Origin of the sequence: Serratia sp. NFX21 (genome assembly GCF_048517035.1) — a bacterium.
Lineage (GTDB): Bacteria > Pseudomonadota > Gammaproteobacteria > Enterobacterales > Enterobacteriaceae > Serratia > Serratia quinivorans.
This window is the reverse complement of record NZ_CP183196.1, coordinates 2,058,099-2,115,769: the sequence shown is the minus strand read 5'-3', so window position 1 is coordinate 2,115,769 and position 57,671 is coordinate 2,058,099. Positions and strand designations below refer to the sequence as shown.

Annotated in this window: 48 protein-coding genes (2 of these 48 cut by a window edge); 17 read left to right on the top strand and 31 right to left on the bottom strand. The window is 51.4% G+C overall.

The features are described from left to right. The 9 genes from ACNT1W_RS10030 to galU form a co-directional block, all read right to left on the bottom strand. Positions 1-71: the 5' portion of a glycosyltransferase family 4 protein gene (locus ACNT1W_RS10030; protein ID WP_419246727.1), read on the bottom strand. 997 nt of this gene lie to the left of the window's left edge; the window shows 71 of its 1,068 coding nt (coding positions 1-71); the start codon lies at positions 69-71; the stop codon falls past the left edge of the window. A 53-nt stretch (positions 72-124) separates the two neighbouring features. Further along, positions 125-1,558: an undecaprenyl-phosphate galactose phosphotransferase WbaP gene (wbaP, locus tag ACNT1W_RS10025; protein ID WP_419246726.1), complete on the bottom strand. Its 1,434-nt coding sequence runs from the start codon at positions 1,556-1,558 to the stop codon at positions 125-127. Between the two features lie 560 nt (positions 1,559-2,118). Next, positions 2,119-3,282, bottom strand: a complete 1,164-nt coding sequence (locus tag ACNT1W_RS10020; RefSeq protein WP_419246725.1) for a hypothetical protein — start codon at positions 3,280-3,282, stop codon at positions 2,119-2,121. Positions 3,283-3,432: 150 nt separating this feature from the next. After that, positions 3,433-4,593 carry a glycosyltransferase family 4 protein gene (locus ACNT1W_RS10015; protein ID WP_419246724.1) on the bottom strand — a complete coding sequence of 387 codons (1,161 nt, stop codon included), beginning with the start codon at positions 4,591-4,593 and terminating at the stop codon, positions 3,433-3,435. Positions 4,594-4,702: 109 nt separating this feature from the next. Next, positions 4,703-6,877, bottom strand: a complete 2,175-nt coding sequence (gene wzc, locus ACNT1W_RS10010; RefSeq protein WP_419246723.1) for a tyrosine-protein kinase Wzc — start codon at positions 6,875-6,877, stop codon at positions 4,703-4,705. Between the two features lie 12 nt (positions 6,878-6,889). Then, positions 6,890-7,324: a protein tyrosine phosphatase gene (locus tag ACNT1W_RS10005; protein ID WP_419246722.1), complete on the bottom strand. Its 435-nt coding sequence runs from the start codon at positions 7,322-7,324 to the stop codon at positions 6,890-6,892. Positions 7,325-7,336: 12 nt separating this feature from the next. Continuing rightward, positions 7,337-8,470 carry a polysaccharide export protein gene (locus tag ACNT1W_RS10000; protein WP_115059406.1) on the bottom strand — a complete coding sequence of 378 codons (1,134 nt, stop codon included), beginning with the start codon at positions 8,468-8,470 and terminating at the stop codon, positions 7,337-7,339. 320 nt (positions 8,471-8,790) lie between these two features. After that, positions 8,791-9,684, bottom strand: coding sequence for a UTP--glucose-1-phosphate uridylyltransferase (locus tag ACNT1W_RS09995; protein ID WP_419246721.1), 894 nt, complete (start codon positions 9,682-9,684; stop codon positions 8,791-8,793). Between the two features lie 45 nt (positions 9,685-9,729). Further along, the gene (galU, locus tag ACNT1W_RS09990) at positions 9,730-10,629 is read right to left on the bottom strand and encodes a UTP--glucose-1-phosphate uridylyltransferase GalU (RefSeq protein ID WP_419246720.1); all 900 of its coding nucleotides are present in this window, start codon (positions 10,627-10,629) and stop codon (positions 9,730-9,732) included. 660 nt (positions 10,630-11,289) lie between these two features. Here galU and ACNT1W_RS09985 point away from each other — a divergent pair. Further along, positions 11,290-12,876, top strand: coding sequence for a TerC family protein (locus ACNT1W_RS09985; protein ID WP_112362374.1), 1,587 nt, complete (start codon positions 11,290-11,292; stop codon positions 12,874-12,876). Between the two features lie 28 nt (positions 12,877-12,904). Here the strand turns inward: ACNT1W_RS09985 and dcuC are convergent, their stop codons facing one another. Next, a complete protein-coding gene (dcuC, locus tag ACNT1W_RS09980) occupies positions 12,905-14,263 on the bottom strand; it encodes an anaerobic C4-dicarboxylate transporter DcuC (protein WP_012006012.1) in 1,359 nt (452 codons plus the stop codon). Between the two features lie 588 nt (positions 14,264-14,851). On the opposite strand from dcuC, the gene ACNT1W_RS09975 reads away from it, so the two are divergent. Beyond that, positions 14,852-16,627 (top strand): hypothetical protein, encoded by a 1,776-nt coding sequence (locus tag ACNT1W_RS09975; protein ID WP_419246719.1) that lies wholly within the window; start codon positions 14,852-14,854, stop codon positions 16,625-16,627. A gap of 47 nt (positions 16,628-16,674) precedes the next feature. Here the strand turns inward: ACNT1W_RS09975 and asmA are convergent, their stop codons facing one another. From asmA to udk, 3 genes are all read right to left on the bottom strand, one after another. Then, a complete protein-coding gene (gene asmA / locus ACNT1W_RS09970; RefSeq protein WP_419246718.1) occupies positions 16,675-18,510 on the bottom strand; it encodes an outer membrane assembly protein AsmA in 1,836 nt (611 codons plus the stop codon). A gap of 44 nt (positions 18,511-18,554) precedes the next feature. Further along, positions 18,555-19,136, bottom strand: coding sequence for a dCTP deaminase (gene dcd, locus ACNT1W_RS09965; RefSeq protein ID WP_419246717.1), 582 nt, complete (start codon positions 19,134-19,136; stop codon positions 18,555-18,557). A gap of 126 nt (positions 19,137-19,262) precedes the next feature. Continuing rightward, positions 19,263-19,904, bottom strand: a complete 642-nt coding sequence (gene udk / locus ACNT1W_RS09960) for a uridine kinase (protein WP_012006009.1) — start codon at positions 19,902-19,904, stop codon at positions 19,263-19,265. Between the two features lie 244 nt (positions 19,905-20,148). Between udk and ACNT1W_RS09955 the strand changes: the two genes are divergently transcribed. After that, positions 20,149-20,778, top strand: a complete 630-nt coding sequence (locus tag ACNT1W_RS09955) for a phosphatase PAP2 family protein (RefSeq protein ID WP_419246716.1) — start codon at positions 20,149-20,151, stop codon at positions 20,776-20,778. Positions 20,779-20,829: 51 nt separating this feature from the next. Here ACNT1W_RS09955 and apbC read toward each other — a convergent pair whose 3' ends face one another. Beyond that, positions 20,830-21,942 (bottom strand): iron-sulfur cluster carrier protein ApbC, encoded by a 1,113-nt coding sequence (apbC, locus tag ACNT1W_RS09950; protein WP_017892171.1) that lies wholly within the window; start codon positions 21,940-21,942, stop codon positions 20,830-20,832. Positions 21,943-22,101: 159 nt separating this feature from the next. Between apbC and metG the strand changes: the two genes are divergently transcribed. The 7 genes from metG to sanA all read left to right on the top strand — a co-directional run bounded on the left by metG (position 22,102) and on the right by sanA (position 30,584). After that, positions 22,102-24,129, top strand: a complete 2,028-nt coding sequence (metG, locus tag ACNT1W_RS09945) for a methionine--tRNA ligase (protein WP_126501462.1) — start codon at positions 22,102-22,104, stop codon at positions 24,127-24,129. 142 nt (positions 24,130-24,271) lie between these two features. Continuing rightward, positions 24,272-25,495 (top strand): MFS transporter, encoded by a 1,224-nt coding sequence (locus ACNT1W_RS09940; RefSeq protein WP_017892169.1) that lies wholly within the window; start codon positions 24,272-24,274, stop codon positions 25,493-25,495. A gap of 136 nt (positions 25,496-25,631) precedes the next feature. Continuing rightward, positions 25,632-26,039: a CidA/LrgA family protein gene (locus tag ACNT1W_RS09935; RefSeq protein ID WP_012006003.1), complete on the top strand. Its 408-nt coding sequence runs from the start codon at positions 25,632-25,634 to the stop codon at positions 26,037-26,039. Continuing rightward, positions 26,036-26,731, top strand: a complete 696-nt coding sequence (locus ACNT1W_RS09930) for a CidB/LrgB family autolysis modulator (RefSeq protein WP_012006002.1) — start codon at positions 26,036-26,038, stop codon at positions 26,729-26,731. Before ACNT1W_RS09935 ends, ACNT1W_RS09930 begins: the two co-directional genes overlap by 4 nt. 137 nt (positions 26,732-26,868) lie before the next feature. Then, the gene (gene cdd, locus ACNT1W_RS09925) at positions 26,869-27,753 is read left to right on the top strand and encodes a cytidine deaminase (RefSeq protein ID WP_017892167.1); all 885 of its coding nucleotides are present in this window, start codon (positions 26,869-26,871) and stop codon (positions 27,751-27,753) included. A gap of 221 nt (positions 27,754-27,974) precedes the next feature. Beyond that, entirely contained in the window at positions 27,975-29,672 is a 1,698-nt protein-coding gene (locus ACNT1W_RS09920) for an NAD-dependent malic enzyme (RefSeq protein ID WP_012006000.1), read from the top strand. A 168-nt stretch (positions 29,673-29,840) separates the two neighbouring features. Further along, positions 29,841-30,584, top strand: coding sequence for an outer membrane permeability protein SanA (gene sanA / locus ACNT1W_RS09915; RefSeq protein WP_017892166.1), 744 nt, complete (start codon positions 29,841-29,843; stop codon positions 30,582-30,584). Positions 30,585-30,829: 245 nt separating this feature from the next. Here sanA and mglC read toward each other — a convergent pair whose 3' ends face one another. The 7 genes from mglC to ACNT1W_RS09880 all read right to left on the bottom strand — a co-directional run bounded on the left by mglC (position 30,830) and on the right by ACNT1W_RS09880 (position 39,264). Next, entirely contained in the window at positions 30,830-31,840 is a 1,011-nt protein-coding gene (gene mglC / locus ACNT1W_RS09910; protein WP_012005998.1) for a galactose/methyl galactoside ABC transporter permease MglC, read from the bottom strand. An 11-nt stretch (positions 31,841-31,851) separates the two neighbouring features. After that, positions 31,852-33,360 carry a galactose/methyl galactoside ABC transporter ATP-binding protein MglA gene (gene mglA, locus ACNT1W_RS09905; RefSeq protein WP_012005997.1) on the bottom strand — a complete coding sequence of 503 codons (1,509 nt, stop codon included), beginning with the start codon at positions 33,358-33,360 and terminating at the stop codon, positions 31,852-31,854. A gap of 165 nt (positions 33,361-33,525) precedes the next feature. Then, the gene (gene mglB / locus ACNT1W_RS09900) at positions 33,526-34,518 is read right to left on the bottom strand and encodes a galactose/glucose ABC transporter substrate-binding protein MglB (RefSeq protein WP_012005996.1); all 993 of its coding nucleotides are present in this window, start codon (positions 34,516-34,518) and stop codon (positions 33,526-33,528) included. 256 nt (positions 34,519-34,774) lie between these two features. Beyond that, a complete protein-coding gene (gene galS, locus ACNT1W_RS09895; RefSeq protein WP_012005995.1) occupies positions 34,775-35,812 on the bottom strand; it encodes an HTH-type transcriptional regulator GalS in 1,038 nt (345 codons plus the stop codon). Positions 35,813-35,941: 129 nt separating this feature from the next. Then, on the bottom strand, positions 35,942-37,123 hold the full coding sequence (yeiB, locus tag ACNT1W_RS09890; RefSeq protein WP_135344474.1) for a DUF418 domain-containing protein YeiB: 1,182 nt from the start codon (positions 37,121-37,123) through the stop codon (positions 35,942-35,944). A 70-nt stretch (positions 37,124-37,193) separates the two neighbouring features. Then, positions 37,194-37,859, bottom strand: a complete 666-nt coding sequence (gene folE, locus ACNT1W_RS09885; RefSeq protein ID WP_012005993.1) for a GTP cyclohydrolase I FolE — start codon at positions 37,857-37,859, stop codon at positions 37,194-37,196. A 247-nt stretch (positions 37,860-38,106) separates the two neighbouring features. Then, entirely contained in the window at positions 38,107-39,264 is a 1,158-nt protein-coding gene (locus ACNT1W_RS09880) for a YbfB/YjiJ family MFS transporter (RefSeq protein WP_017892163.1), read from the bottom strand. A 106-nt stretch (positions 39,265-39,370) separates the two neighbouring features. Between ACNT1W_RS09880 and ptrR the strand changes: the two genes are divergently transcribed. The 3 genes from ptrR to fghA are packed head-to-tail and all read left to right on the top strand — an operon-like array spanning position 39,371 to position 42,299. Further along, positions 39,371-40,288, top strand: a complete 918-nt coding sequence (gene ptrR / locus ACNT1W_RS09875; RefSeq protein WP_012005991.1) for a putrescine utilization regulator PtrR — start codon at positions 39,371-39,373, stop codon at positions 40,286-40,288. Between the two features lie 26 nt (positions 40,289-40,314). Then, positions 40,315-41,442 (top strand): S-(hydroxymethyl)glutathione dehydrogenase/class III alcohol dehydrogenase, encoded by a 1,128-nt coding sequence (locus tag ACNT1W_RS09870; RefSeq protein WP_012005990.1) that lies wholly within the window; start codon positions 40,315-40,317, stop codon positions 41,440-41,442. Between the two features lie 14 nt (positions 41,443-41,456). Beyond that, entirely contained in the window at positions 41,457-42,299 is an 843-nt protein-coding gene (gene fghA / locus ACNT1W_RS09865) for an S-formylglutathione hydrolase (RefSeq protein ID WP_419246715.1), read from the top strand. A gap of 473 nt (positions 42,300-42,772) precedes the next feature. On the opposite strand, the gene gsiD is transcribed toward fghA, so the two are convergent. The 6 genes from gsiD to ACNT1W_RS09835 form a co-directional block, all read right to left on the bottom strand. Then, on the bottom strand, positions 42,773-43,681 hold the full coding sequence (gene gsiD / locus ACNT1W_RS09860; RefSeq protein WP_172491122.1) for a glutathione ABC transporter permease GsiD: 909 nt from the start codon (positions 43,679-43,681) through the stop codon (positions 42,773-42,775). Positions 43,682-43,690: 9 nt separating this feature from the next. After that, on the bottom strand, positions 43,691-44,611 hold the full coding sequence (gsiC, locus tag ACNT1W_RS09855) for a glutathione ABC transporter permease GsiC (RefSeq protein WP_261413072.1): 921 nt from the start codon (positions 44,609-44,611) through the stop codon (positions 43,691-43,693). A gap of 50 nt (positions 44,612-44,661) precedes the next feature. After that, positions 44,662-46,200, bottom strand: coding sequence for a glutathione ABC transporter substrate-binding protein GsiB (gene gsiB / locus ACNT1W_RS09850; RefSeq protein ID WP_012005984.1), 1,539 nt, complete (start codon positions 46,198-46,200; stop codon positions 44,662-44,664). A 23-nt stretch (positions 46,201-46,223) separates the two neighbouring features. Beyond that, positions 46,224-48,101, bottom strand: a complete 1,878-nt coding sequence (locus ACNT1W_RS09845; protein WP_419246714.1) for a dipeptide ABC transporter ATP-binding protein — start codon at positions 48,099-48,101, stop codon at positions 46,224-46,226. Between the two features lie 18 nt (positions 48,102-48,119). Further along, complete coding sequence (locus ACNT1W_RS09840; protein ID WP_112362689.1) at positions 48,120-49,064, bottom strand: isoaspartyl peptidase/L-asparaginase family protein; 945 nt, start codon at positions 49,062-49,064, stop codon at positions 48,120-48,122. A gap of 344 nt (positions 49,065-49,408) precedes the next feature. Then, a complete protein-coding gene (locus ACNT1W_RS09835; RefSeq protein ID WP_135344477.1) occupies positions 49,409-49,945 on the bottom strand; it encodes a DUF924 family protein in 537 nt (178 codons plus the stop codon). 94 nt (positions 49,946-50,039) lie between these two features. Here ACNT1W_RS09835 and moeA point away from each other — a divergent pair, with 94 nt between their 5' ends. Both moeA and moeB read left to right on the top strand, forming a co-directional pair. Further along, positions 50,040-51,278 (top strand): molybdopterin molybdotransferase MoeA, encoded by a 1,239-nt coding sequence (moeA, locus tag ACNT1W_RS09830; protein ID WP_419246713.1) that lies wholly within the window; start codon positions 50,040-50,042, stop codon positions 51,276-51,278. Positions 51,279-51,280: 2 nt separating this feature from the next. Further along, positions 51,281-52,036 (top strand): molybdopterin-synthase adenylyltransferase MoeB, encoded by a 756-nt coding sequence (gene moeB / locus ACNT1W_RS09825; RefSeq protein WP_153857433.1) that lies wholly within the window; start codon positions 51,281-51,283, stop codon positions 52,034-52,036. A gap of 56 nt (positions 52,037-52,092) precedes the next feature. Here the strand turns inward: moeB and ACNT1W_RS09820 are convergent, their stop codons facing one another. From ACNT1W_RS09820 to cynR, 3 genes are all read right to left on the bottom strand, one after another. Next, positions 52,093-53,685, bottom strand: coding sequence for an ABC-F family ATPase (locus ACNT1W_RS09820; protein ID WP_026142274.1), 1,593 nt, complete (start codon positions 53,683-53,685; stop codon positions 52,093-52,095). A 191-nt stretch (positions 53,686-53,876) separates the two neighbouring features. Continuing rightward, positions 53,877-54,293 carry an MchS3 family protein gene (gene mchS3 / locus ACNT1W_RS09815; protein WP_368453203.1) on the bottom strand — a complete coding sequence of 139 codons (417 nt, stop codon included), beginning with the start codon at positions 54,291-54,293 and terminating at the stop codon, positions 53,877-53,879. Between the two features lie 24 nt (positions 54,294-54,317). Beyond that, complete coding sequence (gene cynR, locus ACNT1W_RS09810) at positions 54,318-55,220, bottom strand: transcriptional regulator CynR (RefSeq protein ID WP_259188169.1); 903 nt, start codon at positions 55,218-55,220, stop codon at positions 54,318-54,320. 114 nt (positions 55,221-55,334) lie between these two features. Here cynR and ACNT1W_RS09805 point away from each other — a divergent pair, with 114 nt between their 5' ends. Together ACNT1W_RS09805 and cynS are read left to right on the top strand one after the other, a co-directional pair. Continuing rightward, positions 55,335-55,988: a carbonic anhydrase gene (locus ACNT1W_RS09805; protein ID WP_017892151.1), complete on the top strand. Its 654-nt coding sequence runs from the start codon at positions 55,335-55,337 to the stop codon at positions 55,986-55,988. Between the two features lie 21 nt (positions 55,989-56,009). Further along, a complete protein-coding gene (gene cynS / locus ACNT1W_RS09800; RefSeq protein ID WP_259188166.1) occupies positions 56,010-56,480 on the top strand; it encodes a cyanase in 471 nt (156 codons plus the stop codon). Between the two features lie 217 nt (positions 56,481-56,697). On the opposite strand, the gene ACNT1W_RS09795 is transcribed toward cynS, so the two are convergent. Next, positions 56,698-57,671 carry the 3' portion of a fimbrial protein gene (locus tag ACNT1W_RS09795; protein ID WP_419246712.1) on the bottom strand. 49 nt of this gene lie beyond the right edge of the window, so 974 of the gene's 1,023 nt are visible here — the last part of the coding sequence; its start codon lies off the right edge, out of view; its stop codon occupies positions 56,698-56,700.

The following is a 57,671-nucleotide window of genomic DNA, read 5'->3' as shown; positions in this document are numbered from 1 at the left end:
CTTATTTGCTCTGCGAACCTCTGCACACCTGTCAGCTCTTGTGTAAGAAAACGTGCGTTAACATAAATCATAAATTACCCCAGAAAAAATATAGATATAAGTAATAGTTACGCACTAATCTAATTTAATATGCCCCATCCCTTTTAAGAACGACTGCAACTGTCTTAAACAAGATAGCTATATCATTCCACAATGCCCAATTCTTAACATACCAAGCATCAAAATAAACACGGGTTCCATAATCTATGTCATTTCGACCACTTACTTGCCAAAGCCCCGTCATGCCTGGTTTAGCCATGAGGTAGTAATCAACGTCGCCAGCGTATCTTTCCAACTCGGCTTCAACCACGGGTCTTGGCCCAACCAAGCTCATTTCCCCTCTAAAAACATTCCACAGCTGCGGAAGTTCATCGAGGCTCGTTTTACGAATAAATGCCCCAATTTTAGTAATGCGCGGATCATTTTTCAGTTTGAAATCTTTTTCCCATTCAATGCGTGCCTCTGGATCATTTTCAAGAAGATTTTTCAAAACCTCTTGTGAATTCGTCACCATAGAGCGGAACTTCAAGCATTTAAATTTAACACCATTATGCCCAATCCTTTCATGCCCATAAATTGATTTCCCTCCGTCACGAGATACTTTATAGGCAAGAAATAATAATACCGGAGCCAAAATAAACATGATGACTGAAGATCCAACGATATCAAAACAGCGTTTAATAAACCTTGATGAGCGCTTTGCCAGGTTATTGTTAACACGCAAAATCATGACTTCATGACTAAAAATAAACGACATTTCAGTACCATATAACGGAACACCGCGAAGCGTTGGTATAACTGAAACAGAGCGACAATTATGCGTTGCCAATTTTTTCAACCAGGTATCTCTTAACGCATGCTGTTCAAATTCTAGCGCAACGATAAACTGAGTATTTTCCACATCGACAGTAGCCCAGAGTTCATCTTCATTACTGATCACCGGTACACCAAAATATGATGGCTCGCAAGGTTTATCCGTGCAATAAAATGCAGATACATCAAAACCAAGAACCTCTTCACTTTGTAGGGCAGCATAAGCCTCGAAAGCATTTTTTCCAGAACCGATAATGATCGTTTGCTTCTTCCAGCAGCCACACTTATCAAGCAATTTCTTAACTAAAGCACGACCAATCGGAACGAGGACAATGATTAAAGTCCATGATATAATCCATACTGTTCGAGAAAAATTCCATTTTGAAAATGCTACCAAAGCCAGATCTATTACGGCAAAAATAAGTAATGTTCTGATTATTTCCTTAAGCTCAAACCAGAAGGGTTTCCGATAAGTGTAGTGACGCAACCGGGTCCAAAACCATGCAACACTAACTAAGGACAAGAAAAATTGAGCCATTCCTCGCATGGCCATTTCATCTCGCGGAACAAACTCATCAATACCACCAAAAATCCTATAAATAATAAAGTAAGCCAAATAAACAGAAGCATTAAAGAAAAATATATCAGAGAATGCCAATGCGAACTTTGTGATAATACTATCAAAAGGTCTTTTTGTGTTATTCATATAAAATCCTGAACATAATATAAGTCAAAACAGTTAAACCCCCTACTGATCTGACTAGTGATATGCATATGACAACTACACATATAAATACGTAGTAATTCAATCAGAAAATAGGATGATTATTTTAAATTGCTACCGGCGTCCTGTTGAAAACGATAATAACATATAGCGACACTTCACAGCTTAGAAGGTAATTTCCTCCTATTTACCCCATGCAATCCTGTGGGTTGAAAATAATAGGATAGCCAGTATTTATTTATAAAGATTAACTATAAAATAAAATATATTTTCGACCTAGAAAATCGCAAATATCATGAGGGAAATCACATCACCCAGATCGCGCCCTTGGCTGTTCGAAAAAATAAGCGCCCTACTGGTTCAGATTTTTATGAAAATCATAAAATAGCTCACTATGAATGAAATTATAATTATTCTCCAAGCACTAGATTTTTTAATCAAGTGGGTTTCAGACATGAGTAAAAATTCCACATGGAAACCCTCAAGTTTAATTAGATATTTTCATCATTGAACCGTAGATATTTCACGTCATAGTCATTTGGTCACCTATTGCTCATAGATGAAAAACGACCTCTATTACTGATAACATAATAGTACGTGAGAATAACAAAGCTATCAATTGTAAAGAATGTTACCGTTGATGTGAAGCACACTAAAATAGCCGCATCATAACTGTCCAAGCCTAAAAAAACAAAAAAGAAAACAATTAGAATTAGCCCAACTATTCCTAAGTCTAGGACTACTCCAGCTAAACCAACATTTGGCTTTAACCCGAAACCATTTAAAAAATCTATAATAGGTTGGTAACTATTAAAACAAGAATAATCGGAGTTACATCCATAAATAAAATTGGGTATTTCCATATCCAACATAAGATAGGGAGCTGAAAGTCTATGAGCTATTGACACATACTCATAAAAATATGAAGGTGAACCAACATTTAAATATTGTGTAACCGCCACACACAACACAATAAATAATACTATGCTGAAAATAACTGGTACTTTCGCCATAAATTTTCTAATCGGATACAAAATGCAAAATATAACAAGAAAAAATGACGCCTTAGATAGGCTAAATAAGTAAGAAAGACCAAATATTAAATATTCAAATTTATTGAGTTTATGGTCCCTAATCCTAATCATAAATGATATAACTAAAAGAGAAACAAAAAAACCAGCTTCCCGAGAGAGTCCAGACATTCTCGGCAGAAAGAAAACTTCATATTGATTAGTAAATGTTTTAGTGGCGTACTGTCCCCAAATAAAGGTAGATATTGCTTTAGGACCAATCATTGCAGAATAATTTTGCCCAAACTGATAAACAATAAACTGAAGAATACACCATCCAGCAGAAATTAACATACAGGCATAAACTTTATCTAAAATTGCACGTTCCATTTTAACAAGATAAGAAACGCCCAGAATTAAAACAAATGACTTTACAGCAAGATCCATACGGCCGAATAAAACACAAAGAGATAGCCAAGCAAAAAGGCATATGCAAATACTTAGATTAACTCTCTTTAGCTTAGAGATAAACTGTATATCGAGGAAAACTAGTGGTATCCATAAATATAAAGTCATCTCATTGACATATGGATTGAATGGTGTCGCGATGAAAAAAAATGCAATAGCCCATCGCAAGATAGAAAGAATAACACCTGACCGTTCTCTCTCTTCGACAATTTCCAGAGTTTGATTCATATTAAAAGTGCCTTTTCCGATCTTGCCATGCTGAATATTACTGTTATATATGCCATTTTAATATTTTTTATAAAATAATTTAATGTCAATTAATATTCATACATGCTTTGTTTTTTCGTTAGTTAAATATCCTAATGGGAATAGGTTATTTTAAATAGTATACGCCTCGAAATATTTTATTGCTATTTTTTCCGGATTAAAAATCGCAATGGCCTCATTAGCAACCATCTTATACACTAACTTATCTAATACAATTGGAGTATTATCATCGATAATGTGAATGTTAGGTAATATTTTAGCTAACTCGGTAATACCGCCTACAGAGTTAGTAAGCACTATTTTTTTTGCCAATACACTTTCCACCACAACCCGCCCAAAAGGTTCGCGCCACTTTACGGGCAATACGACAACATCCACCGAAGAAAGGAAAGTATCCAAAGATACAAACCCAAGTAAATTAACTGAGCAATTTTCCGCAAGGGCCTTTAGTTCCTGGCTATCACTGCCACTATTAAATCGACCGGCTGCAAAGGCTTTTATATCAGAATTATTTTTTTTAAGCTCTCTCACATAATAACAAAAATCATCGAACCCTTTATCCTTAGTAAGGCGACCGATGAACCCAACTCGACAAGAAGGCGATTCTTTTTTTTCAAATTCGATGATATCAACCGAATTATAAATGTATTTTTTTTTCGCCCTCGAGAAAAATCCATTTTCAACATGAAAGTCTTTTATAAACTCGCTTATTCCAACATAAACATCAACATGTTTACTTTTTATCTTCTTAACAAATGACCAAAATTTGACTGCCGGTTTATCAACTGCCAGGTCTCCATTCTCTCCATACATTGTTGAGTTGGGATGGAAAAGGTAATAATCCCTGCTTGTATGGATCAATTTTATTCCCCTGCTTTTAATTTTTCCCCAAATTGCCACAGAGAAGCCAGAAATATTATTGGTATGCACTACGTCAGGTTTGAAATTATCCAGTTCATTAGCTACACTCCTCGCCATAAGAGGATTGTAATTATCGATAATGTGCCAAAATAGTTTCTTTATTTTGGAGTGTTGCTTACCATCGAATGGCCAATATAAATTTTTCAATGGAAGGTAAACAACCGTAACATTATTTATTATCGAAACTTTTCTTTGTTTCTCATAATGCAGAGCTAGTACAGTTACATTATTCCCTTTTTTTTCCAGCTCTTCCGCAAGCAATTGAACAGAGACTTCTGCCCCACCAACTTTGTATGGTGAATAAATGGTATTGACCAACATAATATTCATTTTATTTTCCACCACTTTCATAAGGAAAATCCCTATAAAAACAAGCCTATTACTACTTGATATAATAAATGCAAACTCATCAGCCAATCACTTACTGAATCGTAATTGGCTGATGAATTAAGAATGAAAATTATGCTTTTTCTGTAGAGCGATACTCATATTGATAGTAACCATAGCCACCATAATAACTACTCGCTCTTTTCTCTACCGCGTTAAGAATAATCCCTTTGATATCTACGCCATTTTGTTCAAATCGACGAATACTAACTTCAATTTCTTTCACAGTATTCGTACCAAAACGTGCAATCATCAAAGATGTTCCTGCATGATTGCCAATAATGGCTGCATCAGTAACCGCTAATATTGGAGGTGTATCTATCAGCACTAAATCGTAATTATTACTCGCCCAATCAATAAGCTCATTAAAACGAGAACTCATTAACAATTCCGATGGATTTGGCGGAATTTGGCCACGAGGAATGAAATCCATATCTGGCACAGACGTCTTTCTAACTGCCTTATCCAGCTGTGTTTGCATAGATAAGATATCCGATAAACCATTTTCCCAGCCAGTGCCCAGTAGTTTGTGAGAATACCCTTTACGCATATCCGCATCGATAATAAGCACTTTTTTATTCGACTGAGCAATAACTACAGCGAGGTTGGTACTGACAAAAGTTTTACCAATGTTAGGACTTGCGCCAGATATCATCAAAACATTGTTTTTGGCTTCAAGCATTGCAAAATGCAAACTTGTACGCAAACTACGTACCGCCTCTATCGCAAGATCTGTTGGGTTACTGGTCGCCAAAAGTGAAGTTGAATCTGTATTAGACTTCCTTTTTGTGCGGAGAATACTTTCCCTATCGATCTTCTGTTGCCACTCAGATAGTGGAATACTCGCATAAACATTGATCCCTTGTTGTTCTAACTCATCGGGGGTTTCAATGCCTTTATGCATCATGGTTTTCACCAGAACAATTGTCACCGAAATCATAGCTCCTAAAATAGTTGCTAGTAATATAACCAGTGCCTTTCTTGGTTTAACCGGTTTTGGTTGAGTTATTGCCGGGTCAATAATACGTACATTGCCAACAGTGCTGGCCTTGGTAATACTGAGCTCTTGCTGCTTATTCAGCAATTGCATATAAATTTCTTTGCCTGCATCAACATCCCGTGTCAGTCTAATAATTTCCTGTTGAGTTTTAGGCATTGTGCTGACACGTTTGTTCAGTTTATTTTTTTCTTGTTCAAGCGTTTTTCTCTTTTCTAAAAGAGCACGATATGCTGGATGTTCTTTTGTATAAAGTTTTGATATTTCCGCCTCACGAAAAGTTAACTCATTAAGCTGAGTTTCCGTAGCAACCATCGTATCAAGGACAGATTTTGCTTCCAAAGAAAGGTCTACAGAATCATTCTGTTGCCTGAATAGATTCAGTTTATTTTCGGCCTCATCCAATGAACCACGAACGCTCGGAAGCTGTTCCTTCAGGAACATTAAGCTTTTTGCTGCTTCTTCAGACTTTCGTTCCACATTCTGCAATAAATAGTTATTACTGATACTATCCAATGTTTTTCGCACTAACTTTGGATCTTCACCGGAATAGCTCAGATTTAATACCCCAGTATCTTTCCCCTTATCAACCACAGCTAAGTTTTTAAGCACTTGATTAATTGCACCAAGGAAAGGACTTTTAACCAATGTGAAATCTGTTCCAGGAATCCCTTTAAAATCACTCACTAACAGCGTAACGTCATTGTTTGACGCTAAAGTACCAACTTGGCCTTTTAAAATTTCTTTACCATCGTAACTTAAAGTGTAATTTTTTTCATCAAGTACAGTTAATAATAAAGGCTCGCCTTGCAAATAATCAGGTACGCTAAAACGCGATAATGCCAGCTCAGCCGGCGCATCGCCATTTAATCGAGCCCAACCTCTTCCGAATATTGGGAAATAATTTTGCTCAACCACACTATCTAAATTTAGGTCACTGACTGTTTTCCCAACCACCATACGCGATTGGATCAATTCTATTTCAGCAATCGACCCGTTATCCCCAGCCGATAACGACTCAGATAAGTTAGATAGAATGGAACTCCCCGCATTTTTCTCAACTTGAACCAATGCATCCGATTCATAAACTGGCGTTGAAAATAATGAATACACAATACCAATCACAGCAAATAGAGAGGTTATTCCTATCAGTAACCAGCGATGATCGACAAGTGAACCTAATAAATGACCGATATCTATATCATCATTTTTACTGCTAATTGCAGTAGTGTTTTTTCTATTTTCAATCATTGTCATCTCTAATTATCGGTTTAGCGCTTGTGACCACTTTTGGGCAGACTCAGCAAGTAATTTATATACAAACTCAAACGACTCTTGGCTTTTCCTATAGGGATCGGGCACATCTTGCTGGTTTAGCCAGTGAGCAAAAAGCATTGTTTTTCCTCTGACCTCAGGAGCAAGCCTGCAAACGGCATCGATATGCCCCTTTTCCATCACCAGGATGAGTGAAAACTCACGGCACATTTCTTTTGTAAGCTGTTTCGCAACATGCCCCTCCAGAGATAGTGAATGACTACTCGCTACGTGTTGCGCCATTTCATCCGCAGCCTGACCAACAAGAGCCCCAATGCCTGCAGAGTCTATTCTCTTATTGGGAATATAGCTTTTCAATAGCCGCTCCCCTGTAGGAGAGCGGCAGATATTACCTACACAAACCACCAAAATTGACTCAAACATACTCTATTCCTACTACCAATTACGAATTCGCAATGTCCCTTCGCTGAGGTCATTAAAGCTAGAAATAGTCGGCGCTAACTGACTAATCAAACGATTCCAGCGGGCTACCGGCGCAGCTGTCACATAGACGATGTCATATGGCTGCAAGTGAAACTCAGCCCCCATTACCATCGCAGTCGCATCCGCCATGTTCAACTGGTATATGTTCGCCAGTTTGTTTCCTTCGGTACCGTGTAATGGACGAATTACAAATACACCTGTCGCATCTGCAGAGGACTGGCTAATACCCTCAGAGTTACCTAAGGCTTCCGTCAAAGTCATACCACTTCTGTCCATTTTTAACGTTGCCGGCGTTTTAACTTCACCCATGACAAAAACTTTTAAGTCATCATTGCGGGGAACGTACAAAATATCACCAGGATAAAGAAGATGATTTTGCGTCAAATCGCCTTTTTGCATTAAAGCCTGTAGAGAAATGCGCTGTTCTTTACCATTATGAGTCAGTACCACATTGCGCCAATCCGCATTCTCAGCCAAACCGCCTGCCACGTTGATGGCATCCATCACAGTCAGAGGTACATTGGTAATGGCTTGCTGCCCTGATTTAGAAACTTCACCAGTGATATACGTCTTCTGAGAGCGGAATGCCGCAATACTAACATCAACTTGAGGGCTTTCGATGTATTGGGATAGCCGAGATGAGATTTCATTTCTAACTTGAACAACCGTTTTACCAGCAACTTTGACCTTACCAATATAAGGATAGAATATGGTACCGTCAGAATTAACCCAGTTACCGGTATCACTTGCACTGCGGTATTGGCCGGCAGGTGTAGTTAATTCTGGATGATCCCACACGGTCACCATCAGAACATCGCCTACACCAATACGGTACTCATAATTCTGCAGCTCACGCTCCAATGCACTGTTAGGCTGAGCTACGACAGGCTTAGGCCGCATTTTATCTATCAGGCTAGGAGTCATTGGATAGACGTTCACCAACCTGTCGATATCAAAATCACCATCCTCTTGTTTAACAACATCTTTTCCACTGGTTGAAAGATGGGTACCGGGGATGATTGTGCAACCACTAATCACACTTATCGATACCAGTAAAGGTATCAGTTTCCATTGTTTTTTTGCCATCGAATTATCATCACTTTCAAAGTAAAAATGTTTGCAGCGCTAAGTCCCCGGCCAACCGTGGCGCGTACTGCGGCACTCAGCAAAATGGTTGTTGGGTGAATCTTGAATTTATACACATTAAGTAAAACGCTTTCATTGAGCGAGCGTTGAATTTTGGTTTGCTATGATAAAAAAGTTGTCCGCATTATGGCATGAGTGCCCAGCAAAAGAGTATGGTTCTCTATGTACAATTTTGCCTAAAAAAATGAGTTAAACAACCCTCTTGGTCGGCTAACTCATCATTGTAAAAGTAATTATAACTATTTGAATATTTTTAATGATTACAATGACAGTTGCTCAACCCACTCACGAAATGCTTTACCCTGTGTAGGGTGGCGCAAGCCATAGGTGACAAATGCCCGCAGATAACCCATTTTTTCGCCACAATTGAACGATTCTCCCACAAGCTCTGTCGCTTCAACCGGTTGGTGTCTCAACAACTCGGCAATGGCATCTGTCAGTTGAATACGTCCCCATACGCCCGGCTCGGTTTTTTCTAAAATCGGCCAAATATCGGCAGAGAGAACATAGCGCCCTACAGCAGAATAATTAGACTTCAACGGAACTTCATGGCCCGGTTTTTCTATGATCGAAGTCATACGCGAGCTTTCACCAGGCTGCAGCTTGTTGGCTTCACACTCAACCACCGAGTAGTCGTGTAAAACATGCTCATCCGCAGCCTGAACCAGCACCTGGCTCAAACCCGTCTGTTCAAAGCGACTAATCATATGCGGCAGGTTGTCTTTCTTCAGGTCGGCTTTGGCGTCGTCAAGCAAGACATCCGGCAACAGAACTACAAAAGGTGAGTCCCCTACCAGCGGCTTGGCACAAAGCACCGCATGCCCCAAGCCTTTTGGCTGCCCCTGACGAATATGCATTAGCGTTACGCCTTTTGGCGTAATCGACTGCACTTCATCAAGCAACTGGCGCTTAACGCGCGCTTCGAGCATCGCTTCCAGCTCAAAGGAGGTATCAAAATGGTTTTCGATCGCGTTCTTGGATGAATGCGTCACCAGGATAATCTCTTTTATCCCGGCAGCAACACATTCATTAACTATATATTGAATCAACGGCTTATCAACGATCGGTAGCATTTCCTTTGGAATAGCCTTGGTTGCCGGCAGCATACGCATACCCAGACCTGCAACGGGAATGACAGCTTTTAACTTGGTCATGGTAATCCTCTTGATATCTTATGATCGTCTTCTCAGCCGTAACTCTTACTTGCTGTTCAGCGTTTGTTTTAGCCACTGGGTAAAATCTTTGCCTTCGGAGGCGTGACGCAGTCCGTATTGTACGAATGCCTTCATATAGCCCAACTTATCGCCGCAGTCATGCGATTTTCCGCTCATATGAAAAGCCTCTACGGTTTCCTGCCCCATCAAGGCAGCAATGGCATCGGTCAACTGGATTTCATCGCCGGCACCCGGTAAGGTTTTTTCCAGCAGCGGCCAAATATCCGCAGACAAAACATAACGGCCCACTACCGCCAGATTTGAAGGTGCATCTTCCAGCGCCGGTTTTTCCACCACGGCGGTCATCGGGGTACTCTCACCTGCTGACAACGCCGCACCACCACAATCAACGACGCCGTATTTCGAAACATCCTGTTCCGGTACCGGTTCCACCATGATCTGGCTAAAACCTGTATCAGTGAAACGTTGAATCATTTTAGCCAGGTTTTCTTTACGCAGATCGGCAGTTGAGTCATCCAGCAACACATCGGGTAACAACACAACAAAAGGATCATCGCCGACCATTGGTTTAGCGCACAGAACCGCGTGCCCCAGACCTTTAGCTTGTCCCTGGCGTACTTGCATTACTGTCACATCTGCCGGGCAGATAGTCTGTACTTCTTCCAGTAACTGACGCTTAACGCGCGATTCCAAAACGGCTTCAAGCTCAAACGAGGTATCGAAGTGGTTTTCGATCGCATTTTTGGAGGAGTGGGTGACCAACACAATATCTTTGATCCCAGCCGCCACACACTCATTCACAATGTACTGAATCAGTGGTTTATCGACCACCGGCAGCATTTCTTTAGGGATGGCTTTTGTCGCTGGCAACATACGGGTTCCCAGACCTGCTACGGGAATGACAGCCTTCAATGTTTTTTGCATGTTTTTCATCCACATTCAATAATTATTACGTAGCTGAACCAAGTCGCTCATGAAGTCGGAAACGGGGTAGTTGAGACACGCTACCGCCCTTGGCTTTCAGCTACCAATGTACTGTCATCGTTCTCTATAGGCGACCAGGTTCAGTCACGTTTTAATGTATATCGAGGGACGTACTCTTTTGCTAAGCGATAGTTAGATCACAAATAAAACAAAATAAATACGTCCTTATAACCAAACGATGATACTTGTAAATGTTTATATGGCTAAGATTCTTATACTATTGCCTTATCGATACAAGCCCAAGATACCTATTAAGTACCCTTTTCAGAATAAGACTACCCACAGGGGTGAACTGAACAAAGTGTAGCAGCAGCAAGAATCTATAACGATTTGATTTTTAAAAATTATATTTACGCTGTTTTTATCAACAGGCGTCTAAACCCATACTCCAGAAACTGCCTCCATGTTCAGAAAAACCCCCATTTCTCCTGGTGTCACATTTTGAACGCCTGCTGGAGAGTCGAATTTTTATGCATTATTCTTGCTTGGCTTTTTCATTTAGCAGGCAACTCTCCCGGTTTTAAAGTTGAATTTTCCCGGTGCAACACCCATCATTCACTGGCGGCATAAGCCGTCGAACTTACAGGTGAAATTGGGCGTATGGAATGGATCGCAGATCCAACAATTTGGGCCGGCCTGGCCACTCTGGTCGTGCTGGAAATCGTTCTGGGTATAGACAACCTTATCTTTATCGCCATCCTGGCGGAAAAATTACCGAAGCATCAAAGAGATAAAGCCCGCATTGTAGGTTTAATGCTGGCGTTGCTGATGCGCCTGGCGCTGTTGGCCTCCATCTCATGGTTGGCGACACTGACTCAACCGTTGTTTTTTGCCGGCGGACATCCCTTCAGCGGTCGCGATCTGATAATGCTGGTTGGGGGCATTTTCCTGCTGTTCAAAGCCACCATGGAGCTCAACGAGCGACTCGAGGGTAAAGATGAAGAGCAACAGGGCCAGCGCAAAGGCGCCCGCTTCTGGCCAGTGGTGGCACAAATCGTGGTGCTGGATGCGGTCTTCTCGCTCGACTCGGTGATCACCGCCGTCGGCATGGTCGATCACCTGGCAGTCATGATGCTTGCGGTGTGTATCGCTATCGGACTGATGTTACTGGCCAGCAAACCGCTGACGCGTTTCGTCAACGCCCATCCGACGATTGTCATCCTGTGTCTGAGCTTCCTGCTGATGATCGGTTTCAGTCTGGTTGCCGAAGGCTTTGGCTACCACATTCCGAAAGGTTATCTGTACGCCGCCATTGGTTTCTCAGTGATGATTGAAGCCTTGAACCAACTGTCGCAGTTCAACCGTCGCCGTTTCCTCTCGACAGCACGTCCCCTGCGCGAACGTACCGCAGAGGCCGTGCTGCGCATGTTGAGCGGCAAGCACGAAGAAGCGGAGATCGACAACCAATCGGCCAACCTGTTGGCCGATAGCGGCAATGAAAGCGGCGAAATTTTCAACCAGCAAGAACGGCATATGATAGAGCGCGTACTGGGTATGGCGCAGCGTACGGTAAGCAGCATCATGACCTCCCGCCATGACGTGGAATATCTCGAGTTGAATGATCCGCAGGAAAAGCTGACCCAATTGCTGGAAAAAAATCAGCATACGCGCATTGTTGTGGTAGAAGACAGCGCCAGCGATGAACCCCTCGGTGTCATTCATACCATTGACGTGCTGAAGCAACAGTTAACCCAGGCACCACTGGATTTACGTGCCTTGGTGCTGCAACCACTGATTTTCCCCGAGCAGTTGACCCTGCTGAGCGCCCTTGAACAATTTCGTCAGGCGCAGACGCATTTTGCCTTTGTCGTAGACGAATTCGGCTCGGTTGAAGGGATAGTCACGCTGACTGATGTGATGGAAACCATTGCAGGCAACCTGCCGGAAGCCGGAGAGGAAGTCGATGCCCGGCATGACATTGTGCAAAATGATGACGGAAGCTGGACCGCCAACGGTTACATGCCGCTGGAGGATCTGGTGTTGTATCTGCCATTACCGCTGGAAGATAAGCGTGAATACCACACGTTGGCCGGCCTGCTGATGGAACACAGCCAGCGCATTCCCCAGGAAGGCGAGCAATTGCGGATCGGTGACTACCTGTTTGAACCGCTGGAAGTCAGTAGCCACCGCATTTTGAAGGTAAAAATCACCCCGTTGTTGGTACCAGAACCAGACTACGAGGTTTAAACCGGGGCCGGGCATCGCCCGGCCGCTATCACAAATGCTGGGGAACCAGTAACTCCGTCGCCACAATCACCACGATCAACCCAACAATCACCGGTACCGAAGTGCGTTTCACCACTTCGAACGGCGAGATTTTTGCCATGCCGGATACCGCCACCACCACCCCGGAAACCGGTGACAGAGTGCGTCCCAGATTCGAAGCCTGCAGCATCGGGATCACCAGATAAGCCGGATTAACCCCCATCTGCGCCGCCAGTTTGGGAATCAGCTCTACGAAAGCATAGAACGGAGCGTTGCCTGAACCGGTGGTCATCGCCGCCAGCATGGTAATCACCACCAGCACCAGCATCATGATGATGCCGCCGGTACCGAATGACTGCGCCAGGCTGATCAGCCCGCTGATAAACCCGACGGTGCTCAGCCCCTGGGCGAACACGCCAGCAGCTACCAGCAGCATCACTACGCTGGCAAAAGCATCCGCCATACCGCGATAAGCGACTTCCAGACCGGTAAATACCTGTTTGGCGCTGAAGCTGCGCAGGAATTCAATTACCGCCGCCAGCAACATACAGCCAACCAACACGGTGATAATATGCAGTTCCGGTCCCCATTTCCCATCAAACACCAGCACGCCAAGGATCGGGGTAAACGGCAGCACCGCGTAGAACCCCGGCGCATGAGTGGTGATTTCGCTCACATCCATAATGTGATGCTGTTCATTGGCCTTCTTGTCGAGGTAACGCTGCCAAAAGAAATGCGCAACCGCCATGCAGACAATCGCCGCAATCGAGATGGGTAAAGTAGTTTTAAAGGCGAAATCAACCAATGGCATTTCCGCCGCCTTGGCGGCCAGCACCACGTCACCCGAGGTTGGTGCCAGAATAATCGCCGCGGGTGAAGCACAAATCGCCGCTGCCGCACCACGGCTGATACCCACGTTGACCATCAGCGGGAAGAGCGTAGCCATCAGCAATACGCCCAGACCAGTGGCAGACGAGACTGCCAGTGACATCAGACAGGCAACAAAATAGGCCGCCACCATCAAAAGGTAGGGGGAATTGATCATTTGCAGCGGACGGGATGCCAGCTTGACCACCACATCATTGGCGCCAATGTGCGTCATATAGGCCGCAAATCCGCACAGCATCATAATCATCATGCCAAGATCGCCACCACGGCTCATCAGCAGAATTTTGACGTATTCAATGATGTCGGTCGCGCGCCAGCCGGTAGATGTGGCGCTGGCAGGCAACAAACTTTTGCCCATCAGGGCACTGATGGCCAACAGTAACAGGCCACCTACCATCAATACGCCAGTGGCGGAGTAACCTTTAATGATATAACGGCCAACGCCTGCCGCGACGACTGCCCCGATCAGAAGCTCTATCATATTCCCTCAACTTATCATTTTCGTTTTTGACCGTACCAAAGCGTATAAATCGCTTAACTGCGCACACTCTGCACAAACTCAGGCACAGACGTCATGATATCCGTCAAAGTTACGGGAGGAAATTATTGAGTAAGAGAAACATTTTCAAGTGTTTTTGCCGCCATTGCAGACCATCGATTGAGCAGCTTTTCGATATTCTGCCCTTTGTGCCTTGTATGGTATAACGCTCAACACCAATCTCGCTTTTAATTAACATCCACACAGACTGGCTTCGAGCCTATTGAGAATGCGAATAAATAAGCAATACTTGATTAACATTGTTAATTGAAGTCAATGGCTAAAACCCCGCACATAAGATATATCTGATTACAAGCACTCACCATTGACATTAACATAAAAACAACATCTTTAATTTAACGCCGCCACTGCAAAAAGTCATCCGTGATGAGCATCAACCATAACAATCAGATAACAGAATGACACCACTACTAACAACTTAAATTTTACAGCTATGCATGAGATGTTATTATTAATATAAATCCCTTCTCACTCTATACTACAGAGGTATTTATGAATAGACGAAATCTTGTGAAAACTATTATTGCTGGAACATCTGGAATTTTGGTGGGTAAGGCATACGCAGCTCAGAATGTTAACAGCATAGCTCCTGTAAATGCTGAAAAAGACCTTTCCGCCAGTAACAGCTTAACTGTTTTGTCTTCTAAACTCTCTGGTTATGATGGTGCGAAATATATTGGACGCTGTCCAGACATAGATAACTTACGTAAGATAACCCCACAATTCGCAGGTCAAAAGATAGATGTTATTAGTTTCTACACCATGGACAAATTTAGATCCACTGGTGGCGGCGAATTTTATGCGGTGCAATCTCACGATTTACAAGAAAAAAGTGGAATAATAATCCGTGTAGACAAAAATTGGGTTTGGGTTCGTGTTGATTCAGTGTCTACAAATATTTGGCCAATTGAATGGCTCGGAGTAAGAACCGGTTCAGCTCAGTATGGGGAGTTGAATGCAAACATTCTCCAGGAGTCCATGGTAAACAACTATAGAGTAGAGTTAGTCTTTCCAAGTGCTATGACTTACTTAAAGCCCGGGATAATTAAAATACCTGGAAACTGGGCTGGAGTAATTCGAGGAAGTAATACTAGGAACTGCATTATTAGACCTAGTGAAGATCCGAAGGATCCTAACGTTATACTTATTGAATATAATCCAGAAAGAGAATTTAGCTGGGGATTAAGAATAGAGAATATCTCTTTTGATGGAAGTAACTTTACATTGAGCGCATTGCGAATTACTAATGTAGCCTACGTTTACACCAATAATTTGCAAATATATTCTTTCTATGGTTGCAACCTTTGGTTAGATAAAGTACAAGATTCTGTTTTTGAAGCAACTAATATTCAAGATGGCGGTTATTCTAAAGGTGACATATCTGATAACACCCAAACTACTCATCCTGCATTACTACTTACAAGTACAATAAAAAATGATGCTTGCAATATGATAAGATTTAATAATTGTCAGATTGAAAATAATAAATGCAGCCCCTACGTACGTGTGGATAGTGGTATTGGAATTATGTTCAATCAAACCCATGCTGAAGTGCGTAAAAAGAAACAATGGTGGCAACGAGATTTTATTGAAGTAGGCAGTGCTGATATTCAAATATCAGAGCATGCCGGTTCCAGATTCAGAAATGCTATTCTGATCAAGGGTTATGGGATAACAACAGTTACAGGTGGGCGTTCCTTAGGTGGAGATATATCTACCTCAGCAGAAGGAAAGAAAGGGACATTAGCCTTATCAAATTGTAATGTTAGGAAAATAAAAATTTCAGCGTATAGTGGAAATCATCAATTCTCGAATGTAATCGCAACAGATGTCGTATTAAGTAAAACAGCGGGTTCTACCAGATGGTTTGGCGGTGCGATAGATTCACTGACGGTAAGTGGCACTGTTCCTCCTGCTCTGGGTGTTCATATTGATGGTGTGACGGTTGCAAAAGATGTACAGTTTAAAGATAGCAAGAATGACAAAAAACTAGCTCATTCCTTCATTAATAGCACTGTTTTAGGAAACATGATCTTTAATTGCATTAATGGCATTTATCATTCCAACAATGTAATAGGTAATGAAGATATTTCAATGGAACAAAGAATCTCAATACCGAGCAACGTAAGAATTATTTATGGCGATTCGGCCCCGGTATCTGGTGATTTCAATCAGGGTGATCGTGTTATCAACAATTCACCTTCAGCAGGCGGCTGGGACGGTTGGCGGTGTGTAGAAGCAGGAAACCCTGGAGTATGGAAAGGCTATGGGAAAATATCTGATTAATAACCCATGCACTTAATATTAGGGGGCACAGCCCCCTAATATTAAGATTAAAGCTTATCGAGCAGTTTTTTAAGATCCTGGCCTTCGCGCGAATCCTTGTTTTTATCGGCCCACTTGTTCAGCGCATCCTTTGCCCGGTTCTGCAGCGTTTTACGTAAGATTTGATCGACCTGCAACTGGTAGTTGAGCTGGTTCCATGGGCCATAAACTCGCAGCGGGATTGGCGTTTTCTGCAGTTGCTCAATCAGATCGTCGCGCCCTTTCCAACCGCCGGTTACGCGAACGTTAAGTTGCATATCGCACTGTTTGCCCGGCATATCTACCGTCCCATTGCCGCTCAGTTTTAACAACGGAGAATCTGCACCCAACTCGGTGATTTTTACCGTACCCTGGTTCAGGCTGGCTTTAGCCGACAGTTGTTTCACTTCGGTATAACGCTGGTAATCATCCTGTCCACGCACGCTACTGTCATTACGCGCCACAGCCTGCTGAATCAACTGCTGAATGTTCAGACCGTGCAACTGCGCGTCCTGCATCGCCAACTGGGCAGTGCCCTGCCAGCGCCGTTCAAACGACTGTGACGTCAGACGATCGCCGGTTAAATCCCCTTGCATGCTGAATTTCCCGGTCATGACTTGCGGCATATCGAACGCTTTCAGAACGGTACCAAGTTCAACCTGCTTCACTAGCGGCTGCACGGTAATCACCGGTCTGCGGCCACGCGCGTCCAGGGTGCCTGGTAAAGCGAAATCACCACCGGCTACCTGCCCTGAGAACGAGTGCAGCGTTAACAGCCCCTGGCGGTTTTCCGCTTGTGTCGAAAGGTGGGAAATATTCATACCGCGGTAGGTCAGTTGATCCACGCTCAAATTGAGCTGTGCGTTAAACTCGCGCAGCACCTCAAGATTTTGCTGCGGGTCATCCATTTGACTGGCAATGACCGGCGAAGAGGTGACGTTCTGTACTTGCGATACTTGCGAACTACTGGACTGCCAGCCGCTAAACGCATCAAAATTCACCGCAGCAGACGTCAAATTAAGCGTATAGGCCGGTATCTCACCGAACTGGATACTGGCATCACCGCTAAAGGTGCTGTCATTGACCCCCAGGCTCAGTTGGCTTAATGCAAGTTGCTGCGGCGTTTGTTGATATACCACTTTAGTGCTGCCGTCACCTTTAATGCCACCGGCAAGTATGTCAGCCCCCTCCAGTTGGTAACTGAATTGGGTGACATTGGCTGCTATGCGCCGCGGATATTGCTGCAGATCGATATCTGCGGCCAGGTTGAAGGTCAAATCGCGCTGATTGCGGTTAACCCGGCTGGAAAGCTCCATTTGCGCCTGGCGTTTGGCATTTTGTTGCAGGGTGAGATTAATATCGCGGACGTTGATCTGTTCGTTATTGGCACGTTGCCAGATCAACAGGCTGTCCACTACCCGCAGATTATCGATATCAAATTTCCACGGCGTATCTACCGACTCTTCGGCATGGCCCGCAGGCGCGATAGGTGCGTCCGGTTGATTTTGTTCTTCACTGTCGGGGGTAAGGCGGATGACGGCGTTTTTCAGCATCACCTGTTTAACAAACAGCTGATGCGACAACAGCGGCAGCAGTTTGACATCAAGTCGCATGTTATCCGCACTCACCACCGGCGCTTTGGCCCCAGGTGCAGTCAGCGTCATACGACCGGCCAGAATGCTGAGCTGTGGCCAGATATGCCAACGCAAGTCACCATCCAGCGTCAGATGATAACCACTCTTTTGTTCGACCTTCGTGACCATATAGGCGCGAAAATCATTCGGATTAACCAACAGTACCAGCGCAGACATCCCCGCCACCAGCACCACCAGTAAAATCACCAAAGTCGTCAGTAATCTTCTCATGCCATCCTCTTGTCAGCGCCACACCGACCGTGCTTCCTGCGCTGTTAGTCCTTGTCGATTCGGCTGGCGACTGCGCCCTGCTGATCGCGGTATTTTGCATCCTGGCGGCTATTGTAAGGACGCGCTGCCGGCCCGGACAGTGGTTCAAAACTCAGTGCGCCGATCAGCATGCCTGGGCGTAATGCCAGCGGCAGCTTACCTGAATTATAGAACTCCAGGACAATTCGGCCCTGCCAACCTGGATCGATACGGTGCGCGGTCACATGAACCATCAGGCCCAGACGCGCCAGGGAAGAACGGCCGTCCAGCCAACCGACCAGATCGTTTGGCAGCGTGACCGATTCGAGCGTGACCGCCAGCGCCAACTCTCCCGGGTGCAGGAAGAAAGCCTCCCCTTCCGGCAGAACGATTTCATCACTCATCACGCGATCCAACGCGGCGCTGACTTCGTCTTTTGGCCCACTCAGATCGATAAAGGCAGCGGTGTGGCCACGAAAAACGCGGAACTGATTGCCTAAACGGACATCCACTGTAGCCCCGTTAATACGCTCAATCGGCGGACGCGGTGAAATCAGCAGTTTTTCACAATCCAGCCAGGCTTCTATATCACGGTCGCACAGTCTCATTTATTTATCTCCATCAAGGCGTGTCACTAAAACAAAAATTGCCACACAACGGGCGAAAGGTCTACGCCGCGGCGTAAATAGTTGCCCGCCGGCCGGAAACACGGGTTTTCCGGCCATTGAACGGCATTACTCAAAGAACTGGCTGATTTTGGCTTTCAGAATATCGATCGCAATGCGGTTTTTACCCCCGCGTGGGACGATAATGTCGGCGTATTGTTTGGAAGGATCGATAAACTGCAGGAACATCGGGCGGACGGTTTTCTGATATTGAGCCATTACCGAATCCATCGAGCGGCCACGTTCATTCACATCACGCTTCATACGGCGCATCAGGCAAATATCCAGCGGCGTATCAACAAAGATCGAGAAATTCATTTCCTGACGCAGACGGATATCCGTCAGCAGCAGGATCCCCTCAAGAATAATCACCTTTTTCGGTTCCAGGTGAATGGTCTCTTTCTTACGCGTGTGCTCGGTGTAACTGTACAAGGGTAACTCTATCGCCTTGCCTGATTTCAGCATCTGCAGATGCTGAAACAGCAGGTTGTGGTCCATGGCGCTTGGGTGGTCATAGTTTGTCTTGACCCTTTCTTCCATGGTCAAGTGAGTCTGGTCTTTGTAGTAACTGTCTTCAGGAATAACGCCGATATGTTCATCGCCAACCTGATCGCGAAGTTCACGATACAACGTACTGGCGATAAGGCTTTTTCCGGAGGCAGATGCGCCAGCTATACCAATAATGACGCACTGATGCGGCTTGTCAGTCATAAAATTGAAGACCTGATTTCGTAGTGTGAAGGGGGGGAACTAAAACGCGTCAATTATAGGGAGTTAGTGCCCTTAGCGCCAGACTATATTGTCACCGCCAGGCCGCTATCTCAGGTTATTTCACCAGAACGGGCCTGTCACGGTTTTAAGATTATTACGTCTAGGGCAATCCCGCATGACAGGGTAAACTCCGTGGCTTGATGATTATCCTTGAATAGGATGTTGTATTTCACCGGAGACTAACGTGCTGGACTGGCATTTTCTGACATTTTTTGGCGACAGCATGTTGTTGTTACCCTGCTCATTGATTCTTTTTGCCGTGCTGGTCGCTCCGCGCACCACCCGGACTGCCGGCTGGCAATGGGCGCTGATCTTCGGCTGCGCCGGCGGTGTGGTATGCGCCTCAAAACTGGCCTTTATGGGCTGGGGCATTGGCATAAAAAGCTATGACTTTACCGGTTTTAGTGGCCACTCTGCGCTGGCGGCCAGTATTTGGCCAGTATTGCTCTGGACGCTGACCGGACGTTTTTCACATGCGGTTCGTAGCATCGCACTGGTGGTAGGTTTGGTGTTGCCCCTCACTATCGGGTTATCGCGGCTGGCAATCCATGTGCATTCGCCTTCGGAAGTGGTGAGCGGCCTGGTACTTGGCTATCTGGCCAGCTCGCTGTTCCTGTGGCTACAGCGTGGCAAGCCGCGGCCACACCTATCCACACCGCAGATCGTTGTTGCTCTGGCTCTGCCGATGGTTCTGATGGGCTTTCGGCAACCGGCTCCGACACAGGGGCTGCTGGAACATATCGCCACCGTATTGGCGCAGATTGAACGCCCTTACACCCGCGCAGATCTGCACAAACACATTACGACCCCATAAACAAAACCCCGGTACATGTCCGGGGTTATTTTCTGGCTGGCGTTAAGTTAATTACAGCGCGCGGAAAGAGATTTCCGTCGGAATAGCTTCACCTTGCCAATACATCTGCGCGGCAACGCGACCGGCAAGCTGGCGATACAGCTCGGCAAATTCACTGTCCGGGCGGCTTATCACCGTCGGCTCGCCACGATCCAAATCTTCGCGCAGTGAAATATGCAGCGGCAGTTGCCCCAGCAGGCGGCTATGGTATTTCTTCACCAACTTCTCCGCCCCACCGGTACCGAAAATGGGTTCGTGGTGTCCGCAGTTGCTGCAAATATGCACACTCATATTTTCCACAATGCCCAGTACCGGCACATGAACCTTCTCAAACATCACAATGCCCTTGGCGGCATCAAGCAGCGCGATATCCTGCGGCGTGGTGACCACCAAAGCTCCGGTAACCGGGATGTTTTGCGACAGCGTCAACTGAATATCACCGGTGCCCGGTGGCATATCCAGCACCAGATAGTCCAGATCCGGCCACAGCGTGTCCTGCAGCAATTGCATTAACGCCTTACTGGCCATCGGGCCGCGCCACACCATGGCATTATCGTCGGTCACCAGATAACCAATAGAATTGGTTGCCAGACCGTGCGCCAGGATCGGTGCCATGTGTTGCCCGTCCGGCGAGGTTGGTCGCTCGTTTTCGGTCCCCAGCATGTTCGGAATTGACGGGCCATAAATGTCGGCGTCTAGAATACCGACCTTGGCCCCTTCCGCAGCCAGCGCCAACGCCAGGTTAACCGCCGTGGTGGATTTACCCACCCCGCCCTTGCCGGAACTGATGGCGATAATATTACGCACGCCTTTGATGCCGGCCTGATCGTTGGCGCGTTTCAAAGTGGTAATGTCATGCTTCAGTTTCCAGTCGATCGCCTCAGCGCCGGTCACGCGCAGTAATTCTGCACTGACGCTGTCTTTCAGCACCTCAAAACCGCTCTGCCAGGCGAATGGCATAATCAATTCAATGTGCAACACATGATCCAACAACGCGCAGTGGTGAATGGCCTTCAGCGCGGTCAGATTATTTTTTAACGTCGGGTGTTCAAAGGCGGCCAGTACACCGGTCACCAGGGCACGCAGAACTTCGGGGTTGGTCTGCTCGGGGGATTTTGTGCTCATCCCGGCTCCTTGATTTTAATGGATAGCTTCTCGCTAAGCATATCAGAACTGCAGGCCGGTCGGCGCATGTCTGTATAAAGAAACCGCCCTAGCCGTGGCGAGCGCGATCGGGTAACATCAAAGACCCTTTTTATTCATTACAGAAACCAAGTTCTCACTATGCCTCAAGTCGCGAAAAAATTATTGGTGACGTGCGCGCTGCCGTACGCAAATGGTTCCATCCATCTCGGCCACATGCTCGAGCACATCCAGGCAGACATCTGGGTTCGTTACCAACGAATGCGCGGCAACGAGGTTCATTTCATCTGCGCGGACGACGCGCACGGCACGCCGATCATGCTGAAAGCTCAGCAGTTGGGTATCAAGCCGGAAGAAATGATCGCGGAAATGAGCCAGGAGCACCAACAGGATTTCGCCGGTTTTGGCATCAGCTATGATAACTATCATTCAACCCATAGCGATGAGAACCGTGAGCTGTCGAACCTGATTTACGGCCGCCTGAAAGAAAACGGTTTCATCAAGAACCGCACCATTTCTCAGCTGTACGACCCGGAAAAAGGCATGTTCCTGCCTGACCGCTTCGTCAAAGGCACCTGCCCGAAATGCAAATCACCGGATCAATACGGCGATAACTGTGAAGTCTGTGGCGCAACCTATAGTCCGACCGAACTGATCGATCCGAAATCCGTGGTTTCCGGTGCGACGCCGGTGCTGCGTGATTCCGAGCACTTCTTCTTTGATCTGCCGTCGTTCAGCGAAATGCTGCAGGCCTGGACCCGTTCCGGCGCGCTGCAAGAGCAGGTCGCAAACAAGATGCAGGAATGGTTTGAGTCCGGTCTGCAACAGTGGGATATCTCTCGCGATGCGCCGTATTTCGGCTTTGAAATCCCGGATGCGCCAGGTAAATACTTCTATGTCTGGCTGGATGCGCCAATCGGCTACATGGGGTCATTTAAAAACCTGTGCGACAAACGTGGCGATCTGGACTTTGACGAATTCTGGCGCAAAGACTCCACCACCGAGCTGTATCACTTTATCGGCAAGGACATCGTTTATTTCCACAGCCTGTTCTGGCCGGCAATGCTGGAAGGTAGTAACTTCCGCAAGCCGACCAACCTGTTCGTACATGGCTACGTAACGGTAAACGGCGCCAAGATGTCCAAATCTCGCGGCACCTTTATCAAGGCCGGTACCTATCTGCAACACCTGGATGCCGATTGCCTGCGTTACTACTACGCCGCCAAGTTGTCTTCACGCATCGACGATATCGACCTGAATCTGGAAGATTTCGTGCAGCGGGTAAATGCCGACATCGTGAACAAAGTGGTCAACCTGGCTTCGCGCAACGCCGGCTTTATCAGCAAGCGTTTTGGTGGTCAACTGGCCGACAAGCTGGCCGATCCGGCGCTGTACCAAACCTTCGTTGATGCAGCGCAAAGCATCGCCGAGGCCTATGCCAGCCGTGAATCCGGCCGGGCAATTCGCGAAATCATGGCGCTGGCCGATCTGGCAAACCGCTATGTGGATGAACAGGCGCCGTGGGTAGTGGCCAAACAGGAAGGCCGCGATGCAGATTTACAAGCCATTTGCTCAATGGGCATCAACCTGTTCCGCGTCCTGATGACCTACCTGAAACCGGTAATGCCGTCGCTGACTGAACGCACCGAAGCCTTCCTTAACTGTGAGCTGAGCTGGGACAGCATCCAGCAGCCGTTGCTGGGCCATCAGGTTAACCCATTTAAAGCCCTGTTCAACCGTATCGATCTGGACAAGGTCAATGAGATGGTCAGCGCCTCGAAAGAAGACATGGTGGCGGCGAAAGTGGTCACTGGCCCGCTGGCTGAGGATCCGATTCAGGACACCATTACCTTTGACGATTTCGCCAAGGTGGATATGCGTATTGCGCTGATCACCAGCGCCGACTTTGTTGATGGTTCGGACAAACTGCTGAAATTGCAGTTGGAGCTGGGTGGCGAAACACGCCAGATCTTCTCCGGTATTCGTTCCGCTTACCCGGACCCGAAAGCGCTGGAAGGCCGCCTGACCATCATGGTTGCCAACCTTGCGCCACGCAAAATGCGCTTCGGTATCTCCGAAGGCATGGTGATGGCTGCCGGCCCAGGCGGAAAAGAAATCTTCCTGCTCAGCCCGGACAGCGGCGCACAGCCAGGGATGCAGGTGAAATAACACCGGTTTTTACTGCCTCCAAGGGTCGAGCTTGCTCGGCCCTTTTTATTAAATTTCATTCCTTGCGACAGCGACAAAATCGGCCAAAATAAGCTATCTTATCCATACGGGTTTAATTACTGTATGCATAAACAGGTCTGACATGAAGGGATTCCCACCGCTGATCAACACATTGCTGGCCAGCTCGCTGGTATTGACCATTGGGCGTGGCGTCACGCTACCGTTCATTACCATCTATCTCACCGGGCATTTCCACCTGCTGCCGAAAAGCGTCGGTATTATTTTGGGCATCAGCCTGATGATCGGTATTTTCGCCAGTCTGTATGGCGGTTACCTGGTCGACAAGTTCAACAAAAACACCTTGATCCTGACGGCCATTTTGCTGTTCGCCTTGAGTTTTTTCGCTATTCCGTGGATCCCGCGTCCGGGTGGGATCATCGTGGTATTGGCTATCCTGCATACCGCCTATTCGGTACTGGGCATCACCATCAAGGCCTGTTTTGCCGACTGGCTACCGGTTGCACAACGTATCAAAGCCTTTTCAATCAACTACACGCTGGTGAACGTTGGCTGGGCGGTGGGCTCATCACTGGGGGTGATGGTGGCAGGGCTGAACCCATTGTTACCCTTCTACCTTTCCGGCGGATTGGCTTTATTCACAGTGACGGCATTGAGTTTTAGCCTGCACCGACAACGCACTACGCCGCCAGCAGCGACTGAGGCCGTGCCGTCTGCGCCGCCCAATTTCCGCCAAACGCTGACCATTCTGCGCAACGACCACCGGCTGATTTATTTTACTCTCGGCAGTACGCTTGGCGCGGTAGTTTTTGGCCAGTTCACCGGGTATTTATCGCAATACCTGATTCTGGTTTCCAACGCCGAGTTTGCCTATCAGGTCATTGGGGCGGTGATGATTGTTAATGCCTGCATCGTCATCGCGCTGCAGTATTTACTGAGCCGGGGTATGCGGCAGGAAAACATGCTGCGCTGGCTGGCGCTGGGCACCGTGTTTTTCATTCTGGGGCTGATCGGTTTTAGCCTGGCCGGGCAATCACTCTGGTTGTGGGCCATAGCTATGGCGATATTTACCCTGGGGGAAATTATCGTGATCCCGGTGGAGTATATGTTTATCGACTTTATCGCCCCACAGCATCTGAAAGGCAGCTACTACGGTGTGCAAAACCTCAGCGCTTTGGGCGGTGCCATCAACCCGGTGCTGTGCGGTTTTATCCTCAGCTATGCCGCACCGCAAATGATGTTTGTGATGCTGATTGCTGCCGCATTGTTCAGCCTGCTATTCTTTTTCCTCGGCCATCGCCTGGCACAAAAGCAGCAATACCGCGCAGGCATCATCAGTACAAAATAAAGGCGCACCGGGCTTAACTACGGCTGTCAACCTGCCTGACAGGCATGGCAGCCATAGAGAGAATTCATGGTGTGATTTGTGGCGGAGGTCACAGTTTAATTGTATGATGAATTCATCGGTTAAACGGGATTAAGTTATGGCCAAGCTATTCACTCTGTGCTGGAAATACCTGAGGGCAATTGTCCTTATCTACCTTTGCTTATTCGCCGGCAATGCAATCGCGGCGCTGCTGCCGATCGCCATTCCCGGCAGCATTATCGGCATGCTGCTGCTGTTCGCCCTGCTCTCCACGCAAATTATGCCGGCCAGGTGGGTCAAACCCGGCTGTCATCTGCTGATCCGCTATATGGTGCTGTTGTTTGTGCCCATCGGCGTTGGCGTAATGAAATACTATGACCAGATCCTTGATCACCTCGGCCCGCTGGTTGTTTCCTGCATTATCAGCACCCTGATGGTGCTGGTAGTGGTGGGCTACACCTCGCATTATTTCCACCGGGAACGTCGCATCGTCGGCAAACCGGATGCCGCGGAAGGTGAAAAATGATCCATGAAATCTGGTGGTCATTGCCGTTAACGCTGGCAGTCTACTTTGCCGCACGCAAGCTGGCGCAGTGGTTGAACATGCCGCTGCTGAACCCGCTGCTGGTATCAATGGCGGTGATCATTCCCCTGCTGTTACTGACCGGCATCCCCTATGAACGCTATTTTCAGGGCAGCAAAATCCTCAATGACTTATTGCAGCCCGCCGTCGTCGCGCTGGCCTACCCGCTGTATGAACAGCTGCACCAGATCCGCGCCCGTTGGAAATCCATTATCGCCGTCTGCTTTATCGGCAGTATGACGGCCATGATCAGCGGCGGTGCCATCGCTTTATTGATGGGGGCGACTCCGGAAATTGCCGCTTCCATCATGCCCAAATCGGTTACGACCCCTATCGCCATGGCAGTGGCGGAATCGCTCGGCGGCATCCCGGCAATCAGCGCCGTCTGCGTAATCTTCGTCGGTATTCTCGGCGCAGTATTCGGGCATACATTATTTAAACTATTGAAAATCACCACTCGCTCGGCGAGAGGTTTGGCCATGGGTACCGCATCTCATGCACTGGGCACGGCTCGTTGCGCGGAAATGGACTATCAGGAAGGGGCATTCGGCTCTTTGGCGTTGGTGATCTGCGGGATCATTACCTCGCTGCTGGCCCCCTTCCTGTTCCCGGTACTGCTACATATGTTCAGTTAAAACGGTTAAAACTTGCGAGACATCTCGCAATTATGCTTTTCATTGCATTGATTTCATCAATAAAGAGATTTTCATCACACTTTATTCACGCAAGGCTGCCTAGAATGTTATCCCGTTAACCTGTAGAGAGAGTTTCTATGCACCCGCGTTTTCAAACCGCTTTTGGCGAACTGCCCGCCACCTTGCAATCCGCCCTGCAGTCTTATATTGATGCGCCTGATTTCCCGGCCATGCTCAAGGCGGAACAAGTGGACGCGATCAAGCAGCGCTGCGGGCTGGATGATGATGCTCTGGCATTCGCTCTGCTGCCACTGGCGGCGGCCTGCTCGTTAGCGCCAATCTCACAATTTTATGTCGGTGCCATTGCCCGTGGGCAGAGCGGCAATCTGTATTTTGGTGCCAATATGGAATTCAGCGGCGCCCCGATGCAACAAACCATTCATGCGGAACAGTGTGCGGTGACCCACGCCTGGCTGCGCGGTGAACCCGCCCTGGCCTCCATCACCGTTAACTACACGCCTTGCGGCCACTGCCGTCAGTTTATGAACGAACTGAACAGCGGCGTCAGCCTTAAAATTCGTCTGCCCGGCCGTGAACCGGCAACGCTTGGCGATTACCTGCCGGACTCCTTCGGCCCGAAAGACCTGGATATCACTACGCTGCTGATGGACCAGGTCGACCATGGTTTCCAACTGGCGCTGACTGACGAACTGGAAAAAGCAGCGCTGGCCGCTGCCAATCAGAGCCACGCGCCCTACAGCAACGCCCACAGCGGCGTCGCACTGGAGGCTGAAGACGGCACAGTCTACACTGGCCGTTATGCGGAAAACGCCGCCTTCAACCCAAGTCTGCCGCCCCTGCAGGCCGCGCTGATTCTGATGAATGTTTCCGGCGACGACTGTCAAAAGGTGAAGCGCGCCGTGCTGGCTGAGCCAGAAAGTGCCATCCTCACCCAATGGGATGCTACCCGTGCCACGCTGGCTGCCCTGGGCTGCCAAAATGTCAGCCGCATTACTTTCTGATCCTGACCCTGGCGGTGCTGCCCGGCACCGCTGTTAACAGCCCCGCCAGCCAAATACAATGGCATTCACGTCTTAAAACACTTTCTTTAGTTAAATTAGGATTTGATCGTCGATAATTACACCAATTTACCTCATGATCCGATAACAATTGCTGTACATATTTCGCCGATCTTTTAGGATCACCCTTATAAAGTTATCCGATACGTTGAAGAGCAAAAGTCATGGAACTTGAATACGAAAGCAAACGCCCTCTCTACATCCCTTATGCCGGCCCGATCCTGTTGGAATTCCCACTGCTGAATAAAGGCAGTGCTTTCACCGAAGAAGAGCGCAACCATTTCAACCTGCAAGGCTTGTTGCCCGATGCGGTGGAAACCATTGAAGAACAGGCTGAGCGCGCCTATCGCCAATATCAGGATTTCAAAAACGACAGCGATAAGCACATCTACCTGCGCAACATTCAGGACACCAACGAAACCCTGTTCTACCGCCTGCTGGACTCCCACCTGAGCGAAATGATGCCGATCATCTACACGCCAACGGTGGGTGAAGCCTGCGAGCACTTCTCCGATATTTACCGCCGGGCACGCGGGTTGTTTATCTCCTACCCGAACCGCGATCGCATTGACGACATGCTGCAAAACGCCACCAAACAAAACGTCAAAGTGATTGTCGTCACCGACGGCGAACGTATTCTCGGCCTGGGCGACCAGGGCATTGGCGGCATGGGCATTCCTATCGGCAAGTTATCGCTGTACACCGCCTGCGGTGGTATCAGCCCGGCCTATACCCTGCCGGTAGTGCTGGACGTGGGTACCAACAACCCACAGCGCCTGAACGATCCGCTGTATATGGGCTGGCGTCATCCGCGTATTTCCGGTGATGAATACCACGCTTTCGTTGAAGAGTTTATTCAGGCGGTGAAACGCCGCTGGCCGAACGTGCTGTTGCAGTTCGAGGATTTCGCTCAGAACAACGCGACTCCGCTGCTGAACCGCTATCGTGACGAAATCTGCTGCTTTAACGACGATATTCAGGGTACCGCAGCGGTTACGCTGGGTAGCCTGATTGCCGCCAGCCGCGCTGCGGGCAGCCAATTGCGTGACCAAACCGTGACCTTCCTGGGTGCCGGTTCCGCCGGCTGCGGCATTGCCGAGCAAATTATCGCCCAGATGAAATCCGAAGGTCTGAGCGAAGACGAAGCGCGCGCCCGCGTGTTCATGGTTGACCGTTTTGGTCTGCTGACCGACAAACTGCCTAACCTGCTCGATTTCCAAAGCAAGCTGGTGCAAAAAAGCGAAAACCTGACCGCATGGCAAACCCAAAGCGATGCCATCTCGCTGTTGGACGTAGTACGTAACGCCAAGCCCACCATTTTGATCGGCGTTTCCGGCCAGCCGGGTCTGTTCACCGAAGAACTGATCCGCGAAATGCACAAGCATTGCCCGCGGCCGATCGTAATGCCGCTGTCCAACCCGACTTCACGCGTGGAAGCCCGTCCGGAAGACATCATCAACTGGACCGAAGGCGCTGCGCTGGTCGCCACCGGCAGCCCGTTCGCACCGGTACACTATAAAGAGCAACAGATCCCGATTGCCCAATGCAACAACTCCTATATCTTCCCGGGGATTGGTCTGGGTGTGTTGGCCTCTGGCGCGACCCGTGTAACGGACGCGATGCTGATGGCCGCCAGCCGGGCACTGGCCGAGTGTTCGCCGCTGGCCACCGACGGGCATGGCGCACTGTTACCGGATATTGACGATATTCAGGGCGTGTCAAAATGCATCGCGATGGAAGTGGGTAAAGCGGCTCAACTGCAGGGAATGGCGGTAGTCACTTCTGAAGAAGCGCTGTCGAAAGCCATCGAACACAACTTCTGGCGCCCGCAATACCGCAGCTACAAGCGCACCTCTTTCTGATTTGCACAAGCAAGATGATAAAGTCCGGCTCGCCGGACTTTTTTATGGCCGAAAACGCCTAAAAATGCGGCGCAATGCGTGCCAGAAGGGGGACAAGCTTGCTTCAAGTAGTCAGGTAAAGTAGCCTTGAACCATCTTTTTTGGCCACGGTGCGCGTAAGGCAATAACATGTGGAAACGCCTGATAATCGGCTTGTTTGTCATCGCTGCATTGCTGATGCTCTCGGCTATCGCGCTCGATCGTTGGATCAGCTGGAAAACGGCACCTTTCGTCTATGACGAACTGCAAGGGCTGCCCCATCGCCAGGTCGGCGTAGTACTGGGTACCGCCAAATATTACCGTACCGGCGTGATCAACCAATATTACCGCTACCGCATTCAGGGGGCGATCAACGCCTACAACAGCGGCAAAGTTAAATACCTGCTACTGAGCGGTGACAATGCCCAGCAAAGTTACAACGAACCCATGACCATGCGCCGCGATTTAATCGCCGCCGGCGTGGCGCCCAGCGATATCGTGCTGGATTACGCCGGGTTCCGCACTCTGGATTCGATCGTACGTACCCGCAAGGTGTTCGACACCAACGACTTTATCATCATCACCCAACGCTTCCACTGTGAGCGTGCGCTGTTTATCGCGCTGCATATGGGGATCCAGGCGCAGTGCTACGCGGTACCTTCACCAAAAGATATGATGACAGTGCGTGTGCGCGAGATCTTCGCCCGCCTTGGCGCGCTGACCGATTTGTACATCCTCAAACGTGAACCGCGCTTCCTCGGCCCGCTGATCCCGATCTCCGCCATGCACACCATCCCGGAGGACGCCCAGGGGTATCCGGCGGTATCACCGGAACAATTGGTCGAGCTGGAACACAAGCTGGAAGCGGAAAAGCAAAAGGCCAAACAGCCTTAATTGCCCCTCAGTAAAACAAAAGGCGGCCAGGGCAGTAATGCTTGTAAGTTAAGGTGATATTGTTCCCTCTCCTTTGGGAGAGGGTTAGGGTGAGGGGATACAAACCAACGCAAAAGCCCCTCACCCCGGCCCTCTCCCTTGGGAGAGGGAGACGCCCACTTAAACAACGTCGTACATTCTTATTCAGAACTTTGCTTAACTGACCGGCATTACAGCATTTGCTGGCCGTTTTTTCGCAGAGACTTTTACTTCTTCTTGGCGTACTTCAGTGAATCCAGCGCTACCGCGAAGATAATGATGCCGCCCTTGATGATGTACTGCCAGTAAGGGTTAACACCAATGTAGGTCAGGCCGTAGTTGATGACGGTGAAGATGATCACCCCGGTCACCACTCCCAATACCGTACCGACCCCACCGGCAAAGGACACCCCACCGACCACGCAGGCAGCAATCGCATCCAACTCATACATAAAGCCGAGGTTGTTGGTAGCACTGCCGATACGGCCAGCTTCCAGCAAGCCGCCAAACGCATAGAACACGCCAGACAGCGCATAAATCATGATCAGGTTCAACGGCACGTTCACGCCGGAAACCTTTGCCGCCTCAGGGTTGCCACCGATGGCGAAGATGTTTTTGCCGAAGCGGGTTTTATTCCACAGGATCCAGACAAAAATAATCGCAATAATGGCGTAGAAGGTAATGTACGACAGCTTAAAGTCGCCAAAGCGCAGGAACCCCTGAGCAAAGGTGGAGAACTTGGGATCAAACCCCGCCACTGGCGATGCACCAACAGAGTCGTAATACAGCGAGTTAATGCCGTACACGATAATCATGGTACCCAAGGTGGTAATAAACGGCGTCACGTTCAGATAGGCGATGATCAAACCGTTCACCAGACCAATCACCGCGCCCACGGCACACACCAGCAGGATCACCAGTGGGATCGACCAGGTTTCCATATGCGGAAACACCTTGTTGACGTTATCCATCGACTGCAACAACGTCGCCGCGATCACCGCCGCCAACCCAACCTGACGCCCTGCGGACAGGTCCGTCCCCTGGGTAACAATCAGCCCTGCCACACCCAGTGCAATAATAATGCGCACCGAAGACTGCGTCAGAATGTTGCTCAGGTTCATTAAGCTGAGGAAAGTCGGATCCTGGATAATAATAATTGCCAGCAGCACCAGCAATACCACGTAAATGCCACCTTCCTTAAAATAGGTGAACAAAGTTTTCTTATTTAGCGCGTTCATAGTTCTGATCCTTAAAGGTGCAGGGATGCGAGACGTAAAATTTCATTTTGCGAGGTCTGTTTGGTATTAACGATGCCCGCAACCTGACCATTACTCATCACCAGTATTCTGTCGGTAATTCCCAAAAGCTCCGGCATTTCAGACGAGACAATAATGATCCCCTTGCCCTTCTTCGCCAGTTCGGTCATCAACTGATAAATTTCGAATTTGGCGCCAACGTCAATACCGCGCGTCGGTTCATCCAGCATCAATATTTCCGGTTGGGTCAGCAGCCAACGGCCGATGATCACCTTCTGCTGGTTACCGCCGGACAGCGAGCCGATGTTGGTATGATGACCCGGGGTCTTGACCCGCATGGCATCGATCACCCATTGGGTATCGCTTTTCATTCGGGCATTATCCAGCAGGCCGATTTTGTTTTTATAGTTACGGATATTGGAGATCAGCGAGTTAAAACCGACATCCAGATAAGCGTAAATCCCGGTGGAACGGCGCTCTTCCGTCACCAGAGCAAAACCGTGGTTAATCGCTTCATTGGCGCTGTGGTTGTTGATGGCCTTGCCGTGCAGCTTGATGGTGCCCGCAATTTTTTCGCGGATGCCGAACAGCGTCTCCAGAATATCGGTACGCTTGGCCCCCACCAATCCGGCAATGCCGAGGATCTCACCCTGATGCAGATCGAAGGAGATATCGCGAATCGAAGGCTGGCGCATTGAGGTCAGGCCCTTCACCTCCAGAATCACCTCGCCCGGCGTATTTTGCCGATCGGGGAAACGCTGGCTGAGCGATCGCCCCACCATCATCGAAATGATCTTGTCCATATCCAACCCTTCCAACGGCTGGGTAGCGATCCACTGGCCATCGCGCAGGATGGTGATTTCGTCGCACAGTTGGAAAATCTCTTCCATTTTGTGCGAAATATAGACGATGCCGCAGCCGCGCTCTTTCAGCTTACGGATAATGGTGAACAGATGATTCACCTCTTTTTCCGTCAGCGAAGAGGTTGGCTCATCCATAATCACAATCTTGGCGTCGTAGGAGAAAGCCTTGGCAATTTCGATCATCTGCATCTGCGATACCGATAACGTGCCCACTTTATCCCGTGGGTTGATATCAATATCCAGCTCGTCGAATATCGCCTGGGTGTCCTTCAACATTTTGTCCTGATCGACAAACATGCCCTTGGTCGGGTAGCGTCCCAACCACATGTTATCCATCACGGTACGCTGCAACACCAGGTTCAACTCCTGATGCACCATTGAAACGCCGTGTTCCAGCGCCTCTTTGGAGCTTTTGAAGTCAATTTCCTGGCCCTGAAAAATAATACTGCCGGCATCTTTTTTATAAATGCCGAACAGGCATTTTAATAATGTCGATTTCCCCGCGCCGTTCTCCCCCATTAATGCATGAATGGAGTGCGGACGAACGCGCAGATTCACATTATCCAATGCCTTGACGCCGGGAAATGACTTACTGATATCGGTCATTTCCAGCAGAAATTCGCGTGGGCTGTCGGCCATAAATACACCTGGCTATGTTACCCGTCGCCTTTCAAGACTCAGCATGGCTAGCTGCAACTTGAAATTCATCGGGTATAGGCTGTGATTTGAAGAATAAATTTCCCCGCCTGCGGCTTTCCTGGTGTTGGCGCTGGGCAGCGCACCTCAGGCGGGGTCATTCAGAACTTACTTAATAAACTGAGACAGGTTGTCTTTATCTACGCCAACGTAAGCAATGCGCACCACTTTATTTTCAATCTTATATTGGGTGCCATCGGCGGCCGGTTTGCCTGCAGCCAGGTTTTTCGCCAGTTCGAAAGTGGCTTTAGCCTGATTGTCGGCATCGTTCAGTACTGTCCCTGCCATAGCGCCGGATTTCACCATCGCCAGGGCTTCAGGCAACGCATCCACACCGAATACCGGAATGCTGGACTTGTTATGCGCTTTCAGCGCTTCTACCGCGCCCATTGCCATCGCATCGTTGTTGGCAATCACCACTTCTATTTTGTTGGCATTAGGGCCGGACAGCCAGGCATCCATCTTGTCTTTGGCCTGGGCGGTGTCCCACATTGCGGTGTCCATCTGCAATGCCTGCGTCTTGATACCGTCGTCGTTCAGCGTTTTAGTCACGTAGGTGGTACGCGCTTCAGCATCCGGGTGGCCTGGCTCACCTTTGAGCAACACATACTGAATCTGGCCATCTTTGTTCAGATCCCAGTTCGGGTTAGCCTTCCAGTGCTTCTCGATCAGTTTGCCCTGGATCACACCGGACTCTTTAGAGTCGGTCCCCACGTAATAAGCTTTGTCATAGCTGTCCAGCGCTTTACGGGAAGGCTCTTTGTTGTAGAACACGATAGGGATATCGTTTGCGCGCGCCTTATCAATCACCACCGGGGCGGCTGCCGGGTCAACCAGGTTGATCGCCAGTGCTTTAACGCCCTTGGCGATCAGCACGTCAATCTGATCGTTTTGTTTGGATTGGTCATTCTGCGAGTCATTCATCAGCAGGGTGACGTCCGGAGAGGCCTTGGCGTCTTTCTCGATAGCCTTGCGTACCACCGACATAAAGTTGTCGTCATATTTATAAATTGTGACGCCAATACGGGTATCTGCATGTGCTGCGGCGCCAAACATCATGGCTGCGGCCGTCGCGGCCAGGGTGAAAACCTTCTTATTCATTGTGTGTCTCCGGTTTATGTAGGGTCTTGCTCGGTGTTAGGCCAAAGGTAACCGGTGGCGAGTGCACAACCGGGCCTGGCAGTTTCCCTGTCATCCGTGAATCATGTTATTCCTGAAAAGTGTGGTGCCAGCGCGAGGTAAAGAACAGCAGCGGCAAGTGCCTTTACGCTGGAAAACGACTAGAGCATAGACGGCGTGATGTTAATAATCTGTGAATTTTCTCACAGATTGAAAACGGTTACACAAGATTAAATGTTCAGAGAGTGACCGCTGCCTCAATTTGCCACGGAGCCACGGAATGGCGGCGTACCAGAGTGGGCATAAACAAATGGCGGTCCTGCGGCTCCAGCCGGCCTGCCGCGCCCAGCAGGGCCAACTCGGTGGCCAGCGTCGCCATGGTGACAATGGGATAGCGCACCGTGGTGAGCTTGGGGCTGGTATAGCGTGCGATGGGGATATCATCGAACCCCACCAGCGAGAAATTTTGCGGTACTGTGATAGCGTTTTCTTTCAGCACCGCCATGGCACCGGCAGCCATGGCATCGTTGTAAGCAAACACCGCGCTCAAATGCAGGTTACGCCCGAGTAACTCGACCATTGCCGCTTCCCCACCCTGCAAATCCGGCGAACCATAGGCACGCCAATTGTCCGGCGTAACCAACCCAGCCGCAGCCATCGCCTGCGTATAGCCCTGCTGGCGCAGCGGCCCGTCTTCTATCGGGTGGTTGGAGCCCAGATAGCCAATGCGCTGATGCCCCTGCGACAGCAGCAAACGCATTGCCATCTCCGCGCCGCTGACGTTGTCCAGGCCAACGCAGCGATGCTCATAGCCGGCAATGATACGGTTGATCAACACCATGCCCGGCACCTGGTCGAGGAAAGTCATCAATTCGGCATCGCACAGCGCTTTAGCATGCACAATCAAGGCATTACAGCGCTGGCGAATCAGCACTTCGATAGCGTGACGCTCTTTGTCTGCCTGATGATAACTGTTGCCGATCAGCAAATATTTGTGGTGTTGCTGCGCTACGGTGTCTACCGCTTTCACCAGCGCACCAAAGAAGGGATCGGAAACGTCCATCACCACCACCCCGAGGGTATCGCTGCTCTGGGTGGCCAGCGCCTGTGCATTGGCGTTGGGCCGATAACCCAGTTCAGCCACCGCCTTAAGCACCTGTTCACGCGTCTCTTTACTGGTCAGGGCGCTGTGGTTCAGCACGCGGGAAACGGTCGCCACGGACACGCCCGCACGCTTCGCCACGTCGCGAATGGTGGTTGGGTGAACAGAGGTCATGAAAAATCCTGAGGTCGGGGTAGTTGACAGTGGCGCTATCCTACCCCGTTTGTCATCCTCCTCTGCGTGAATCCCGTCACAGGAAAGAAAACGTTTACATACATTTTTTTAACCTACCTGCGCCAGATCTCAATTCACTCCCTTAGGCTCCGTGTTACCGGCGGCCAGAGAGGTCAGTTTGCGCCATAGCCATTCCATCGGTCCCTGGGCGAAGTAACGCAACCACAGGTTAGAAAACAACAGGTTAGCCAACCAGACCAGCGGCACAAACGCCAGCAGTTGCAGGCGATCGAACTGTTGATACAGGCCAAAGCGATAGAACAGCGTGGTACAGATCAGCGTTTGCAGCAGGTAATTGCTCAGCGCCATGCGCCCAATCTGCGTCAACCCATGCCCAATACGCAGCCGCGACAGCGTCGGCCAGAAACCGTAACACAGTGCCAGATAGCCCATGGCCTGCAGCGGAGCGCCCAGTTCGCGCGGGACCTGTAATAAAAAGCCGCTCCAGCGGTAGTCCCAGTGAAGATGCCATTGCAACGCCACCGCCGGCAGTTGGATCAGCAATGAAAGCGGTATCAGCCAGGCGGCCTGACGGCGATAGTAACCCGGCGAATAGGTGCCACGCAGCCAACCGCTGCGCATCAGTCCGGCACCAAACAGCATCAGCCCCGCCAACTCCCAGCCGTATTGCGCGCCAATCGCCAACAGGCTGGACGAGAGCAGATCGGTACGGCTACGCCAAGCCTCCATACCGCCCTGCAGCTTCCAGAATTTTTCATACTGCAGTTCCGCAACGCCGGGCTGCCAGAAACCGCCCGGCTCACCGTGCGAGATAAAGCCCAGCAACAACAGAACCCCGACGCCGATCAGGTAGAGCACTACGCCGGTTTTCAATAGCTGATAGGTTTCTTTGGCATCGCGGATCATCCGCCAGCACACCAGCCCGATCAGGCCATAGGCCAACAGGATATCGCCGTCCCAAAGGAAAATGGCATGCGCCAAACCAAACAGCACCAACCACGACAGCCGCGCACGTATCCAGCCCTTGCCGCGCCGCAGCAGCATCTGCAGGCCGGCACCAAACAATAAGGCAAACATCGCCAGAAACTTGGCCTGGGCGAAAATATCCAACAGCGCCCAGGTCCAGGCGTCACGCGATGATGGCAGCCCCAGATAGGCAGGATTCAGGTAGGCCGCCTTCGGCAGGCCAAAGGCGCTGATATTCAGCAGCAGAATGCCAAGGATGGCGATACCGCGCACACAGTCCAGAGTGGCGATGCGTGGCAGCGGTGTGGTCGAAGGGTTGCTCATTATTTTATCGCTGTATTCCGGCCATTAAAAAGGCGCCCGCAGGCGCCTGTTCTTATTCGTTAACCCCGTATCACCCCTGGTGATGTCGCACCGCACGCAGGAATTCCTGACGGGTGTTCTGGCTGGACTTGAACAGCCCACCCAGCGAGGTGGTGGTGGTGGCGCTGGTCGCGTCGCGGATACCGCGCGCCTTAACACAATAATGGACCGCATCAATCGATACTGCCACGTTATTGGTACCCAACAGGGTTTGCAATGCCACCAGGATCTGTTGCGTCAGACGCTCCTGCACCTGTGGGCGCTGGGAGAAAAATTGCACGATACGGTTGATTTTCGACAGGCCGATCACCGCATCTTTCGGAATGTAGGCCACGGTCGCTTTACCGTCGATAGTCACGAAATGGTGTTCACAGGTGCTGGTCAGGGTAATGTCGCGCACCGTCACCATTTCATCTACCTTCATCTTGTTTTCGATGACGGTAATTTTTGGGAAATTCGCGTAGTCCAGGCCGGAGAAAATTTCATCGACATACATCTTGGCAATGCGATGCGGGGTTTCCGCCAGGCTATCGTCGGATAGATCGAGATTAAGCAGCTGCATGATTTCCGTCATGTGCTCTTTAATACGGCGCTTGCGCGTCTCGCGATCCAGCACTTCACCACGCAACGGGGTTTCCAGGCCACGCTCTTCGAGCGCCGCATGAACCAGAACAGCTTCTTTACTTAATGATGTCATTTCATCTCTCCAACGGACCTGAACTCGCCAATCCGGCTGCTTTACCGAGCAGACTGGTGAATTGCATACTCTCCTGACGGCAGAGGTTTCCGTCATTGGTAACGTGAACCCGGTCAAGATTTTGACCCCACTCTAGATGAGAGTGAGGGGATTATCCAGCGATTGTGCTTCATCCGCAGGTGAAATATTCGCATTTAGCACAATCAGGCCCGCTGCGGCTATTCCACGTTTTTTGTACGGAATTTAATCACAGCGCCGTCGGTTTTCGTGCCAGCTCGCGCGTCGGGGTATTCACCACCAGCAGGCCGGCAACGATCAGCGCCACCACGGCGACATATAACGCCGGTTCCAACCGATGGGTCAAGGCAGTGGACAGCGCCGACAGCGTCGGGCCGACCAACTGACCAATCGCATAACCGGTGGTCAACAGTCCCGCCATGTAACGCGCATGATTAGGTGCCAGTTCCCTGCCGTGCTGGATCGACAGCTGCACTACGCTGAGGAAGCCACCGCCGGTCAACAATGCCCCCAAGGCCAGTCCGGCCACCCCAGGCACGATTTCCGCACTCAAGACCCCCAGTGCCTGTACCCACAGAGTCATGGCCAGACGCGTTTGGGTGGTCAGCTTGTGACGGGTCAGGATGCCAATGACAATCCCCAACACCGCCGCACCGCCGAAGACAGGCCAGACAAATTGCGCGAACACGCTGCCAGGAAAACGTGCGGCGGCCATTTGCGACAGAAAAGTGGCCGGCAGAATATAGCCGAAACCCGCCAGGCTGTAGCTCAATACCAGCCGCTTCAGCGCCGGAGTCAACAGCAGAGGCTCCGGTGCCACATCAGGACGATGCAATTCACCGGCCTTAGGCAGGTTAATGCTGATTGCGCCAATCAATACCAGTGCCAACACGCCATACACCAGCCAGGCCTGAGACGCCGTCAGCGCCAGGCTGTGAATGCCTACCGCCAGCATGCCGCTGATAAAAATCCCGGCCCCCGGCCCGGCGAAGACCGCCGCACTGAGCGCCGGCCGGCCATAGTGAGCCAGCCGTTCGTTGGTCCAGGCCGCCACCAGCACCATCGCCCAGCCGCTGGCCCAACCAATCAGGAAACGCACGGCACCGTGCCACCATTCGCCCTGCACCCAGGCCGAAAGCAAGGTCAAGATTACCGCCCCCCACACGCCCAGCCACAGCCGACGTTCAACATGTCGGTTGGCGCGCATCGCGTCATAGGCACCGCACAGATAACCCAGGTAGTTGATGGCCGCCACCAGCCCGGCCCCGGTCAAGGTAAACTGGTGCTCGGCAATCATCAGCGGTACCTGTGGGGTAAAGGCGAAGCGACCAATTCCCATGGCTACGATCAATGCAATAAAACCACTCAGGGCAATTCTTAAGGCCATGTAGAGTATCCAGACTGTTAAAAGAAAGTTGCCAGTATCATGCCGCAGTATTACACTCACAAAAACTGAATAATACTCATCAAGTTAATCACGAAAAGAGAAGACAATGGATCTCACCCAGCTCCGCATGTTCTGCAGCGTCGCCGAAACCGGCTCCGTTGCCCGTGCCGCCGAGCAGTTGCACCGCGTACCTTCGAATCTGACCACCCGCCTGCGTCAGCTCGAACAGGAACTGGGCACCGATCTGTTCATCCGCGAAAAACAGCGCCTGCGCCTTTCGCCGATGGGCCATAACTTTCTCTGCTACGCCAACCGCATTCTGGCCCTGAGTGAAGAAGCGATGAGCATCACCCATGCCGGCGAGCCGGCAGGTAACTTCGCCATAGGTTCGATGGAAAGCACCGCCGCCACCCGCTTGCCAACGTTACTGGCAGCCTATCACCAACGTTTCTCACAGGTGTCACTGTCGCTGACCACCGGTACTTCCGGCGAGATCACCGAACGGGTACGCGCCGGTACGCTGGCGGCGGCACTGGTCGATGGGCCGGTACAATATGACGAACTCAATGGCTGTATCGCTTTCCCCGAACATATGGTGGTGATCTCATGCCTCGATCACCTGCCGATCCATAGCGCCAAAGACGCCAAGGGCGAAACGCTGTTTGCCTTCCGCGCCAGTTGCTCTTACCGCCTGCGGCTGGAGTCCTGGTTCAAGCGCGAAGGCGTATTGCCGGGCCAGGTGATGGAAATCCAGTCTTACCACGCCATGCTGGCCTGCGTCGCCAGCGGCGCCGGGCTGGCGATGATCCCGCATTCGGTGCTGAGCCTGCTGCCAGGCCATGAACGGGTAAAAGTGCATACTCTTCCGGGCGATATCGCCCAAACCGCCACCTGGTTACTGTGGCGGCGTGATGCCTTCGGCCCGAACGTTCGCGCCCTGAAAGAATTAATTATTGAACAGGCAGAAACCCTCTCGGTTGAAAATACTGCCTGCGATTTACCCAATGCTATCGACATAGCCTGATTAAAAATAGACCACTGGAGACTATGATGGAAATGATCAAAACCCGTGCCGCCGTTGCCTGGGGCCCGAACCAGCCGCTGAAAATCGAAGAAGTGGATCTGATGCCGCCGCAAAAAGGCGAAGTGCTGGTGCGGATCGTCGCCACCGGCGTCTGCCATACCGACGCCTACACCCTGTCCGGTGCCGATCCTGAAGGCGTATTCCCGGCGATCCTCGGCCATGAAGGCGGCGGCGTGGTAGAAGCCATCGGTGAAGGCGTAACCAGCGTAGCGGTTGGCGATCACGTGATCCCGTTGTACACGCCGGAATGCGGCGAGTGCAAATTCTGTAAATCCGGCAAAACCAACCTGTGTCAGGCGATCCGTGCTACCCAGGGCAAAGGCCTGATGCCGGATGGCACCACCCGTTTCTTCAAAGACGGCAAGCCTATCTTCCACTACATGGGCACTTCCACCTTCTCCGAATACACCGTAGTGCCGGAAATCTCACTGGCAAAAATCAGTAAAGAAGCCCCGCTGGAAGAAGTCTGCCTGCTGGGCTGCGGCGTCACCACCGGCATGGGCGCGGTAATCAACACCGCCAAAGTGCAAAAAGGCGATACCGTGGCCATCTTCGGCCTCGGCGGCATCGGTCTGTCGGCAATCATCGGCGCACAGATGGCGGGTGCAGGCCGCATCATCGGCATCGATATCAACACCAGCAAGTTCGACCTGGCGCGCAAGCTGGGTGCCACCGACCTGATCAACCCGAAAGACTACGATAAACCTATTCAGGACGTGATCGTCGAACTGACCGACGGCGGCGTTGATTTCTCCTTCGAGTGTATCGGCAACGTCAACGTGATGCGCTCGGCGCTGGAATGCTGCCACAAAGGCTGGGGCGAATCGGTGATTATCGGCGTTGCCGGTGCCGGTCAGGAAATTTCTACCCGTCCGTTCCAACTGGTGACCGGTCGCGTATGGCGCGGTTCCGCCTTTGGTGGCGTGAAGGGCCGTTCGCAACTGCCGGGCATCGTCCAGCGTTATATGGACGGCGAGTTCGCGCTAAATGACTTTATTACCCACACCATGGGGCTGGAGCAGATTAACGAAGCGTTCGATTTGATGCACGAAGGCAAATCCATCCGTTCCGTTATTCACTTCGACAAAAAATAAGCCAGGAGGCAGAGATGACCTTGTCATTAGAACTTCTCGAAGAGCACCGTATGTTCGGCGGCTGGCAACAGCGTTATCGCCATGCGGCGCAGAGCCTGAATTGCAACATGACTTTCAGCATCTATCTGCCGCCCCCGCGCGATGATAACCCGCCGCCAGTGCTGTACTGGCTGTCGGGGCTGACCTGCAATGATGAAAACTTCACGCTGAAGGCCGGCGCGCAGCGTGTCGCCGCCGAGCTGGGGTTGGTGCTGGTGATGGCCGATACCAGCCCGCGTGGCGACGATGTGCCCAATGATGAAGGCTACGATTTGGGCCAGGGTGCCGGTTTTTATTTGAACGCCACCCAGGCACCGTGGGACAAGCACTTTCGCATGTATGATTACATCAGCGACGAGCTGCCGGCGCTGATTAATCAGCATTTCAGCGTCAGCGATCGCCAGTCGATCTTCGGTCACTCAATGGGCGGCCACGGCGCACTGGTAATGGCGTTTCGCAATCCGCAGCGTTTCCGTTCAGTGTCGGCCTTTGCGCCCATCGTTAACCCCTGTCAGGTTCCATGGGGACGTAAAGCCTTTGCCGCCTATTTGGGCAATGATGAAAGCCAGTGGCTGCAGTATGACAGTTGCCACCTGCTGGCCAACGGCGCAGAAAAAATGCCGGTGCTGGTGGATCAGGGTGACGACGATCAGTTCCTGGCGGATCAACTGCAACCGGCGAAGCTGGCCGAACTGGCGCGCCAGCGCGACTGGCCGCTAACCCTGCGCATCCAGCCAGGCTACGACCACAGCTACTTCACCATCGCCAGCTTTATCGAAGACCACCTGCGCTTCCACGCCGAACATCTGTTCCGCTGATCGGCCCTAACCGCTTGCGATAGTCAGTATCGCAAGCGGTTATTCTTCCTGATAACACACTCAGTTAACGCTCTCGCCCAGTGAACCAATAATAAACATCTTCAAACCAGGTTAATAAGGCTTTGGTGCCGATCACTGTAATCACCGCGATTGCAACATCCACATAACTATTACAGGGTTTCATAATTAGCAGTGATGAATACTCGATTAAAGAGAATGAAATAAATATCCAAAGGGCTATAAAAATGCAGTCTTTCATTTGCACGTCCATGTGAAAATTATAATAACACCAAGAAAAACAAGGTAACACCACCCCATTGCAAATAAAATAGAAATAACCATTAATTATAGTGATATGACTAGAATAATAATTAAATTAACGTATTCAGTTGATTTACCGAGTACGTTAAATCGTCACAGTTAATTAAACGATTAACACTCTGCATATTAACCGCTATTAATTTTACTTTATTCTATCCTTTTAATTTCGGATCCAGCGCGTCGCGCAGCCCGTCACCCAGCAGGTTGAACGCCAGTACGGTAATGAATATTGCCAGACTGGGGAAAATCGCCACGTGCGGTGCCATCACCATGTCCGCCCGAGCCTCATTGAGCATCGCCCCCCACTCCGGCGTTGGTGGTTGTGCACCCAGGCCGAGGAATGACAGGCTGGCGGCGGTAATGATCGAGGTGCCGATACGCATGGTAAAATACACCACAATCGACGAAATCGTCCCCGGCAGTATATGTCGCAGGATGATGGTCCAGTCGGAAGCCCCGATGCTGCGCGCCGACTCGATATAGGTCAGGTGCTTCAATACCAGCGTATTGCCGCGCACCAGCCGGGCAAACGCCGGAATGCTGAAAATCGCCACCGCAACGATCACGTTGGACATACCGCTGCCCATAATCGCCACCACGCCAATCGCCAATAAAATACCGGGAAAGGCAAACAGCACGTCACAGATACGCATGGTGATACGGTCCCACCAGCCCTCATAATAACCGGCCAACAGGCCCAGCAGCGTGCCGATCAGCCCGCCAACCAGCACCGAGAACACCCCGGCGGCCAGCGAAATACGAGCGCCCATCAGAATGCGGCTGAAAATATCTCGCCCAAGGGAATCTACCCCCAACCAGTGCACCAGCGAAGGGCCTTCGTTCAGGCGGTCATAATCAAAGTAGTTTTCCGCATCAAACGGCACCAGGTAAGGTGCCAATAACGCGGCAACCACCAGCAACAGCACCAACAGCCCGGCGACCAGCGCCACCCGTTGTTGGCGGAACCGCCGCCAGAACTCATGCCACGGTGTGCGCACCGCGTTAGGGTTAATCGTCGGCATCGCCTTCATTGCGGCGTTGCGTCGCCAATGCTTAATCATCCCGCGTCCTCATTTGTAGCGTATCGCCGGGTTAATTGCCGCATACAGCAGGTCCACCAACAGGTTAATCAGAATAAACTCCAGCGAGAACAGCAAAACCTCGGCCTGGATCACCGGATAGTCGCGCATCTCCACCGAGTCGACCAGCAGCCTGCCCAGCCCTGGCCAGTTGAAGACCTTTTCCACCACGATCGAGCCGCCGAGTAAAAAGCCGAACTGTAGCCCCATCATGGTGACCACCGGGATCATCGCATTGCGCAGGCCATGCTTCACCACCACCAGGGTTTCCGGCACGCCCTTGGCTCGCGCGGTGCGCATATAGTCTTCCTGCAGCACCTCAACGAACGAGGCACGGGTAAAACGCGCCATCACCGCTGCAACCGCCGCCCCCAGCGTGATGGAGGGCAAAATATAATGCCGCCAGCTGTCGGCGCCCACCGTCGGTAACCAGCCCAGATTGACCGAGAACACCTGCATCAGCAGCATACCCAGCGCAAAAGCGGGGAATGAAATGCCGGAGACCGCCAGCGCCATACCAATGCGGTCCGGCCAGCGGTTGCGCCAAACGGCAGACAACATGCCGATGCCCATACCGAAGAGCGTCGCCCATAACATGCTGGTCAGCGTCAGCCACAGGGTCGGCATAAAGCGCGAGCTAATCTCTTCGCTTACCGGCCGTTTGGAGACCATCGAGGTGCCAAAATCCCCCTGCAGAGCATTGACAAAAAAATGCACGAACTGCTGCGGTAGCGGCTTGTCGAGCCCCAGATCCTTACGCACCAGTTGCACCACCGCCTCGTCGGCCTCCGGCCCCGCCGCCAACCGTGCCGGATCGCCAGGCAGCAGATGGACAAACAAAAACACCAGCACCGCGACAATCAGCAGCGTCGGGATCAGGCCCAGCAGCCGTTTCAGAAAATAATTAAGCATCTCGGGTGAATCCCCTCACCCCGCCCTCAGTGAGAGCGGGGATTGGCGCCTTATTTAAGGTCAGCGTTATCAAAGTTGAACGAGGTATCCGGCATCACATAGAAACCGCTCAGCTGCTTGTTATTGGCCGACAGCAGGCGTTCGGTTGCCAGGAAGATCCATGGCGCATCAGCCCAGATACGATCCTGCGCGTCCTTGTACAACTTCTGCTTTTCGGCGCGATCGGTGGTCGCCAGCGCGCCGGTCAGATCCTTGTCCACCTGCGGGTTACTGTAGAACGCGGTGTTGAACTGCTTGGGAGGTGCCGCCTGAGTAGAGAACAGCGGTGACAGCGCCCAGTCCGCCTCGCCGGTCGACGCGGACCAGCCGGTATAGAACATGCGCACACCGGTGTCTTTCACCCCAACGCTTTCCACCTGTGCCGCACGCTGACCGGCATCCATCGCGGTCAGCGTCACTTTCACCCCAACCTGCGCCAACTGCTGTTGGGCAAACTGCAGCACCTTCTGCGCGGTACTGTGGTTATGAGACGACCATAAAGTGGTAGTGAAACCGTTCGGATAACCGGCCTCCTTCAGCAACTCGCGTGCTTTGGCCGGATCGTATGGCCAGGGCTTATAACGCGTGGCGAAGTCAATCGCCGGCGGCACCGGGCCTTCTGCCGGTACCGCGTAGCCGGCGAACGCTACCTTGATCAGCGCATCTTTGTTGATGGCGTAGTTCAGCGCCTGGCGTACTTTCAGGTTATCAAACGGCTTCTGGGTGACATTCAGGCTGATATAGCGTTGCAGAATCGACGGCGCAGCCACCAGATCAAGCTTGGCATTACCTTCCAGCACCTTGGCCTGCTCATAAGGGATCGGGAAGGCAAAAGTGGCCTCGCCGGTCTGCAGCATCGCCGCACGGGTATTGTTATCGACGATCGGGCGCCAGGTGATGCTGTCGAGCTTCGGTAACCCCGGCTTCCAATAGCCGTCAAACTTCTTCACCTTAACGAAATCGGTCTGGTTCCAGGTCACAAACTGATAAGGGCCGGTGCCCACCGGATGGAAACCAATCTCTTTGCCATACTGCTTTAGCGCCGCCGGGGAAATGATCACCGCCGCCGGGTGCGCCAGGTTGTTGATAAACGCCGAGAATGGCGCTTTCAGCACGATTTTCACCGTAGTAGCATCTACCACCTCGGTTTTATCGATCATTTTGAACAGGTTGTAACGTTTGAGGTGGTTGTCCGGGTTGCTGGCGCGATCCAGGTTCACCTTCACCGCTTCGGCGTTAAACTCGGTACCGTCATGAAATTTCACCCCCGGATGCAGTTTGACGGTGTAAGTCAGGCCATCCGGACTCACCTCATAGCTGTCCGCCAGCACGTTCACCAGCTTCATGTCCTTGTCGAAACCGAACAGGCCCTGATAGAAAGATTTGGCCACGGCCTGCGACAGCGTGTCGTTGGCATCATAGGGGTCAAGCGTGGTGAAGTTGGATGCGACGGCGATCACCGCATCTTTCGCCGCCCAGGCCGGGCCTGCGCCCACTGCCGCCAACAGCACGACGGCCGCCAATGCCTTACGTTTGAATGTGTGCTTCATGGTGCTTGCATCTCCTGAGGTCATTAAAAGGCACCGGCGATCGGATGACGGGCAACAAAGTGCCCGGGGCCAACCTGCACCAGCGGTGCGGTAACGGGTTCATCGCCCAGCGCGCGGATCGGGCTGGGAATTTCATCGACCAGCAGCGGCTGGCGTTTATGCGCATGGGCCGGATCGGCCACCGGCACGGCCGCCATCAGCTTGCGGGTGTAGGCATGCTGCGGGTTATCAAACACGGCGCGGCGCGGGCCAATTTCGACAATCTGCCCGAGGTACATCACCGCAACGCGGTGACTGATGCGCTCCACCACCGCCATATCATGGGAAATAAACAGAAAGGCAATGCCAAGCTCCCGCTGTAAATCGAGCAGCAGATTGACGATTTGCGCCTGAATCGACACGTCGAGCGCCGACACCGATTCGTCGGCGATCACCACTTTAGGATTGAGTGCCAGGGCGCGCGCAATGCAGATACGCTGCCGCTGCCCGCCGGAAAACTCATGCGGGTAACGACGTGCGTGTTCGGGTTTCAGCCCGACGCGTTCCAGCAGCCAATCGACCCGCTCTTGCGCCGCCTTGCCGCGCGCCACGTTATGCACCAGCAAGGGCTCCATAATCGAAAAGCCGACGGTCAGACGCGGGTCGAGCGAAGCGTAAGGATCCTGGAAGATAAACTGGATATCCCGCCGCAGGTGCTGCAACGCCGGGCCTTTCAACTGATTAATCTGGCGGCCGTCAAAGGTAATGGTGCCGCGCTGGCTATCCACCAGCTTCAGCAAGGAACGACCAGTGGTGGACTTGCCGCAGCCGGATTCCCCCACCAGCCCCAAAGTTTCGCCGGGGTAGAGGTCAAAACTGACGTTTTCCACCGCGTGCACCCGGCGGGTAACCCGGTTGAGGATGCCGCTACGCAGATCAAAGCGCGTCACCAAATTCTCCACCCGCAGGATCGGCGCCGCACCGGGCGGGACGGTATCCTGCGGCCCGCCATTGTCCGCACCGTTCGGCAGCGGGAATTTGGCCGGAAAGTCCTGGGTCGCCATCGAACCGAGTTTTGGTACCGCGGCCAGCAATGCTTGGGTATAGGGCTGTTGCGGGGCGGCAAACAGCTCGCGCACCGGCCCCTGCTCCACCCGTTCCCCCTGACGCATCACCAATACCCGGTCGGCAATTTCTGCCACCACGCCCATGTCGTGGGTGATGAAAATCACCCCCATCTGCATTTCCTGCTGCAGCACGCGGATGAGCTGCAGGATCTGCGCCTGAATGGTGACGTCCAATGCGGTTGTAGGTTCGTCGGCAATCAATAGCGCCGGCTTGCAAGACAGTGCCATGGCGATCATCACTCGCTGGCGCATACCGCCAGACAGCTGATGCGGATAGCGGTTAAGCACGTCTTTGGCTTCGGGAATACGCACCAGATCAAGCATCTGCAAGGCGGCCTGTTTGGCGGCCCGATGGTCCATCGCCTGGTGCAGGCGCAGAGATTCGGCGATCTGCTCGCCCACCGGAAACACCGGGTTCAGCGAAGTCATCGGCTCCTGAAAGATCATCGCCATATCGGCGCCGCGCACCCTGCGTAGCGTACCCTGATGGGCACGAGCCAAATCGAGCACCTCGCCGTTTCGCCGACGAAAAGGCATGGTGCCGCTGACGATGTTGCCACCGCCCTGTTCGACCAGCCGCATCAATGCCAGAGAAGTGACAGACTTGCCCGAACCGGATTCACCGACGATCGCCAGCGTTTCACCGCGATCGAGATCGAATGACAGGTTGCGCACCGCATCCAGGGTCTCGCCCTGTTGTTGAAATTGAACGCTCAGATCGCGCACCGACAGTACGCGCTGCGGCGGTAGCCACAACCCCGACTCGGCCATGGGCGACATTAAGGTCTCGGTCATGCACCCTCCTGGTTACGGTTAGCGATAAATCCCTACGGACGGCGCATCGCCGACATAACCAAAACCGCGGTACATCCCCTCGCTGTTAAACGGCAGCGCCACGTTGCCCTGGCTGTCGATGGCAATCATGCCGCCGCTACCGCCCATCGCCAGCAGTTTTTCCATTACCACCCGGTCGCTGGCCTGCTGCAGGCTGAGGCCGGCGTATTCCATCAGCGCGGAAACGTCATAGGCCGATACGCCACGCATGAATATTTCGCCGGTACCGGTGCTGGACACCGCCACGGTGGCATTGTTGGCATAACAGCCGGCGCCGATGATCGGGGTATCGCCCACCCGACCGGCCTGTTTGTTGGTCATGCCACCGGTCGATGTCGCCGCCGCCAAATTGCCCAAAGCATCCAGCGCCACCGCACCGACGGTACCGAACTTCCTGTCGGGATCGATCGGCTCAGCGCCATCGTGATCGAGCAATACTCGTCCCTGCTCCGCCTGAGCGCGGTGCAACTGGTCAAAACGTTGTTGGGTAAAGAAGAAATCGGGGGTAACCATTTCAAGACCGTGGGCCGCGGCGAACTTCTCCGCCCCCTCACCGGCAAACAACACATGCTGGCTGTTTTCCAGCACCGCGCGTGCGGCCAGTATCGGGTTGCGTATCCGGCTGACGCCCGCCACCGCACCGGCATCACAGGTGCGCCCGTCCATCACGCAGGCGTCCAGCTCATGGGTACCCTGATGAGTAAACACCGAGCCTTTGCCGGCATTAAATAACGGGCACTCTTCCAGCAAGCGCACGGCTTCGGTCACCGCATCCAATGCGTTGCCGCCCTGGGCCAGGATCTGCTGACCTGCGGCAACAATGCCGGATAACGCCTGGATATACTCCTGTTCCTTTTCCGCACTCAGCGCCGAGCGGGTAATTGCGCCCGCGCCGCCATGAATGGCAATCACTGGTTTGCTCATATGCCTGACACCCTGTGTTAATCCCGTACCCTTCCGGGCTGATAATTAATTATTTTTTCTTTTCCCGACTATATTTAGCCCTGCATTCTATGTAAAGCATTAAGTCAACGCTCAGCATTCAGCGTAGTTCGCTTAGATTATTTCGCACATTGAAATAGCTTAATGGAATAAAAACAGAGAGTTATAACAGCATAAAAAAGCCATAAATAACGATTGGGATTTTTGGTAAAAGCAGCGAGGGGATAGACAACTATTATCCTGAGAAATAACCGATAGCTCTGAACATTTAACTTTCACAGGTTCAACCTGCTGTTTTTTAGCAGGCTGAACGCAGATGATAATATTTAGAACCCGGAACCCGGCAGCAACAGAAATGCCTCTTCTTCCGCGGTTGAGACACGACCTAATATTGCATTACGGTGCGGGTAGCGGCCAAAACGGTCAATAATGGCCTTATGCCGCAATTCAAACTCCAACTGGTCGCCATTATCCAGCTCGGTATACAACGCCAGCGCCTGCTGATGGATCAGCGCCGATTCCGAATGCATAAACGGCAAATAGAGAAAGCCCCGTTGTTCTTTACTGAGTTGCTCACACTGCCCGCTGCGGATCGCTTCTTGCGCCAATACCAGCGCCATGCAATCGCTGGCAAATGAACGCGGCGTGCCACGGAACAGGTTGCGGCTGAACTGGTCGAGCACAATCACCTCCGCCAGTCGCCCCTCAATGGTTTCTCGCCAGTGCGCCAACTCCCCGGCGGCGGCGGCGTGCCAGATCTGGCCAAAGCGCGTATGCAGCAGGCGATCGAATTCATCATCCTTTTTGAACCACAAAGCCGGTTCGATCTCGTCAAACCAAAAGTCTAATACCTGTCTGTGCATCACTGCCTCCTGTTGTTTACATCAGCATAGCATCCTTCATAATACCCCCACATTGCCGCTATTTATCGCGCACCCTGATTACGGAGTTCCCCCGATGGATCATTGCCATACTTCCGATCTCATTTCCCTGGAGCAGGCGCTGGAGAAGATGCTCAGCCAGCTCTCCCCCCTGCAGCAGACCGAATCCATTGCCCTGACCGCCGCCGCAGGCCGCATTACCGCCGCACCGGTCATTTCGCCGATTGACGTGCCGCCGTTCGCCAATTCGGCTATGGACGGTTACGCCGTGCGCCTGGCCGATTTGCAAGCCAATGCGCCGTTGCCGGTGGCGGGCAAAGCCTTTGCCGGTGCGCCATTTGATGGCAACTGGCCGGCCAATACCTGCATACGCATTATGACCGGCGCCCCTGTCCCGGTCGGTGCCGAAGCGGTGATCATGCAGGAGCAGGCCGAGCTGAGTGATGCAGGCGTGCGCTTTACGGCCGAAGTACAGGCCGGGCAAAATATTCGTCTGGCCGGGGAAGATATTCGCCAGGGCGCAGGTGTGTTAGCCGCAGGCATCAGGCTGGGTGCCGCGCAATTGCCGCTGCTGGCCTCGCTCGGCGTTGCCGAAGTCCAGGTGATGCGCAAACTGAAAGTCGCGGTGTTTTCCACCGGTGACGAGTTACAACCGGTCGGCCAGCCGTTACAGGCTGGGCAAATCTACGATACCAATCGCTTTGCGGTGCGCCTGATGCTGGAACAGCTGGGCTGCGAGGTGATCGATCTGGGCATTATCCGCGACAATCAAGAAGCGCTGCGCGCCGCTTTCGAGCAGGCGGACAGTCAGGCCGACGTGGTGATCAGCAGCGGTGGCGTTTCGGTCGGTGAAGCCGACTACACCAAGCAGATGCTGGATGAACTGGGCGAAGTCAGCTTCTGGAAGCTGGCGATCAAACCGGGTAAGCCTTTTGCCTTCGGCAAGCTGAAACACGCCTGGTTCTGTGGCCTGCCGGGCAACCCGGTTTCTGCCGCCCTGACCTTCTACCAACTGGTGCAACCACTGCTGGCAAAACTGGCCGGCCACAGCGACTGGCAGTTGCCACCGCGTCTGCAAGCACGCGCATTGACGCCGTTTAAGAAAGCACCGGGCCGTCTCGACTTCCAGCGCGGCGTATTCAGCAGTAACGCCCATGGCGAGTTGGAAGTCAGCAGCACCGGCCATCAAGGCTCGCACGTGTTCAGTTCATTCAGCCAGGGTAACTGTTTTATCGTACTGGAGCGCGATCGCGGTTCCGTAGCAGTGGGTGAAAAGGTGGAAATTGAGCCTTTCAACGCCCTGCTGAGGAGCTAAGCATGCTGCCGGAATTAACCGATGCCGAAGCATTGCGCTATAACCGCCAGATTATCCTGCGTGGTTTCGACTTCGACGGTCAGGAAAAGCTGAAAGCCGCACGGGTGCTGATTGTCGGCCTGGGTGGCTTGGGTTGCGCCGCAGCGCCCTATTTGGCTGCCGCAGGGGTGGGTCATCTGACGCTGGTTGATTTCGACACCGTTTCGCTCTCCAACCTGCAACGCCAGATCCTGCACCGCGACGCGCGCATTGGCATGGCGAAGGTTGATTCGGCGCGTATCGAACTGAGCGCCATCAATCCGCATATCCATATTGATGCCGTTGACGGGCAACTGGACGATGAACAGATGGCGGCACAGATTGCCGCCAACGATCTGGTGCTGGACTGTACCGACAACGTGGCAACGCGCGATCTGCTCAATCGCCTGTGCCATGCGCAGCGCAAACCGCTGGTGTCCGGCGCGGCGATCCGTATGGAAGGGCAACTCAGCGTCTTCACTTACCAGGCCAATGAACCTTGCTACCGCTGCCTGAGCCGGTTATTCGGCGACAACGCCCTGACCTGCGTCGAGGCCGGTGTGATGGCACCGCTGGTGGGCACCATCGGCACTCTGCAGGCTATCGAGGCCATCAAACTGCTGACGCAATACGGCCAGCCGCTTACCGGCAAACTGCTGATGTTTGACGCCATGACCATGCAGTTCCGTGAGATGAAGCTGCCGAAGGATCCGCAGTGCGAGGTGTGTGGCGGGGAATAGCAGACACAAAAAAGGCGGGAATATTAGCTCCCGCCTTTTTAATGCCGTAACAGAAGTTACACGATACCCTGGCTACGCAGATAGTCTTCGTAGTTGCCGGTAAAGTCGATAACCTTGGTCGGCGTCATTTCCAGTACGCGGGTCGCCAGCGAGCTAACGAACTCACGGTCGTGGGAAACGAAGATCAGGGTGCCTTCGTACATTTCCAACGCCATGTTCAGCGACTCAATGGATTCCATATCCAGGTGGTTAGTCGGTTCATCCATAATCAGGATGTTAGGGCGCTGCATCATCAGCTTGCCGAACAGCATACGGCCCTTTTCACCACCAGACAGCACCTTAACTTTCTTCTTGATGTCGTCCTGGCTAAACAGCAAACGCCCCAGCACGCTGCGAACGGCCTGCTCGTCGTCTTTTTCCTGCTTCCACTGGCTCATCCAGTCGAATACCGTCAGGGTGTCATCGAACTCGTATTCGTGATCCTGCGCGTAGTAACCGATCTTGGCGTTTTCAGACCATTTCACGCTGCCGCTGTCCGGCTGTGCATCGCCAACCAGGGTTTTCAGCAAGGTAGACTTACCGACACCGTTCGGGCCCAGCACCGCCACTTTCTCGCCCACTTCAACCATCAGGTTGAGCTTGCTGAACAGTGGACCGTTGTCGAAGCCTTTGGTCAGCGCTTCCACTTCCAGTGCGTTACGGAACAGTTTTTTGTCCTGATCGAAACGGATGAACGGGTTCTGGCGGCTTGAAGCCTTCACTTCTTCCAGCTGGATTTTGTCTATCTGGCGGGCGCGTGAAGTGGCCTGTTTGGATTTGGAGGCGTTGGCGCTGAAGCGGCTGACGAACGACTGCAGTTCGTTAATCTGTGCCTTCTTCTTGGCGTTATCCGCCATCAGACGTTCACGCGATTGCGTGGCCGCCGTCATGTATTCGTCATAGTTGCCCGGATACACGCGCAGTTCGCCGTAGTCCAGATCCGCCATGTGAGTACACACCATGTTCAGGAAGTGACGGTCGTGCGAAATGATAACCATGGTGCTGTTACGCTCGTTAAGCACCTGCTCCAGCCAGCGAATGGTATCGATGTCCAGGTTGTTCGTCGGTTCGTCGAGCAGCAGGATTTCCGGATCGGAGAACAGGGCCTGTGCCAGCAACACACGCAGCTTGAAGCCCGGCGCGATTTCGCTCATCGGGCCATAATGCTGTTCGACCGGGATGCCAACACCGAGCAGCAGCTCGCCGGCACGCGCTTCGGCGGTATAACCGTCCATTTCGCCGTAAGCCACTTCCAGATCGGCCACTTTATAGCCGTCTTCTTCGCTCATTTCGGCCATAGCGTAAATACGGTCACGCTCTTCTTTCACTGCCCACAGTTCATGGTGGCCCATGATAACGGTGTCCAGCACGCTGTATTGCTCAAAAGCGAACTGATCCTGACGCAGTTTACCCAGACGCTCGTTCGGATCGAGGAACACGTTGCCGCCGCTCGGTACCAGATCGCCGCCCAGGATTTTCATAAAGGTGGATTTGCCGCAGCCGTTGGCCCCGATCAAACCATAGCGGTTACCGCCACCAAATTTTACAGAGATGTTTTCAAACAGCGGCTTACTGCCAAACTGCATAGTAATGTTGTTAGTGCTTAACACAGCGCTCGCTCTTCATATCATTAGGAATGTGATTTGGCGCGCATTATGCCATAACGAGGATAAGAGATCGCGGGAAGTTTTGGTGACAATTTGAGCAATGGTGCGGTGGCAGAAAAAGCCAGACACTGCGCGGAGCCTTGAGGCCGGAGGCAGTAAATCCCATCCGGCGGATTGAAGGGGAATTAATACATTCACCAGCAGCCATGTTTTAAGATATTGAAATAGACCTCTTTAAACTTTTCTGTCCTTAAAATATCCCCTTTCAATACCGAAACCTGTTTATCCCACTCTTGGGCGAAATCGGCTTCGCCGTTATTGTTATTTAGTTTTTTTAAGCCACAGGCAGCATAAAGTTTGGCTTCTGGCGTTGCCTGCGGATTTTTGGCAATACGCAAGAAAATGTCCCCCGCATCCTGATAGGTTAGGATTCTTATTAGCTCGGTCTCGCCAACGCTGCCAATACCAACAAACCCATTCATTCCCAAAGAGAAATCGCTGACTTTGGATAAAACATTTTCTGTCTCTTCGCGGCTTTGCTCAGCGGCGTAGCCGGAGAGGGAACAGAAAGAAACAACAAGCAAAGTCACAACGCGCAAAATCATTTTCATAAAAATTTCTCTATTCAAGCGGTTTTATACCGGGTTGGCATGTGTCGACATAAAAGCCTGCTGATGTAAAACCGCAACAAACGCCTGCGATGCCGCGCTGCGGTAAGCGCTTTTGCGTTGCAGTAATACCGCCCGACGCGCTGGCAGGGCAACGGCAAGTTGTACCGACCGCAACTGCGGATCCGCCTGGGCGATCGCCGCCGGTAGAATGGTGGCAAGCTGACCACGGCGCACAATCTCGAGGATAGCACCAATCGCATTGGCTTCTACCGCCACCCATGGGCAAATACTCTGCTGGCGACAATAACCGTCGATGAACTGACGGGTAGCAAAATCTTCGCTCAGTAAAGCCAGGGGTTGCCGTTCAAGCTCTTCCGCCGTCAAAGGATGTTGCCGTTGGGCCAAAAGATGATCTGCGCCAACCACCATATTCAACGATTCACTAAACAGGTCGTTGGCCTCGATATCTGGTGACTGCGCCTGGCCGAAAGCAATACCCAAATCCAGCTGATCCTCCGCCAGCAACGCCTCGATTCTGTCCTGAGTCATTTCTTGAATACTTAGCGATATCCCCGGATAACGCCGATAAAAGGCATCGATAACCGGGCCAACCAGGTAGGCGCTAAAGGTCGGCGTCATTGCCAACCTCAGATTGCCACGCTCCAGCGTCGCCACATCATGGATCGCGCGCGCACCTTCGTCCAGATCCTGTAATGCCCGGCGGGCATAGCGCATCCAGGCCGCACCGGCATCGGTCAGGCGCACGGTTCGGCCACTGCGATCCAACAGCGGCGTACCCAGCGTTTCCTCCAGCTGTTTGATTTGCTGTGACAGCGTGGGCTGCGAAACGTGCAGCACTTCGGCAGCGCGGGTGAAGTTGCCCTGCTCGGCAACGGCCAGAAAATAACGAATATGTCGCAACAGCATAGCGCCCCTACTATTAGTAATTCCTATAGTGATCATTATAAATGGGTCTTAGACCCTATAGCCAGAGCGGCGCAAGATATGTCCATCGCTTAACAGCACCCAGATGGAGGCAGTATGAAAGAGGTTATTGAAGGCTTTTTGAAGTTCCAGCGTGAGGCGTTTGTCGAACGCACGGCACTGTTCCAGCGGCTGGCGACCCAGCAGAGCCCACGCACCCTGTTTATCTCCTGTTCCGACAGCCGCCTGGTACCGGAACTGATTACCCAGCGCGAACCGGGCGACCTGTTCGTGATCCGCAATGCCGGCAATATCGTGCCTTCGTTCGGCCCGGAGCCGGGTGGCGTCTCCGCATCAGTAGAATATGCCGTCTCTGCACTCGGCGTTGAAGATATCGTGATCTGCGGACATTCCGACTGTGGCGCAATGACCGCCATCGCCACCTGCCAGTGTCTGCAACATATGCCGACCGTGGCTAACTGGCTGCGCTATGCCGACTCCGCCAAGGTGGTCAATCAGGCTTATCAGCATGCATCCGAAAGTGAGAAAGTCAGTTCGATGGTGCGTGAGAACGTCATCGCACAGCTGAACAATATCAAGACCCACCCGTCGGTGGCACTGGCGCTTGAACAAGGCCGGTTGAAACTGCACGGTTGGGTGTATGACATCGCCAGCGGCGGTATTGAAGCACTGGATGGCGAAACCCGCCGTTTTATTCCGCTGGCAACCAATCCTGAGGTCACGGCAACCCCTGCCGTATCTCGCTTTTAATTTCATTTATAAGGAAACAATATGACTCAGTCACTGCACTACTCATCCCCGCGCGAAACCCTGACCGACACCATTATGATGGCCAAGATCCGCAAAAACCTGACCTTCGAAGCGATTAACCAGGGTACTGGCCTGAGTCTGGCGTTCGTCACCGCCGCCCTGCTGGGCCAGCATCCGCTGCCGGAACAGGCCGCCCGCGTGGTGGCAGAGAAGCTGGATCTGGATGAAGATGCCATTCGCTTGTTGCAAACCATTCCGCTGCGCGGCAGCATCCCCGGCGGCGTGCCGACCGACCCGACCATTTATCGTTTCTACGAAATGGTGCAAATCTACGGCTCCACGCTGAAAGCCCTGGTGCATGAGCAGTTTGGCGACGGCATTATCAGCGCGATCAACTTCAAGCTGGATATCAAAAAAGTGCCGGATCCAGAGGGTGGCGAACGCGCGGTGATCACCCTCGACGGTAAGTACCTGCCGACTAAGCCCTTCTAAGTCGTTAAGCCACAAAGTAAGCTGAATTAACATTGATGACTAAAGTGGCAATATTGCTGATTCGGTAAAAAAAACGCACCAACACTTGCTAATTCATTGATTATTAATATTAATTCAGCATGTCCGGTGAGGGTTTGTCAGTACTCTCAATTCAGCGTCTGATGACAGACGCTGAATTTCATCCCGGTTCATACGGCAAACAACTGCCTGGCGCCAATCAGTGCATCGTCATGACCAAGGTAGCAGATGCTGTGAAACTGCCGGTAATCGCCTTAGTCACATCCCTGATCACCGGAGCCACCTGTAACTCATCTTGCCCAACACCGTTGAGTAACTTGGTAGCAAATTTCTGGTTCGGTTTCACCATTTGGCCGTTATATCTGACTGCTACCCCAATGTCATCAGGCAGCGTGGTGGCGATAAACTCTGACGAGAAAGCCGCTGGGGTCGCAATAAGATTAATATCAATATTTTGCGTCACCGCCGTGTTGCAACGGTATTGCAGCGGGACGATTTTGACATAACGACTCCCATCACTACTGATCTGTGTATTATCAAGATCGCCAAAGTCCACCTCAATCGCGGCACCGTTATTAATGGTACACACTAGGGGGACCGGAATAAATTGCCCTGTTGTCGAGACACTCATGACAGGGGTATTACCAAAAACACTATTACGCCATGGTACTTGATAAGCCCGGAATAATTCTATATTGGCTGGGATTATCACCATGCCACCTAGCTGATCGCGTCGCAAACGCAGTGTCACGGTATTGACCCATCTTCGGCTAGCAAACTGTGAGTAAAATGATTGAATTCCAACAGGTACCGTATCGTTTCTTCCTCCCCAGGAGCCGGTTTCGTTAGGAATTTCATGAAGCAACAGCGAACTGGTAGACATTTTTACGTCAATATCTTCATTAAACTTATAAAAACCACCGCCGAATTCTGATGGTGGAAAATTCGTCTTGGACTGAAAATACCAATCAATAGCAGGTGCCAGCCCAGTAATCGGATGTAATTCATAGTCTATCCAACAGGTTACAGAATAATCAAGTGGCACACCACTGTAACTAAATTTTGCCGTTGCACCCGCCTTACTGCTCGAAAAAACCCCATTGGTAAGCGTAACGTTGAAATTATTATTACCACTCGTTGGCCAACAGGTCTTTGGGATTTGGCTAGCGTTAA

Coding starts and splice junctions, on each gene's coding strand:
- wbaP (WP_419246726.1), bottom strand. CDS start 1,558: ATGAATAACACAAAAAGACCTTTTGATAGTATTATCACAAAGTTCGCA.
- ACNT1W_RS10020 (WP_419246725.1), bottom strand. CDS start 3,282: ATGAATCAAACTCTGGAAATTGTCGAAGAGAGAGAACGGTCAGGTGTT.
- ACNT1W_RS10015 (WP_419246724.1), bottom strand. CDS start 4,593: ATGAAAGTGGTGGAAAATAAAATGAATATTATGTTGGTCAATACCATT.
- wzc (WP_419246723.1), bottom strand. CDS start 6,877: ATGATTGAAAATAGAAAAAACACTACTGCAATTAGCAGTAAAAATGAT.
- ACNT1W_RS10005 (WP_419246722.1), bottom strand. CDS start 7,324: ATGTTTGAGTCAATTTTGGTGGTTTGTGTAGGTAATATCTGCCGCTCT.
- ACNT1W_RS10000 (WP_115059406.1), bottom strand. CDS start 8,470: ATGGCAAAAAAACAATGGAAACTGATACCTTTACTGGTATCGATAAGT.
- ACNT1W_RS09995 (WP_419246721.1), bottom strand. CDS start 9,684: ATGACCAAGTTAAAAGCTGTCATTCCCGTTGCAGGTCTGGGTATGCGT.
- galU (WP_419246720.1), bottom strand. CDS start 10,629: ATGCAAAAAACATTGAAGGCTGTCATTCCCGTAGCAGGTCTGGGAACC.
- ACNT1W_RS09985 (WP_112362374.1), top strand. CDS start 11,290: ATGGAATGGATCGCAGATCCAACAATTTGGGCCGGCCTGGCCACTCTG.
- dcuC (WP_012006012.1), bottom strand. CDS start 14,263: ATGATAGAGCTTCTGATCGGGGCAGTCGTCGCGGCAGGCGTTGGCCGT.
- asmA (WP_419246718.1), bottom strand. CDS start 18,510: ATGAGAAGATTACTGACGACTTTGGTGATTTTACTGGTGGTGCTGGTG.
- dcd (WP_419246717.1), bottom strand. CDS start 19,136: ATGAGACTGTGCGACCGTGATATAGAAGCCTGGCTGGATTGTGAAAAA.
- udk (WP_012006009.1), bottom strand. CDS start 19,904: ATGACTGACAAGCCGCATCAGTGCGTCATTATTGGTATAGCTGGCGCA.
- apbC (WP_017892171.1), bottom strand. CDS start 21,942: ATGAGCACAAAATCCCCCGAGCAGACCAACCCCGAAGTTCTGCGTGCC.
- metG (WP_126501462.1), top strand. CDS start 22,102: ATGCCTCAAGTCGCGAAAAAATTATTGGTGACGTGCGCGCTGCCGTAC.
- ACNT1W_RS09940 (WP_017892169.1), top strand. CDS start 24,272: ATGAAGGGATTCCCACCGCTGATCAACACATTGCTGGCCAGCTCGCTG.
- ACNT1W_RS09935 (WP_012006003.1), top strand. CDS start 25,632: ATGGCCAAGCTATTCACTCTGTGCTGGAAATACCTGAGGGCAATTGTC.
- ACNT1W_RS09930 (WP_012006002.1), top strand. CDS start 26,036: ATGATCCATGAAATCTGGTGGTCATTGCCGTTAACGCTGGCAGTCTAC.
- cdd (WP_017892167.1), top strand. CDS start 26,869: ATGCACCCGCGTTTTCAAACCGCTTTTGGCGAACTGCCCGCCACCTTG.
- ACNT1W_RS09920 (WP_012006000.1), top strand. CDS start 27,975: ATGGAACTTGAATACGAAAGCAAACGCCCTCTCTACATCCCTTATGCC.
- sanA (WP_017892166.1), top strand. CDS start 29,841: ATGTGGAAACGCCTGATAATCGGCTTGTTTGTCATCGCTGCATTGCTG.
- mglC (WP_012005998.1), bottom strand. CDS start 31,840: ATGAACGCGCTAAATAAGAAAACTTTGTTCACCTATTTTAAGGAAGGT.
- mglA (WP_012005997.1), bottom strand. CDS start 33,360: ATGGCCGACAGCCCACGCGAATTTCTGCTGGAAATGACCGATATCAGT.
- mglB (WP_012005996.1), bottom strand. CDS start 34,518: ATGAATAAGAAGGTTTTCACCCTGGCCGCGACGGCCGCAGCCATGATG.
- galS (WP_012005995.1), bottom strand. CDS start 35,812: ATGACCTCTGTTCACCCAACCACCATTCGCGACGTGGCGAAGCGTGCG.
- yeiB (WP_135344474.1), bottom strand. CDS start 37,123: ATGAGCAACCCTTCGACCACACCGCTGCCACGCATCGCCACTCTGGAC.
- folE (WP_012005993.1), bottom strand. CDS start 37,859: ATGACATCATTAAGTAAAGAAGCTGTTCTGGTTCATGCGGCGCTCGAA.
- ACNT1W_RS09880 (WP_017892163.1), bottom strand. CDS start 39,264: ATGGCCTTAAGAATTGCCCTGAGTGGTTTTATTGCATTGATCGTAGCC.
- ptrR (WP_012005991.1), top strand. CDS start 39,371: ATGGATCTCACCCAGCTCCGCATGTTCTGCAGCGTCGCCGAAACCGGC.
- ACNT1W_RS09870 (WP_012005990.1), top strand. CDS start 40,315: ATGGAAATGATCAAAACCCGTGCCGCCGTTGCCTGGGGCCCGAACCAG.
- fghA (WP_419246715.1), top strand. CDS start 41,457: ATGACCTTGTCATTAGAACTTCTCGAAGAGCACCGTATGTTCGGCGGC.
- gsiD (WP_172491122.1), bottom strand. CDS start 43,681: ATGATTAAGCATTGGCGACGCAACGCCGCAATGAAGGCGATGCCGACG.
- gsiC (WP_261413072.1), bottom strand. CDS start 44,611: ATGCTTAATTATTTTCTGAAACGGCTGCTGGGCCTGATCCCGACGCTG.
- gsiB (WP_012005984.1), bottom strand. CDS start 46,200: ATGAAGCACACATTCAAACGTAAGGCATTGGCGGCCGTCGTGCTGTTG.
- ACNT1W_RS09845 (WP_419246714.1), bottom strand. CDS start 48,101: ATGACCGAGACCTTAATGTCGCCCATGGCCGAGTCGGGGTTGTGGCTA.
- ACNT1W_RS09840 (WP_112362689.1), bottom strand. CDS start 49,064: ATGAGCAAACCAGTGATTGCCATTCATGGCGGCGCGGGCGCAATTACC.
- ACNT1W_RS09835 (WP_135344477.1), bottom strand. CDS start 49,945: ATGCACAGACAGGTATTAGACTTTTGGTTTGACGAGATCGAACCGGCT.
- moeA (WP_419246713.1), top strand. CDS start 50,040: ATGGATCATTGCCATACTTCCGATCTCATTTCCCTGGAGCAGGCGCTG.
- moeB (WP_153857433.1), top strand. CDS start 51,281: ATGCTGCCGGAATTAACCGATGCCGAAGCATTGCGCTATAACCGCCAG.
- mchS3 (WP_368453203.1), bottom strand. CDS start 54,293: ATGAAAATGATTTTGCGCGTTGTGACTTTGCTTGTTGTTTCTTTCTGT.
- cynR (WP_259188169.1), bottom strand. CDS start 55,220: ATGCTGTTGCGACATATTCGTTATTTTCTGGCCGTTGCCGAGCAGGGC.
- ACNT1W_RS09805 (WP_017892151.1), top strand. CDS start 55,335: ATGAAAGAGGTTATTGAAGGCTTTTTGAAGTTCCAGCGTGAGGCGTTT.
- cynS (WP_259188166.1), top strand. CDS start 56,010: ATGACTCAGTCACTGCACTACTCATCCCCGCGCGAAACCCTGACCGAC.